The sequence below is a fragment of the Mesorhizobium sp. M0960 genome (assembly GCF_040319055.1).
Classification (GTDB): domain Bacteria; phylum Pseudomonadota; class Alphaproteobacteria; order Rhizobiales; family Rhizobiaceae; genus Mesorhizobium.
The window spans coordinates 1-56,040 of sequence record NZ_JAMYNN010000027.1; the positions used below are offsets into that span (position 1 = coordinate 1).

The window sequence follows — 56,040 nt, forward strand, 5'->3', positions numbered from 1 at the left end:
CGGCGTGGCCGGGGCAGTCGACATGGGCATAGTGGCGGGCAGCCGTCTCGTATTCGACGTGTGCCGTCGAAATGGTGATGCCGCGCGCCTTCTCTTCCGGCGCCGCATCGATCTGGTCGTAGCGCTTGTATTCGCCAAAATACTTGGTGATCGCCGCCGTCAGCGACGTCTTGCCGTGGTCGACGTGACCAATCGTGCCAATGTTCACATGAGGCTTAGTGCGCTCGAATTTACCTTTTGCCATAGTCTCTTTCCTTGGACGGCCTAAGGACGGCCTGGACCTTCAGTTCAGTCGAATGCGGGGCGATTAGCGACTAAGGCCGAAAAACACAAGTGCCTTGTGGCTGAGCGCGGCTCACTCGGTTCGAACCCATGATCCGATTTAGGGGATGTGGCCGATATGGGAATGGCAAGACGGAAATGTAAGATGGGCACGACCCAAGGCCGGAGGCGCCACAAACCCTTAATGACACTCCCTTAATGAGACTGGCTTAATGACACTGGAGCAGAATGGCGCCTGGGCACTTGCGGGTAAATGAGCATCATGCGGATTGCCACCATCGCGACAGGGCAGAACCTGCAACGTCTGATCTATCTGGCCATATGCGGCTTGATCTGCACTTACATCGGCGTGCTTGGCATTTCGATATTGATCGGCAGCTGGCTGTTCGACGAAAACGGGCGGCCGCTGGCGACCGACTTCATCGCATTCTGGGGGGCTGGCAAGCTTGTCCTGCAAGGCCGTGCCGCCGATGCCTATAATTGGGACCTGCACAAGAGCATCGCGACCGCTGAAAGCGGTGCTACCTTCGACGGCTATTTTTCATGGCAGTATCCTCCGACTTTCCTGATCGTGACCGCCGCACTGGCGTTGCTATCCTATCCGGCTGCATTGGTTGCATGGATGGCGACCGGGATAACGCTCTACGCCGCCGCCATACGGCTGATCGGGAACACACGCGTTGCGATTCTGGCAGCCATGGCCTGGCCCCCCGTGCTTTGGAATACCGTGGTCGGCCAAAACGGCTTCATTACCGCTGCGTTGCTTGGCGCAGCCATCGCCTCGATCGAAAAACGCCCCGCGCTGGCCGGCCTCTGCTTCGGCCTGCTCACCTATAAGCCGCAATTCGGTCTGATGATCCCGCTTGCGCTCATCGCCGGAGGCTTTTGGCGAGTGATCGGTTGGGCCGCTGTTTCCACCACCGTCATGATCATGCTTTCCATCGGCCTCTTCGGCGCCGAGATTTGGTCCGATTTCTTCGATGCCGCCGCCAAGGTCAACGGCACCATTCTCGTCGATGGTAGGGCTGACTTCTCCAAGCTTCAAAGCCTCTACGGTTTTGTCCGCGCGCTTGGGTGGAATTGGACGCTCGCATGGACCGCGCAGGGCCTGCTCATCGCAGTTCTGAGCGCCGGCATTGTCTGGATATGGCGTCAAAAAGTGGCGTTCGACGTCAAGGCAGCAGCGCTCGCAACCGTGACGATTCTCGCTTCGCCTTACGCGTTCATCTATGATTTCGTGGCTCTTGCCATCCCGCTGGCGTTTCTAGGAAAATCAGGATTTTCGGCGAAAGAAAGCGCTGTCGTGATCGCTGCCGGAATTCTGCTCGTCTCGGGCCCCTCGGACCACCTGGCCACCGCCTTTCTCTCGGCGCTGCTTGTGTCAGGCCTGGTGGTCGGCCGCGCATGGCAGGCTTTTCCGACACGCTTGGCTTCGCGGGCTGGAGCGCTCAACGTGAATTGAAGCCATAATCCGTTCGCTTGCCGCTGGAAATCCGTTCGCTTGCCGCTGGCCCATTGCCGCTGCTGCGCCGGTCTGATTTCGTCGGCCCATGCATTTCATCCCGATTGCCATCCGAGGCCCGCTGTTCATGGTCGTTTCGACCGGGTCCTACATCGTGAACGACACGATGATGAAGCTCGCAACCGCGGGACTGCCGCCCTATGAGGTGCTGTTCCTGCGCGGCGCTGCGGCAACATTGTGGGGCATTCCGCTGCTGTTCATGCTGGGCTATGGCAAGCAGATCCCGCTGATCCTCGACGCGAAGGTGTTGCGCAGGAACCTGCTCGAACTGGGTGCTATCCTTTGCTACGTGGTGGCGCTCGCCAACATGCAGATCGCCGATTCGACCGCGCTTGGGCAGATCACACCCTTGCTGATGCTGGTCGGCTCCTCGATCCTGTTTGGCGAACGGATCGGCGGGGTGCGGCTGGCGCTGATCGGCCTTGGCTTTATCGGCGCGGTGATGGTGGCACAACCGACGATGCAGGGGATTTCGGTCTACGCCCTGCTGGCGCTGGGCAATGCCGCTCTGTCCGCGGCACGCGATCTGGCGGGACGCAAGGTCGCCGCCGAGGTGCCGGGGATGGTTGTTGCCATTTCCGCGGTGGTCGTGGTGCTCGCCGGCGCCGGCGTCGCGCATCTGCTTTCCGAGCAGTGGGTCGTGCCTGAAACCCATCACCTGCTGCTGATGGCGGGGGCCGGACTGTTCCTGATCTTCGGCCACTTCTTCATCTTCATGGCCTATCGGGTCGGGCCGACCAGCGTGGTGGCGCCGTTCTACTATTGCTTCACCGTCTGGGCGGTGATTTCGGGCCTGGTGGTATTCCGGCAACTCCCGAATGCGCTGGCCATCTGCGGTATCCTGCTGGTGGTGGCCAGCGGGTTGACAATCGTCTCGCTCGACGAGCGCAAGCGCCGGTTGACTGTCGTCGCCTAGAGCGGAAGTGGAGAAGCGCATGGCAAGCCCGGAAAGCAACCAGAATGCAAGCAACCGCACGCTCACCGGAAAGTGCCTGTGCGGCGCCGTTCAGTATGCGGTGGCGGACGCGTTCATCTATGCCGCGAACTGCCACTGCTCGAACTGCCGGCGCACCACCGGTTCGGCGTTCAAGCCATTCGCCGGCATCGAACGCGACAGGCTGAGCCTGACCAGGGGCGAGGACAATCTCATGATCTTCGGCGACGAAACCGGCCATAACGCGCACTGCAAGACTTGCGGCTCGTTGCTCTATTCGGTGGTCCGCGGCGGTGCCTTCGTGCATGTCGCCATGGGAACCCTGGTCGACGAGCCGACCATCCGCCCGACGCAGCACATCTTTGTCGGCTCCAAGGCGAAGTGGTTCACGATCACCGACGACCTGCCGCAATATGAAGAACACGTGGTCGCTGGAGATGCCGACGAATAGCTGACCGTTAGAAAACGCTCAACCAAATTATCGTTTCGTTTTCGCGTCCGTCGCCAAAGAAACTATACTGTGCTCCGTCACCGAACCTATGTCGCGGGGATTTCTGTGGCATTACCGCCCGAGTGGTTGCCCAATGTTGCGATGAGGCGCGTCATTTGCCATTGGACGGCGGGCTCGCATTCGGCCGGCGATACCGACAAGGATGCATATCACATACTGGTCGAGGGGAATGGCCGTCTGGTCAGGGGCCGGCCTTCGATCGCGCTCAATTCCGGCCGGGTAAAACCGGGATATGCCGCGCACACGCTCAACTGCAACGGCGGCTCGATCGGGGTTTCGCTCTGTTGCATGGCCGGGGCGGAGGAAAGGCCGTTCGATGCCGGCCGCTATCCGATGACCAGGGCGCAGTGGGACGCGATGACCGCGGTTGTCGCCGAACTCTGCAAATATTACCGCATCAAGGTCACGCCCAAAACGGTGCTCTCGCACGCCGAGGTCGAAAGCAATCTCGGCATCGAGCAACGCGGAAAATGGGATTTCACCCGGCTGCCTTTCGATCCGACGATCAGCGGCGCAAGCGGCTGCGGCGAGCGGCTGCGCCGCGACGTGACGGCGGCAATGAGCTCGATGCCAAATCTGCCGGTGAGGATTGGGCGGGATGCCGTATGGCAGCGATTGCTGGAGGAACTATGGCCGATCATGGTGAGAGGGCTGGAAGCCGGCCTCAACACGCTGATCCGCGAAATCCTCAGAAGGATCAGTTAGGCGGTCGGCATTCACCCGAATGCCGACGCAACTGCCGGACGGCTTCTATAGAGCCCTCTTGCCGCTGAACTGATGATAGGCCCAGAGGACAACCACGGCACCGACCACGGCTACGATCAGGCTATAGATGTTGAGCCCGGTAACGCCCGACGCGCCAAACGCGCTGAAGATGAGCCCTCCGACGATGGCCCCGACAATCCCGAGCACGATGTCGAGCACAAGGCCTTGCCCGCTTTTATTGACGATCTTGCTGCCTATGAAGCCGGCGATGACGCCGAGAATAATCCAGCTTAATATTGACATTTTTCCTCTCCGTTCCCCGCGCTCGATTACTTCCACATTATTAAGCAAAGCTCAAGCCAACTTGAAAATCATGATTACGGAAAGCTCAAACCGGCTTGAAATTCGCCATGGATGCGTCATTGTCGGAGACGGACGGGCAATTTGACATGGAGATCCACAATGGGACTGTTTGACAATGCCGTTCCCGGCGGCAACGTCGCCAAGCCGCTGATGATCGCGCTCGGCGCACTTTTGGTGGGAAAAATGCTGAGCGGTGGAAGTTCCGCCCAGCCGGAGGCAACGCAAAGCCCTGCCCCCGTCCCGCCTGATACAACAGCATCCGCCGATGGCGGCCTGCTCGGCGGTCTGGGCGGCCTGCTCGACAAACTGAAGGACGCCGGCCACGGCAACGTCGCCAATTCGTGGGTCGGTACCGGTCAGAACCAGCCGATCAACCCCAGCGATCTGGGCAGCGCTCTCGGGCCACAAATCATTCAGGAGATCGCGCAAAGGACGGGGCTTAACCAGCAGGACCTGCTCAAGCAACTGTCCGCAGCCTTGCCAGGGCTTGTCGACCAGCTGACGCCGAACGGGCAAGTGCCGCAGCAGAACCAGCTCGCGTCCATATTCAGCAAATTCGCGAGTTAAGGCATGTCGCCCAACACCGCCTGCGGTTTGGTACAACGACATGCATAAAACAACGGATTAAGGTCGTTGCGCGTCCGTCTGGACGCGCAACCAACACTTTGAATTATCGGCAAAGCGCTTCACTTGGCAGTGCCTGCTTCGGGATCGTGCGCGAGGGACGCCGCGGCTGCGGGAAATCTGGAGCGGGTAGCGGGAATCGAACCCGCATATTCAGCTTGGAAGGCTGCTGCTCTACCACTGAGCTATACCCGCGCCTTTCAGTCAAGCATCGGATACGCTCCGACGCTCGCTCTGCGTTTCAGGGCTTCCGGGCCGGCAGTGGTGGAGAGGGTTGGATTTGAACCAACGTAGGCATAGCCAACGGATTTACAGTCCGTCCCCTTTAACCACTCGGGCACCTCTCCAGTCTGCCGCCGGAGCCATGCAACGAGGCATCGACGCGTCGCGGCCGCCAAAGCAGCCCTTCCGCGAAGCGCCTTATGGCGGCAGCGCCCAAAACTGTCAACCACAACAGCCCGGCAAAAAGCGCTGAATTTCGCACCTCGCCTGACAAGCACCTTGTGCAGCTGTATCCATCGCCGGACGACACGGCTATAGAGGCCGCCATGAGCAACGATAACAAATCGAAGACCCCGAAAGATACCCACTACGCCAAGCTGCGCCGCGCGCATCGCGACGAGAAGAGCGGCGGCGCGCCGGCGTTCAGGCCACGCCAGCCGGTGCCGCCCGGCGAGAACGCGGCGGACGGGCTGGTGCGGCTTTACGGGCTGCACACGGTGCGGGCCGCACTCGACAATCCGCGCCGCAAGATCAAGAAAATGCTGGTGACGCGCAACGCTGCCGAGCGGCTGGCAATCGCCGATCTCGGCGCTTTGCCCTTCAAGGCGGAGTTGGTCGAACCCAGGGACATCGACAAGGTCACCGGCTCGGATGCCGTGCACCAGGGCGTGCTGATCGAGGCCGAGCCGCTGAAACCGAAACGCCTCGATGCGCTCGGCGACACCAGGTTGGTGCTGGTGCTCGACCAGATCACCGATCCGCACAATGTCGGCGCGATCCTGCGCTCGGCGGTGGCCTTCGGTGCCGGCGCACTGATCACCACGGCGCGCCACAGCCCGCAGGAATCCGGCGTGCTGGCGAAGTCGGCCTCCGGCGCGCTCGAGCATATCGACCAGATCGAGGTAAAGAACCTCGCCGATGCGCTCGGCCAGCTGCACGATGCCGGATTCCAGACCATCGGTCTCGATTCGGATGGACCGGCGGAGCTTGAAAAGAGTTTTTCCGGCGACAGAATAGCGCTGGTGCTCGGCGCCGAAGGCAAGGGCCTGCGCCAGAAGACGCGCGAGACGGTGACGACGCTGGCCCGGCTCGACATGCCCGGCGCCATCCGCTCGCTCAACGTGTCGAATGCGGCGGCGGTGGCGCTTTATGCGGCGAGGAAGTTTCTAGGTTAGGGAATAGGGGAATAAGGGAGTAGGGGAAAGCATATTCACGGTATTCGCTAACTGCACGTCTCTACTCCCTTATTCTCTCCTATTCCCTACTTCCCTACTTCACATCCCGCCATCCGCTCCAGCGCTCGAACAAGCGCCGAGTGATCCTCCTTGGCCCCGCCATTAGCGGCGCAGGAATTGAACAATTGCTGCGTCGTTGAGGTGTTGGGCAGCGCCACGCCGAGGGCTTTCGCGCCTTCCAGCGCGAGATTGAGATCCTTCTGGTGGAGTTCGATGCGGAAGCCGGGTGCGAAGGTGCGCTTGATCATGCGCTCGCCGTGCACTTCCAGGATGCGCGAGGCGGCCAGCCCGCCCATCAGCGCTTGCCTGACCTTGGCCGGGTCGGCGCCGGCTTTTGAAGCAAAGACAAGCGCTTCGGCGACGGCCTCGATGGTCAGCGCGACGACGATCTGATTGGCGACCTTGGTGGTCTGGCCGACGCCGTTGGGCCCGACCAAAGTGATGTTCTTGCCCATCCTCTCGAAGATGGGCCTGGCGCGTTCGAAGGCTGTTTCCTCGCCGCCGACCATGATGGTCAGCGATGCCGCTTTGGCGCCGACCTCGCCGCCCGACACCGGGGCATCGAGATAGTCGCAGCCGAGATCGTTGACCTTTCTTGCAAAGGCCTTGGTCTCGATCGGCGAGATCGAGCTCATGTCGATGACCAGCTTGCCTCTTTTCAGGCCGGATGCGACGCCGTTTTGGCCGAACAGCACGTCGGCGACCTGCGGTGTGTCGGGAACCATGGTGATGACAATGTCGGCGGCACGGGCGACAGCGTCATGGCCGGTGATGGTCTTTAATCCCCTGGTGACCAGATCCGCCGGCGGTTTCGAGCGGTGGTCGCTGGCGACGAGGTGATAGCCAGCATTGAGCAGATGCCCCGCCATCGGCGCGCCCATAATGCCGAGTCCGATGAAGCCGATGGTTTCCATGTCTTTCTCCGTTTCTTGTTAAGGCGGCGTTCCTGCGCGCCCCCCTCTGGCCTGCCGGCCATCTCCCCACGAGTGGGGAGATCGGCAGTTCGCGCTCCGGCCGTTAAACTTTCCCGACCTCGAAAATTGGCGAAAGCGGCGGTGACATCCAATCTCCCTCCTTGTGGGGGAGATGGCCGGCAGGCCAGAGGGGGCGCGCAGGAACGCGACGTGCGATACGTAGCGTCTATGCCGCCGCACTCCCCTGCCCGGCCCCGTCCCGAAACCACCCGAGCCCGGCTTCCGTTCCGCCCTTCGGCTTGTACTCCGCCCCGACCCAGCCGGGGTACCCGATCCTGTCGATGTGCTTGTATAAAAAAGGAAAATTGATCTCGCCCGTCCCCGGCTCATGACGGCCAGGATTGTCCGCAAGCTGGATATGCGCGATGCGGTTGAGGTTTGCCTCGATGGTACGGGCGAGATCCCCCTCCATGATCTGCATGTGATAGATGTCGTATTGCAGGAACAGGTTCTTCGAGCCGACGCGGTCGATCAGCGCCAGCGCCTGGTCCGAGTAATTCAGGAAGAAGCCCGGGATATCGCGGGTGTTGATCGGCTCGATCAGCAGCCGGATGCCGGCCTGCTCCAGCTTTTCCGCCGCGAAAGCCAGATTTTCGGCGAAGACGTCTTCCAGCACGGAGCGATCGACGCCCTGCGGCGCGATGCCGGCGAGGCAATTGACCTGCTCGCAACCCAGCGCGTGCGCGTAGGTGACGACCTTGGCAATGCCTTGCCGGAACTCCGGGATGCGGTCCGGCAGGATCGCGATGCCGCGCTCGCCCTTGGCCCAGTCACCGGCAGGCAGGTTGAACAGGACCTGCGTCAACCCGTTCTGCTTCAACCTTGCCGCAACGACATCCGGCGCATGGTCATAGGGACCGATATACTCGACACCCCTAAAGCCCGCTCGGGCGGCGGCATCGAAGCGGTCGAGGAAGTCGTGCTCGCCAAAGAGCATCGAAAGATTGGCTGAAAACCGTGGCATGGCAGTAATTCCTCATAAAACAGCTAGTCGAGCATGACGATCGCCGTCGGCGCGTCTTCGTGATGCTCGGCAAGCTCCTCGAACTCGGTGATCTTGTCGATTTCGGTGCCCATCGAAACGTTGGTGACGCGCTCGAGGATGAATTCGAGCACAACCGGAACCTGGTGCTCGTTCATCAGGCGCTGCGCCTCCTCGAAGGCACCGGCGAATTCCTCCGGCTTGCGCACCCTGACAGCCTTGCAGCCCATCGCCTCGGCGACAGCGACGTGGTCGACGCCGTAGCCAGCTTCGGCATCGCCCTGTCGATTGACGTTCTCGAAGGCCAGGCTGACTTCGAAATCCATCGAAAACCCGCGCTGCGCCTGGCGGATCAGGCCGAGATAGGCATTGTTCACGACGACATGGATGTAGGGCAGTCTGTGCTGCGCGCCGGCTGCCAGTTCCTCGATCATGAACTGGAAATCATAATCGCCGGAAAGTGCGACAATGGTACGGTCCGGATCGGCGGCGCGCACGCCGAGCGCCGCCGGCAATGTCCAGCCGAGCGGCCCGGCCTGGCCGCAATTGATCCAGTTGCGCGGCTTGTAGACATGCAGGAACTGCGCCCCGGCGATCTGCGACAGGCCGATCGTGGTGACGTAGGTGGTGTCGCGGCCGAACGCCTTGTTCATCTCCTCGTAGATGCGCTGCGGCTTCAGCGGCACCTGGTCGAAATGCGTCTTGCGCTTCATCGTCTTCTTGCGCTGCCGGCATTCGCCGGCCCAGCCCGACCAGTCGCGCAATTTCCCGGCCGTCCTCCATTCGGTGGCGACGTCGAGCAGCATTTTAAGCGCCGCACCGGCGTCCGAGACGACGCCAAGGTCCGGCGCGAAGACGCGGCCGATCTGCGTCGGTTCGATATCGACGTGGATGAATTTCTTGCCCTTGGTGTAGACGTCGACCGAACCGGTGTGGCGGTTGGCCCAGCGGTTGCCGATGCCTAATACGAAATCGGCTTCGAGCATCGTCGCATTGCCGTAGCGGTGCGAGGTCTGCAGCCCGCACATGCCAGCCATCAGGCGGTGGTCGTCGGGGATCGCGCCCCAGCCCATCAGCGTCGGAATGACAGGCACGCCGGTGACTTCGGCGAATTCGATCAACAGGTCCGACGCATCGGCGTTGATGATGCCGCCACCGGCGACGATCAGCGGCTTGTCGGCCGCATTGAGCATTTTCAGGGCCTTCTCCGCCTGAGCGCGCGACATTGCCGGCTTGAACGGCACCAGCGGCTCATAAGCATCGATGTCGAACTCGATCTCAGCCAGTTGCACATCGACCGGCAGATCAACGAGAACCGGCCCCGGCCGCGACGAGCGCATCAGATGGAACGCCTTCTGCAACGCCATCGGCACCAGATAGGGTTCCATGACGGTAACAGCCCATTTGGCGACGGGCGCGGCGATGGCGGCGATGTCGACAGCCTGGAAATCCTCTTTGTTGAGGCGAGCCCGCGGCGCCTGCCCGGTGATGCAGAGGATCGGGATGGAATCGGCAGCGGCCGCATAGAGGCCGGTGATCATGTCGGTGCCGGCGGGACCCGAAGTGCCGATGCACAGACCGATATTGCCCGATCTGGCGCGGGTAAATCCTTCGGCCATATGCGAAGCCGCCTCGACGTGCCGCGCAAGGATGTGGCGGATACTGCCCCTCGCCTTCAGCGCCGAATAAAGCGGGTTGATCGCAGCACCCGGCACGCCGAAGGCACAGGAAATGCCTTCTTTTTCGAGGACGAGAACCGCTGCGTCGACTGCGCGCATCTTGGCCATGTCAGCCTCCACGGAATTGTTGATGGCCGATGATGCCAGTGCGCCGACTATTTTTCAATTTTTTCAGAATATTTTTTCATTTCTAGAGAGCGGCTCTTGTGAATTGAATTGATTGGCCTTTCTGTTTTCCATGAATTCGCTTCGCAAATCGATGAAAAACTTTTTCATTGCTTGCTTGGGCGAACAGGGGAAGAATGGATCCATGGAAACCACCGAAAAACGCCAGCGCGGCCGGCCGCGCGCCTTCAACGGACCGTCCGAGGCCGCTTCGGTGCAGTCGCTGGACCGGGCGCTTCGCATCCTGGCAATCGTGGCCGACGGCAGTGGCCTGTCGCTGAGCGAGATCGCCGCCAGCTCCAGTCTGCCGGCATCCACCGCCTACCGCATGCTGACGACGCTGGAGAACCATGGCATGGTCGAGTTCGACGGCACCGACCAGCTGTGGTCGATCGGCGTCGAGACCTATCGCATGGGCGCGGCGTTCCTGCGCCGCCGCAAGCTGGTCGATCGCGCCCGCATCGTCATGCAGGAATTGATGGAGAAGACCGGCGAGACCGCCAATCTCGGTGTCGCCGAGGACGATTGCGTCGTCTTCGTCAGCCAGGTCGAGACGCATCAGGCGATCCGCGCCTTCTTCCGGCCGGGCACGCGCAGTTCTTTCCACGCCTCGGGCATCGGCAAGGCGGTGCTGGCGCATCTCGAGCCGGAGCGCGTCGCCACTATCCTGCGCCGGGCCGGGCTGGAGCGCTTCACTGAAAACACGCTGTCCGACATCTCGGCTCTCGCCCGCGACCTGGTGACGATCAAGCTGCGCGGCTGGTCAGTAGACGACGAGGAGCGGCATCCGGGCATGCGCTGCGTTGCCGCCGCCATCTTCAACGAGTTCGGCGAGCCGATTGGCGGCGTTTCAGTCTCCGGGCCGACGGTGCGGGTCACGCCGGAACGGCTGGCCGAGATCGGCCCGTTGGTGCGCGATGCAGCTGCGGAGGTGACGAGGATGATCGGCGGCCTGCCGACACCTCCCGGCCTTGGCAGCGAACCGAGCGCATGGCAGCGCTGACCAGCGCCGAATGGTGCGACATCTGCCAGGATGGCCAGAGCTAGGCCCCGGGCACCGCGCTCTTGGTCGACAGGTCGTAGAAATCAAGCAGCATCGCCAGCCCAACTCCGCAGGCGGTGAAGATGAGGCCGGCAATGAAGATACGATTGGCGCGTTCATAAACGCGCCGTTGTAGAGACGTTATATCGAGCAGCAACCGCAGCGCTCGTATCTGCAGGGCAATGCCGATCAAAATCGGCACGACGGCGGCCAGGTGATAGATTTCCCATGGTATCGGGTTGGCGGCCCAATGCGTGATGAAGCCCAGCGAGAACGCCAGCAGGATGCCGACGGTGGTGATTGTGCCGTTGCGGAAAATCGTCTCGATCGGCTCTTCGTTCGGATCGTGCTCGCCCAAGCGCCCTCTCCCTGTTTCGGCTCGGCAGTAGATTGCTGTTCGGCTTGTAGATTAGGCTGCTGGGAAACCCCTGTACATCGGCAAGAGCCGAACGGCGGGATAAGGCAGTTTTCAGTGTTGGCGATTGGCGAAAGCCGTGCGGCAATCCAATCTCCCCCCTTGCGGGGGAGATGTCCGGCAGGACAGAGGGGGGTGCGAAGGATCGCAAATTTTCGATTTAGCCCATTCCGAACGTCTTGAGGGGGAGGCTCCGATTGCCTGGCAAGTAGTGCGGGGCAGCACCCCCCTTTGCCCTGCCGGGCATCTCCCCCGCAAGGGGGGAGATTGGCAGTTTCGTCGACGGCGCCCAATTCAAAAATGATGAGCTATGCCGACATTGGCAGTCGACCATTCGAATAGGAACTCAGACATACAGAAAAAGGGCGGTGGGATGCCCCTTCTTCCGGTTGCCTGAAACGGTCACCTCCTCTCAACGGGCGGTAGTGGCTCTCAAAGGTGGCAGCGATGGCGATAACCGTCGTACCCGACATAGGTGTCCGAGTACGGGTCGTAGCTCTGGTAGCGATTGAGGCAGCGCCGGACATGCCAGGAGCCGCCGTCTTCCTCGATATAGACGGTGCGCGGCTGGGCGAGCGCGCTGCCGAGCAGGAAGCCGCCGACACCTGCAGCAATGCCGATGCCGAGGTGCTTGTTGTAGTGCTTGTGATGGGCGGCCGAAGGCTGAACCGTACCAACCAGCATGGCGGCGGCGACGGTGGTGGCGACGAGGCCGGAAACGATGGTGCGTTTGAACATGACGATCTCCTTGTTGTGAGAGGCGACCCACCGCCTCTTGACCGTCAGTCGTCGCAACAAGGAAAAAGGTTCGAAGATCTTTTTGGATTTTTTCTCGAAGGGAGAAATCGCCCGGCCTGATGCGTCGGCCGCGACCACGAACAGTCGCCGGTCGACAGTTCACCGGAACAATCGGCAGACCTCAGCCCATGCCGGTGATATGGCGAAGCCAGAAGGCGAGCGCGATGAAGCCGATGATGGTGGTGACGCCGGTCCAGTCGATATTGGCGCGCTTCAGATCCCTGACGAGCTTCACCAGGAGAACCCAGGCCACGACGACGAGCGGGAGAATGATGACAAACCTGATCATGCGACAGCCTCGCTGATGCGATTGCACCTTCGGTCAATATAGGAAGCGAATTGGCCGTTTTCAGGACGCCCTGGCGGCAGAACCGGCGCGGTCGCGGCAGCCGAAAACGGAGTTTTGTCTTTACTGGCGCAGCAAATATGCTAACCCGAGCGCCGTGCCCTTGTAGCTCAGCTGGTAGAGCAGCGGTTTTGTAAACCGAAGGTCGGCGGTTCGATTCCGTCCGGGGGCACCAGTGCGGGCTTCTTGAGACCTCGGGGGCGCTTGATATCTGCTCGTCCCCGATATCCACAGGCCGGGGCCGTCAGATCGGTAGCACATCAGCTTCAACGCATATATTCCCTAGCGGAAACCATAGTTCCCTAGCGGAAAACCTAGGAGTCTTCGTTGGAGCAGAAACGCACGACCGCCCCCTTCATCAACGGTATGTTTGGCGGCCTTATCGTCTTCGCCTTCGCGCTTGGTTTCCGTTTCCTGATAAGTCCCGATCCCGATCCAGCATCAAGAGCAACGACAAGCCTTTCCGTACTGGCCTTTGCGATTTGTTTCGGCGCGGCTTTCCTCCGCGAGCATCGACGCCAGATTGCCGCCGCCAGAGAATATCTAAGCCGCCCAAGATCGTACTAGGGGCGTACGTGTCGGGACCGTCCTCGTCGGGTCACCAGAAACTTCCGTGAAATTGCTGGCAAAATCTGTCGCCAGACAACGAGCTAGCATCTCATATCTGGAAACGCTGAGCCCGGGCGTGTCTTCGCCGTTGCAGAGCCGTCATTTCGGCCCGCTCTCCCGGCCTCGGCCATCTCGTACCATTCGATTAAATTGCTCCTGTGTATATTAGCACTCGCTCAATTAAGCGCGCCGACAATGTCGGTGCGGCGGGCCAAAAACCAAAGGGTGTTGTCATGCGAAGCGATTTCGCCGCGGCGCGCGAGCTTTTGGAGTGCGCACAAAACCGCCTCTGCGGCGCGGATGAAACGAGCCGGCGCGTCAACGAGGCCCTCGACGCGCTGATTGAAGAAATAGCCATCGCAGAATTCCGCAAGGCGCCGCTGACGGTCGTGCCGTTTCCGCGAGCGCGGCCTCCAAAGCATGTTCGGTAGGGCGTCGCGCCTGTGTTAACAGAACGTCGGCGCCTGTAGGCGTTGAAGCACCATGCCTTCAACCGTATAGTTGGCGGCGCTGATGCTATGAACCCACGAGCTGATCCATGTCACGCTGTGGAGATGTCTACGAGAACAAGGTGACCGGCGAATATGCTGTCATCCTGCGTGGCACGGAAGACCGCGGAGATGGGCCAGGCATCGCCCATCTGACCGCTCGGCCGGGAGCCGCAGTGGTGGGCGAGCACTTCCACCCGAACCTGACGGAACGGTTTACCGTCCTCGGCGGCCGGCTCGATGCTTGCATCGCCGGGAAGACTTTGTCTCTGGGGCCTGGCCAATCCGCCGCGATCGAAGCAGGCGTCGCACATGATTGGTGGAACAGCAGCAAAACCGAAGAAGCGCATGTCCTGGTCGAAGTCGACCGGGCGCCGGGTGCGGACGATATCGACCCGAACCGTTTCGAGCTGCTGATTGGCATGCTCTTCGGCCTGGCCAATGCCGGCAAGGTGGACAAAAAAGGCAGGCCTTCGCCGCTTCAGGCGGCGGTCATCGCCGGGGAATTTGCCGACGTTATCGTCTTCACGCACCCGCCACCTGCGATTCAGCGAGTGGCGCTGGGGATCCTGGCGCCACTCGGCCATCTGCTCGGCTATCGCGCGATCGACCCCGGCTATTGCAAGCCGCACGGGCACGTCACGCCGGCGCCCGAAGCCCTCGCTCGGGCAGGTCTTTCGGCTGGGTGACTGCAGTCAAACCCCAATCGCCGCCACCAATATCCTATTCTGCCGCCGTATCGCAGTGCGCAGTTCGGCCATCCTCGCCCCGTCGCGCTTCACGAACTCGATGAACATCATGTTCATGTTGTTGAACACCAGTTCGCCCAAGGCGTGTCCATCGATGTCGCGGCGCACCAGGCCGAGCGCCTGCAGGCGGGCGATCAGCGCACGGATCTGCTCGGTCAGTGCCCGGTCGAGCGCGGTATAGGCCTGGCCGAACGGGCTGTCCGGCAGTTGCGTCGAGATCGCCATCGCCTGTCGCCACATCTCCTTGCTGAGATAATGCAGCGAATGCTCGATATAGATGCCGAGCAGTGTGTCCAGCGCGTCGCCGACATTGGCCGGCGGGTTGGCCACCACGCCGCGCCCGGCATTGAGCACTTCGTTGACCTCCATCGAAACGATGGCGCCGAGGATGTCGCCCTTGTTCTGGTAATAATTGTAGATCGTGCCGACCGAGACTTCAGCCTGCGCGGCAATCGTCTCGATCTTGGCGCCTTCATAACCGGCATCGCGGAAAAGCGCCGCCGCCGCCTCGATGATGCGGCGGTGCCGATCCGCCTTCTGCCTTGCCCGCAATCCGCTCATAGCGGCTGTTTGCCACAAAAACAGAATTGACTCAATTTTAGAATTGGTTCAATTTTTTGCCACAAGCCAAAAAAGGCAAGGGAGAACACTCGATGTCCATCAATCCAAAGACCCCCAATCCAACTACCAGGAATACGATTTCGGTTCTGAAGAGCCATCTCCACAGCGCATGTGCCGCGGCGGCACTGCTGCTGGCGACGGGCAGCCTCGCTCAGGCGCAGGACCTCAACGCGCTGATCTGGTGCGATCACGCCGATCCGGCGCTGTTGCAGCCTTTCGAGGAGGCCAACGGCGTCAGGGTCAATGTCAAGGAGTTCGAAGGCACCGGCGCTGGCCTGGCGATCGTCGAACAATCGCAGCCCGGCGATTGGGACGTGATGGTGATCGACAGCATCGACATACCGCGCGGCGTCGAAAAAGGCCTGTTCGAGCCACTGCCGGAAGACAAGCTGCCGCTGGCCGACCTGTTTCCGCAGGTGAAGATGGATAGCTCCACCGTGGTCGACGGCAAGCGCTACGGCATCACCGAAAAGTTCGGGTACAACACGATCGGCTACAACAAGACCAAAGTCGACCCGGCCGACATGCAGTCGATGGCGGCGCTGACCGGCGATAAATACAAAGGCAAGATCGCCATCTACGACTATTACCTGCCGGTCATCGGCATGGCCGCCCTGGCGATCGGCAAGAAGACGGCGGAACTGACCGAAGCCGACCTTCCCGCCATCAAGGAACAGCTGCTCAAAATGAAGGCCAATGCCAAGCTGGTCGGCGAAGTGACCGCCAGCCAGACAGCGCTGGCGACCGGCGAGGTCGACATACTGGTCGGAGGTGGCGAATGGGTGACGGCGGGGCTGGCCAAGGAAAACCCGGCGCTCGACTTCTCGATCCCGAAGGAAGGCGCCGTGCTGTGGTCGCAGTCGCTGGCAATGTTCAAGGATTCCAAGAACAAGAACCTGGCACTTAAATTCATCCAGTACATTATGAGCCCCGAAGGCCAGGCGCGGCTCGCCACCTCGTCCTGCTATTGGGGCATGCCGGCCAACACCAAGGCGGCGCTGAGCGACGAGCAGAAGAAGATCCTGCGCTTCGACGAGCAGGAGGAATTCCTCGCCCGCGCGCAATCCTATCCGGCGCCGAATGCCGATCTCGACAAGAAGATGCAGGACGTCTGGACCGAAATGCTGCAGGCGCAATGACCGGCTGCCGGTCGTGAACTCCGCCAGCAGCGGGCGTGCCCTACCCTGGGCGCTGGTCACGCCGGCGCTCGGCTGGACGCTGCTGTTCTTCGTGCTGCCCTTCGTCGCCATGGCGGTATCCAGCCTGACGGCGCATGAAGGCGGCGGCTTCACGCTATCCAACTACAGCCAGTTTTTTGCCAATCCATCCTACTGGCAGGCGATGGTGAATTCGCTGCAGGTCACGGCCATCGTCACCGTGATCTCGGTGCTGCTTGCCTATCCCTTCGCCTGGATCCTGGCCGAGCAGGTGCCGGAGCGCTGGCAGCGGCTGGCGCTGATGCTGGCGGTGCTGCCGTTCTGGACCTCCTATGTCGTGCGTTCCTATTCGTGGCTGCTGGTGCTGGCGCAGAACGGCGTCGTCAACCGCGCGTTGACCGGCTCCGGGCTGTTCAGCGAACCGCTGCAGCTTGCCAATACGCGGCTAGCGACCGTCACCGGCTTCGTGCATTTCTTCGTCATGCTGTTGACGCTGACGATCTTCGCCAATCTGAAGCAGCTCAGCCCCAGCTACCGCAAGGCCGCAGCCGACCTCGGCGCCGGGCCGATCCGGACATTCCTGCATGTCGTTCTGCCGCTGACGCTGCCTGGCATCATGGTCGGCGCCTTCCTCACCTTTGTGCTGTGCATCGGCGACTACATCACACCGCAGATCCTCGGCGGCAACAATGAGCTGTTGATGCCGCAGCTCGTCATGATGCAGATCGGCCGGCGCGGCGACTTTCCGCTCGCCTCGGCGCTGTCGATCATCCTGATGGCGGTCGTCACCATCGCCTATCTCGCCTGCGCCCGCTGGCTGAAGATCGAGCGGGCTTGACCATGCGCGCTCTCATCCGCCTCGTCTCCGGCCTTTACGCCATCGCCATCTACGGCTTCATCTTCCTGCCGGTGGTTGTGCTGATACTGTTTTCGCTGCAGGCGACGTCGTTTCCGATCCCGCCCTTCACCGGGCCGTCGCTGCGCTGGTACGAGGCCGTGCTCGCCGATACGCGGCTCACCTCGGCGCTGGTCAACTCGCTGCTGGTTGCCGTCCTCTCTTCGGCTGTCGCCGTCACGCTCGGCTTTCTCTCGGCCTGGGGTTTTGCACGCTTCGCCTTGCCGGGCTCGGGCCTGATGCGTGGACTGATCACGCTGCCACTGACCGTCAGCTATCTCATCATCGGCATGGGGCTGCTGGTGCTGTTCAACTGGGCCGGCGTGCCGAAGTCGCTTCTTGCCGCCGGCATCGGCCATGTCGTGATCAACCTGCCGCTGTGCTTTGCCATCGTCTACAGTCAGATGGGCGACCACCAGATCAATATCGAGCGCGCCGCGCGCGACCTCGGCGCGCCCGAATGGAAGGTGCTGCTGCTGATCACCGTGCCTGTGATGGCGCCGGCGATCTTCGCCGGTTTCTTCCTGTCGATGACCTTCTCCTGGGACGAATTCGTCATCTCGTTCCTGTTGACGCGCTTCGACACGACGCTGCCTGTCGAGATCTGGAACCTGCTGCGCTCCGGTCTCAATCCCAAGACCAACGCCGTCGGCTCGCTGGTCTTCGCCGTCTCCATCGTGTTGGTGGTATTGTTCGAACTGATGCTGTTGCGGAGGAAGCCGGCATGACGGCGCCACTGGTCGATATAAGCTCTGTCTCGCATCGCTTCGGCCAGCACACGGTGCTGAAGAACGTCTCGCTGACGATCGAGCCGGGCAGCTACACGATCCTGCTTGGGCCGTCCGGCTCCGGCAAGACGACGCTTTTGTCCATTCTCGGCGGCTTCGTCATGCCGAGCGAAGGCAAGGTGCTGATCCGCGGCGAGGACTGCACCGCAGTACCACCGGCGAAGCGGCCGACGACGACCGTGTTCCAGGACTATGCGCTGTTCCCACATATGAGCGTCGGCAGCAATGTCGGCTTCGGCCTGCGCATGCAGGGTGTCAATGGCGCAACCCGGGCAGCAAGGGCGCGCGAGGCGCTGGCGCTGGTTGGCCTCGCCACCGCCTTCGACAAGAAGCCGCACCAGCTTTCCGGCGGGCAGCGGCAGCGCGTGGCACTGGCGCGCGCCCTGGTGGTCGAGCCGGCGGTGCTCCTGCTCGACGAGCCGCTCGGTGCGCTCGACCTCAAATTGCGCCGGCAGATGCAGGACGAGTTGAAGGCGATCCAGAAGCGTGTCGGCACCGCCTTCATCCACGTCACCCACGACCAGGAAGAGGCGATGGCGCTGGCCGACCATTGCGTGGTGATGAATGACGGGCGCATCGAGGATGAAGGGCCACCAGAGCGCGTCTATGCACGGCCGGCGACGCGCTTTTCCGCGACCTTCATGGGCGAAAGCACGCTGATTTCCGGAACAGTGACCGAGGCGAAGAGCGGCAAAATCACCGTCACCACGAAGCTTGGGTCGCTCTCGCTGGCTGGCACATTGCCGGCCGGCTCGACGGTTGCGCTGGCCGTCCGGCCTGAGCATCTTGTCCTCGGCGCTGCCAGCGGCCCTGTAGCGCTTGGCATGGCCAAGGTCAGCGACGTCGTCTTCCAGGGTAGCTTCAAGCGCGTGCTGGGAACCTCCACGACCGACCCGGCGTTGCACTTCATCGCCAAGGTCCCCTCCGCATCGGCCGTCCAGCCGGGCGACGTTGTCGCCGTATCGTGCGATGCTGGCGACGTCATCCTGCTTGCGGACTGAACATGAGCACGCTTCCAATCATCGACGCCGGCCACTGGTACGAAAGCATCCGCATGGGCGATGGCGTGACGCTGATCCACGAGCCGTGGATCAAGCCGTTCTTCCGCTGCAACATCTGGCATGTGCGGGGCCGCGACCGCGACCTGCTGTTCGACACGGGCCTCGGCCATTTCAGCCTGCGCCGCCACGTACCGCTGGTCACGGAACGCAAGCTCACCTGCGTGGCCAGCCACACGCATTTCGACCATATCGGCTGCCATCACGAATTTCCCGACCGCTGCGTGCACCCGGCCGAGGCCGAGATCCTCGCCGACCCGCGCAACGAATGGACGGTTGCCGACCGCTATGCCACCGAGGAGATGTTCGACGGCATGCCGCAAGGCTGGGACACGAATCGCTACCGGATCCTACCCGCACCAGCCGGCCGGTTGCTCGAACAAGGCGACATCGTCGATCTTGGCGACCGTGCCTTCGAGGTGATCCACACGCCCGGCCATTCACCCGGCGGCATTGCGCTCTACGAAAACAGGACGGGCATCCTGTTCTCCGGCGACATCATCTATGACGGCCCGCTGATCGACGACGTTTATCACTCCAATATCGACGACTATGTCGAAACGCTGCTGCGCATGCGCGATCTCGATGTCTCGGTCGTGCATGGCGGGCATTTCCCGAGCTTCGGCAAAGTCCGCTATCGCCAGGTTGTCGACGAGTATCTCGCGCAAAAGCGCCAGGCCGGCTGCCATCTGCTCGCCCGATAAGGACTACGCTATAGCGTCAAAGCGCCCTTTGCGGGCAGGGTGTGCCCGCCGCGTCGCCGCAGCGTGAGGCCGTGGGCTCGGGTCTAAAACTCTTTTCCTCCGACTGGCGCACCAGTTCCGCGAAAGCCAGGGCAAAACTTGCCAGCATCAGGAAGACGATAATCAAGCGTGCCAGCGGCAATAGATCGGCCTCGACTGGTTAGCCCCACGCCGCCCATCCACTGCCGGCTAACATGATCGATCCGGCTTTACGAGAGTTTAAGGCAGGTCTTAACCATCACATCATTTTGTCCCCCGACATGATGCGCGAGCGCGCCTGTTTGGCCGCCATCTCAAGACACCTCCCTCCCTTTGCAGAAATGCCCGCCCATGCTAACCCGGCGCTGGCGCGACCCCGCAACCGGTCGCCACCAATCGGTCGTTGCCAATCGGTTGTCGTTGAGAGCCATGAGCAAAACCGCCAGCCGTTTCGCCTTCGTCTCATCCGGTACAGCCGACGCCAATGCAGCGCTGGAAAGCCTTTCGGCACGCTACGGCCAGGCATCCGTCGAGGATGCCGGAATCGTCGTGGCGCTCGGTGGCGACGGCTTTCTGCTACAGACCCTGCGCGAGACGATGAGCACGGGAAAGAGGGTCTACGGCATGAACCGTGGCACCATCGGTTTCCTGATGAACGAATACCGCGCCAGCGGCTTGACCGGGCGCATCGCGGCTGCGGTCGCCGAAACGATCCGTCCGCTGGAGATGCAGGCGGTGACGGCGGAGGGTGAGACGATTTCGGCGCTGGCGATCAACGAGGTCGCGCTTTGGCGCCAATCCTACCAGACGGCCAAGATCCGCATCACCGTGGATGGGCAAGAACGGCTGGAGGAATTGCACTGCGACGGCGTGATGATTGCGACGCCGGCCGGCTCGACCGCGTATAATCTGTCGGCGCACGGGCCGATCCTGCCGCTCGACGCTCCGCTGCTGGCACTGCCCCCGGCCCGCCGTTTGCGGCCGCCCCGCGGGGGCGGCGCGCTGCTGTCCAACAAGGCGATCGTGCGTTTCGACATTCTGGAGCCGGAAAAGCGGCCGGTGAATGCCGCCGCCGACCACACCGAGGTCAAGGCGGTGACGACGGTCACGGTGAGGGAATCGCCGACGGCGACGGCGACGCTGCTGTTCGATCCCAACCATTCGTGGAACGAGCGCATTCTCGCCGAACAGTTCCGCTACTGAGCCGGCGCAGCAGCCACTGCGCAAATTAAGCATCGCGATTAAGGTTACGACTTCACAATCGCGCCAATGCCGCCCGTTTGTGTTGACAAATCGTAGGCTTGCGCCTACCTGCAATACCAATCTTGCAGGCGCGCGGCGCTTGCCGCGACTGCCTATGTTGCGCCCCCGAACCAGCCAAAGACAGCCAAACTTGTCCTCAGACACCCAGATCGCTCAAGAAGCGTTGACCTTCGCAGACCTCGGCCTGTCGCCGAAGGTCCTTTCCGCAGTTACCGATGCCGGCTACACCGAGCCGACGCCGATCCAGGCTGGTGCTATCCCGCACGCCTTGCTCGGCAAGGACGTGCTGGGCATTGCCCAGACCGGCACCGGCAAGACGGCGTCCTTCGTCCTGCCGATGCTCACCCGGCTGGAAAAGGGCCGCGCCCGCGCCCGCATGCCGCGTACGCTGATCCTCGAGCCGACGCGCGAGCTAGCCGCGCAGGTCGAGGAAAACTTCGTCAAATACGGCAAGAACCACAAGCTCAACATCGCGCTGCTGATCGGCGGCGTGTCCTTCGACGAGCAGGACAAGAAGCTCGAGCGCGGCGCCGACGTGCTGATCGCGACTCCCGGCCGCCTGCTCGACCATCGCGAGCGCGGCAAGCTCCTGCTCAATGGCGTCGAGATCCTCGTCATCGACGAGGCCGACCGCATGCTCGACATGGGCTTCATCCCCGACATCGAGCGCATCTGCGAGATGATCCCGTTCACCAGGCAGACGCTGTTCTTCTCAGCGACGATGCCGCCGGAGATCACCAAGCTCACCGAGAAGTTCCTGCACGCGCCGGTGCGCGTCGAAGTGTCGAAGGCTGCATCGGCCGCCACCAACATCATCCAGCGGCTGGTGAAATCCGGGCCAAAGCCTTGGGACAAGCGCGAGACGCTGCGCAATCTGATGAAGGCCGAGGATGCCGAGCTGAAGAACGCCATCATCTTCTGCAACCGCAAGGTCGAGGTGTCGGAGCTGTTCCGCTCGCTGCTGAAACATGATTTCGACGCCGGCGCCCTGCACGGCGACATGGACCAGCGCGCGCGCATGCAGATGCTGGCCAATTTCCGTGACGGCAAGCTGCGCTATCTCGTTGCTTCGGACGTCGCGGCGCGCGGCCTCGACATTCCCGACGTCAGCCATGTCTTCAACTACGACGTGCCGATCCACGCCGAGGATTATGTCCACCGCATCGGCCGTACCGGCCGCGCCGGACGCTCCGGCAAATCCTTCACCATCGCGACCAAATCGGACACCAAATACATCGACGCCATCGAACGGCTGATCGGCACCAAGATCGAGTGGCATGACGGCGACCTGTCGACGGTCGTCGTCAGCGAAGGCGGCGAGGATGAGGCCCCCCGCCGTGGCCGTGGTGCGCCACGCCGCGCCGGGCGCAAGGACGACGCCAAGGACAGGGGCGAGCGCAAGCCGCGTGAACGCCACGCCAAACGTGGCGAGGAAACGGCGCCGGAAGCGGTAAGCGAGGAACAGCCGGTCGTGGCCGAAGCCGCGGTCGCCGACATCGGCGAGCGGCGTACCCGCAAAGAGGCGATCCGCTCGGAAAACAGCGAGCGCCAAGCTTCACCTGAACGGAAGGCTTCGCCCGATCGCAGCGAGCGGCGCGCGCCGGAACGCGGCGATACCAGGCCACAGCGCGAGCGCCCTGCCCGTCAGCGCCAGGAAGACAATGACGCGACCGTGGGCTTCGGCGACGACATGCCGGCCTTCATGCGGATCGTCGCCAAGGTCTGATACCACAGCGCTCGCGCGTCCCGCCGACGCGCGAAGCACGAAGCCGGCATAAGACGGCCTCGCCTCACGCTGAGATGGCGTTAGTCCGGCAGGCCCGCCTTGCGAAGGCCTTCGATGTACCTGCTGCGATCGTCCGGTCGATAAAACGGCGGCAGCACCTCGGCAAGATTCGAAAGCCGCAGCGAGGGATCGAGCTCGCAGACCCGGGCCATCATCTGCTGCGCTTCCGACAGGCGCCCCGCAAGGGCATGACTCGCCGCCACTACACGCATCGCGCTCACGTAGTTCGGTTGGTACCGCAGCGACTTTCCCGCCCAAGTGGCGGCGTCATCGTAGTGGCCGGCACAAAAATGAGCGAGCCCGGTGTTGAATTGCCAAGCGAACAGGCGTGGATCCAATGGGCTTAGGCGCATGGCAAGCGCGGCGTGCTCGACGGCCTTGCCTGGCTCGCCAAAGCAAGCCCTGACCCAGCTGCTTAGGCCCCACGCGGCCGCTAGATTCGGGTTGAGAACGAGCGCGCGATCGATGCAAGCCGCACTGTCGTCAAGGTCGCCACCTACGTAGCCGAGCACGTATCCACCGAAGGAAAGCGCAATCGCATCGTCCCTTCCGAGTTCGACCGCTCTCCTGGCCAGTCGAGTAGCCTCGGCATTCTCTTTCGCGCGGTCGACCATCCAGCCGTTGCTTTTTCGGGTAGCATAGCACCGCGCCGCCCGCGCATAGGCTGCGGCAAACTCCGGGTCACCGTCGATCGCCTTCATGAAGAGGCGCAAGGCATCGTCAATGGCCGACCTACTAGTGATCGTCCGGTCAAAGGCCGCCAGCCCGCGGAGATAGTAGTCATAGGCGTCGAGGCTTTCAGTCGGTTTGCGTTTGGCACGCTCGATCTCAGCCTCCTCCATTTTCGGTGTGATTGCGCCGACAATGCTCGAGGCGACCTGGTCCTGCAGATCGAAGACTTCGGCGAGCGCTCCGTCAAAACGGTCGGCCCAGAGATAGGCCCCTGTCGAGGTGTCGATGAGCTGCCCGGCGATGCGCAGGCGGTCGCCAGCCCGGCGAACACTTCCCTCGACCACATAGCGCACGCCCAGCTCACGCCCGACCTGCTCTATGTCTACGGACCGTCCCCTGTAGGTGAAGCTCGAATTCCGTGCGACTACGAACAGGTGACGAAAGTGAGCCAAGGCCGTGACAATGTCTTCCACCATACCGTCGGCAAAATATTCCTGCTCCATATCACCGCTTAGATTCTGAAACGGCAGCACCGCTACCGATGGGTGGTCGTCGCGCCTCGTCGGGGCCGCCAGAACCTGCGCCAGTGATGCGACGCCGGAGCTTGGCTCCGGCCGCGGACGTTCAGGTCGTTCACGGGACTGCAGAGAAGCCGCCAGCGAGCTTGTCTGCTCCTCAGGCTCTGCATCCAGATGTTTTTTCAAAGCTGCCCGACACAGCTCGAACTGGCGTAAGGCGGCGTTTTCGTGACCTCGATGAGCGTGGATGCGGATCAGCGCCCGATGGGCCGCCTCCGCCGTCGGATCCGGGGCGAGCAATCTCTCCGCGAGCCCTTCGCAGGCCGTCTCTTCCGCTGAGCCGGGTGCGGGCAGCGCCAGGCTCAGCCGATCGACCAACTGCAGCGCTTTGCGCTGATACTTGCTCAGATAAGGTCTAAACCACTCGTCCAGTTCGTCAGGAATGGCTTGCCCGGCAAGCAGCTCACCGCGGTACAGATCGGCGGCGAAGGCGAGATCAGTGGTCCGGCCCTCCTCCAGCTTCCGGTCGAAGATCGAGATGTCCGCCTCATCCGGACCGGCAATAAGCGCGACGGTTTCCTGATCCCCATCGATGTAGACGGTGGCATCCGAGCTGGCGGGGAACGTGCGCCTGATGTCGACCAGCGCCTGACGCAAACTATTGCGGGCCTGCCCATTGCTTCGCCCCGGCCAAAAGGCTTCGGAAAGCTGCTCGCGACGATGGCCGCGGCGGCCTGCGAGAACCAGAGCAGCAAAAAGAAGCGAAGTCTTGCGTGTGGCGAACCGGACGGGCCGGCGCTCCGGGGAAGTAACCTCCAGGCCACCAAGCAACCGGATGCGCACAAATCGTCTCCAGACTTTGACCGCGGCGACAGAATAGCATCTCGGTGGATCGATTTAACACCGATTTAACGGCGGATCGTCGGACTCCTCCCAATTGTTCACACACAGCCGAACAGTCCGAAAACGCCTGCGTGGCACGCTCCCATCCGCAAACTCGAAATGGGAGACCAAAACAATGGCTCACACGGAAACTCGCGCCGCCCGCGGCATGTCCAAACGCTTGCTTGGGTCTGGCTTGAAAAGCGCAGCAATGATGATCGCTGCCTTCACGAGATGGCGGCGGACCGCCGCAAGACGCAGGGCACTGGCAGATTTGACGATCGATCAGCTGAAGGACATCGGTCATTTGGAGGTCCATCAACCAGCACTCGACGCCGTCAAGGCAGTTCTGATCACGAACTTGATATCGATGAGGTAAGATCGGCGCTCAGTTTGGTTTGGGCCCTAAAGGTTCCTGAGCTCCAGGCGAGATGCCAACAGGTCCAGAAAAGCGCGTACTTTGGCCGAGGACGACCTGCCTTCCGGCCACACGGCATGTATCGGCACCGGCACCGGCTCGAATTCGGTCAGAACCAGCTCCAGGCGGCCATCGTCCACCAGGTGTTTTACCTGCCAAAGCGGGGAGTAGCCCAAACCCAATCCGTGAACCGCGGCTGCATAGATCGATATCATCAAATTCGACCGGAAGGTGCCCGCGACCTTCACCGGCCGGGGCTTGCCTTCAATCTGAAACATCCATTCGCCCGGGCGGCCGTCAACGGTTCGTACGATGCATTCATGCTCACGCAATTCGAGCGGATGGGCCGGTCGGCCGCGTTGTCGAAAGTAGGCAGGTGCGCCGAACACGACGCGCCGCAACGCCCCCAGCCGCTTCGCCCGTAGACTGGAATCCGGCAAATCGCCGATCCGGACCGCCAGATCGAGACCCACGGCATCCAGATCGACAAATTCATCGGAAAGCTGGAGGTCAACCTCAACCTGGGGATATGTCCGCATATAGTCGGCGATGACCGGCATCAGGAAATCCGGGCCGAACAGAACCGGGGCACTCACACGCAGGATGCCGGACGGCTCGGATCGTCGGTTGGCCGCCTGAAGCCTGGCTTCGTTTATTTCCTCGATGGCGGGCTTGATGCGTTGGAAAAAGGCCGCACCGGCTTCGCTCGGCGTCGAGCGGCGCGTCGTCCTGTGCAGAAGCTCGACCCCGATGGATTCCTCCAATGTCGCCAAAGACCGACTGACCGACTGCAGTGAGCGGTTCAGCCGGCGTGCGGCAGCCGTCAGGCTGCCATGCTCGACAATGGCAATGAAGGCTTCGAAATCATCTATCCGGCTCATCGCGTATTTCTCCCGAAAATCCGGATAAACTATCGCCACATCGATCAATTGTAACGCAGTTCGCTAGATTTTATCTTCCCTGCACAGGCCGAAAGGCAGACTCGAGGGAAGGAGATCGTCATGCGAACACCCAGTCCAACCGTCCTGGTCGTAGGCGCCGCAGGCCGCGTTGCCGGTTTGGTGGTGCCTGAACTCGCCCGCCGCAATGCCAGGGTTAGAGCGCTTGTTCGTGACGCCGCGGCTGCCGAAAAAGCCCGGAAAGCCGGCGCAACCGAGATCGCGATCGGGGATCTGCGCAACCATCAAAGCGTTGAACAGGCCGTCGAAGGTGTCGACGGTGTCTTCCACATCGGACCGGCCTTTGCTCCCGACGAAGCCGCCATGGGGGTTGCCATGGTTGAGGCAGCGGCGCGTGCAGGCGTTCGGAAATTCGTCTTCTCATCGGTGATCCAGCCCACCAACACGAGGCTGGAGAACCACGCAAGCAAGGTACCGGTCGAAGCCGCCCTCTATTCGACGAACATGGAATACACCATTCTGCACCCGGCCAATTTCATGCAAAATATCGCGGCGGCCTGGCCGTCCGTCGTCGAGCATGGCGTTTTCGCCGAGCCGTTTCCAAAGACGGCGAAGCTGGCCCGCGTCGACTATCGCGACGTGGCTGAAGTGGCAGCGATCGCACTGACCGAAACGCGTTTGTCCTATGCGACCCTCGAGCTGTGCGCCGACGGTATGCACAGCCGCGAAGAGGTCGTTGCCATGATGAGCGAGGCGCTTGGCCGGCCGGTTTCAGCAGGCGAGCCGACATTTCAGGACTGGGCGGCGAAAGCCCGCCTTCCCTATACCGACCGGCAGTTGCAGATGCTGGCCAAAGTACACAGCCACTACGCCAAATACGGCCTCGGCGGGAACAGCCTGGCGTTGCGCGCCGCGCTTGGCCGCGAGCCGCGTTCGCTGCGAAGCTTCATTCGGGAATTGGCGCTGCCGGTGGCACATGCCGCCTGATCGTCCTCACAATAACGCTTACGCACACTTTCTGATTAGGAGATTTCGATGCAAGCATCACCGGACCGAGCCTTCAAATTGAGAAAGCTGCCGCCCTCCTACGGCGCGGTGGTGATGCCGTTGGTTCTTTCGATTCTGATGTCCTCGATTGTCTCGGCGGTTTCGACGGCAATCGGCGCAGGCTGGACGGACGGGTTTATTGCGGCCTGGAGCTATGCATGGGGCGCTTCATGGCTTGTTGCGTTTCCCAGCCTGCTGATTGTGCTTCCGATCGTGCGCCGGATCGTTGCCGCGATTGTCGATCAGCCGGCCCGGTCCTGATATCACAAACGCAGCGCGCCGGCGGCCGGCGGTCCGGCATAACCATTAGAGCGGCCCGTACGGGGCCGCTCTCGGTTCATGCGCTTGCATCAGGTGAGCGGCGACAGCTGGATCTCGACGCGGCGGTTCTGAGCCCGGCCGGCAGCGGTCGCGTTGGAGGCGATCGGACGCGTCTTGCCGAAGCCGGTGACGGCGAAGCGGCGGGAATCGACGCCCTGTCCCGATAGATAGTTGGCGACCGCCAAAGCGCGGCGCTGCGACAGGTCGAAATTGTGCTCGTCGCCGCCGGTCGAGTCGGTGTGGCCGAACACGTCGACGGTGGTCTGCCGGAACTTTTTCAGCACAAGGGCAACCGAATTCAGCACCGGATAGAAACCAGCCTTCACCGCATCCTGGTCGACGTTGAAGGTGATGTCGGACGGCATGTTGAGGATGATCTGGTCGCCGGTGCGGGTGACGCTGACGCCGGTGCCCTCAAGCTGCCGGCGCAGTTCGGCCTCGTTCTGGTCCATGGTGGCGCCGATGGCGCCGCCGGCAAGCGCACCGATGCCCGCGCCGATCAGCGCGTTGCGGCGGTCGTTGCCGCCGGCAAGCATACCAAGCCCGGCACCCGCCAGCGCTCCCAGACCGGCGCCGGCAGCGGTGTTGGAAACCTTCTGCTCCCCGGTGTAGGGATCGGTGGTGCATGCGCTCACAAGCACAGCCGTCGCCACGACGGCGAGCACAATCTTTTTCATATGGTGGTCCCTCTCCATTCCACGGCCGCGCAACGGCGCACCGCATCAGCCCTTCCAGCGACTTGTAACATGAAATGCGGCGAAAAGCGGACCAGCAAAAGCCGCTGCCGCGGCTTTCCCCGGCTCAATTCCACACCCCTGCAGCGGCTCGCGCGACCACCGCAGTTCGACCGGCTACCAGAGATTCTTGCCGTCGATGACCACCACTTCGACCTTGTCGAGATCGAAATCGTCGAACAGCCGCGAATTCACACTGATCTTCGGATTGTCGAAATTCGGCTCGCCTGTCGACCAGTCCGGCGTCTCGGTGAAGGTGCCGCAGCCGCAGGTGGCGCAAAAACCGTGTTTTATGGTTTTCGATCCCCACTGGTAGAACGAAACATTCTCCGGCGGGCTGGTAAGCCTGAATTGCGATGGGGTGTAATAGGCCCACAACGAACCGCGTTTCGAACAGAAGGAACAGGTGCATCGCGTCACAGTCTGCGGCGCTTGCGAAACCTCGAACGTCGTCGCCTTGCAGTGGCAGCTTGCCTTGATGGTCATGAACCAGTCCCTCACAATGCCCGCCGCCCCCACGGCAAGGCACCATAAAGAAACGCTCCTGACAACTCCCCGTCAGCAGACCTGTGGGCCTGCGATGCGCAGTTTCAAAAGTGTTGTAACCCAATCGAGGGCGTGTCCATCCCAACAACCCTGCACACCCTCGGGTCAAGCCCAAGGGCAAGCTTTTGGGGCGACATGCATCAATAGGACGATGGCGGCACGAACAGACAGATGGTCTTTCCGTCATTGGCGCCGGCGACCGAGCACCAGTGATATGCGCCGTCGGGCGAATTCTTGATGCGCTTGTCGCTATAGGCCACGACTTCGCCTGTCCCCTTGATGACATAGCCTTCGGGGCGCTCGCCGATAGATATCGGCGCAACCTCGCGGCAGTCATAGCCCGAGCAGCAGGAGAACGGATAGCTCCAGCCTTGCGGCATCGCCGCCGTCGGCTTGGCATCATGCGCCAGAGCAGGCGCCGCGAATGGCATCGCGGCAGCTATCAAAACCACTGCCGCGACAAGGGAATTCAGAAATCGGCGCGCCGTGTGAACGGCATGGGCCGGTCTGGTTGTAAGAGCAGGCATGGGCGCAGTTCCTATCAACGGTTGTCAAGCATCTCGCTTGCCCGTTCCCAGAACGTGTCTTCCCAGTGGCCGGATCGTCAGGTCGCAGATACGCCGCGCCCGGCCATAAATGCTTTTTTCCTCCCCAGCGCTTGGATGCTGGGCTGATTCCTTGGTCGGCGCAAGGAATTGCTGTCGCAAACCGAACGCCGACCTCTGCGGCCGGAACCAGCCTGCCGGCCGGGTTGACGAGACTGGTACGATCACCCCCGGCAGCGAGGGCTGCCAATAACGGAATTCGGCTCGCAGTGGTTCCGGGCTCGGCACCGGCAGGCTCGAAGCATTCGCGTCAAAAGCGGAAATCGATTTTGGAAATTCCGATGAAAAACAAAGTTGTAGAACGACAGGTAAGTTCAAGTTGAGAACTCGTCACTCTCGCGCCGTGGCCGTAACTCTCGCGTGATGGACTGAAATTGCCGGGTTGGTGCCCGCCTTCAGTCGATGTCGGCCACGGTTTCTCCGGCGCCACCCTCGATGCGCTGCGACAGCGAGGCCTCCATGAAATCGTCGAGGTCGCCGTCGAGCACGCTCGACGGGCTGGTGCTCTCGACGCCGGTGCGCAGATCTTTCACCAGCTGATAGGGTTGCAGCACGTAGGACCGTATCTGGTGGCCCCAGCCAATATCGCTCTTCGACGCTTCGGTGGCGTTCGCCACCGCTTCGCGTTTCTTCAGCTCTTCCTCGTAAAGCCGCGAGCGCAGCATTTCCCAGGCCTTGGCCTTGTTCTTGTGCTGGGAGCGCTCCGCCTGGCAGGCAACCGCGATGCCGGTGGCGAGATGGGTGATGCGGACCGCCGAATCGGTGGTGTTGACATGCTGGCCGCCCGATCCCGAAGAACGATACGTGTCGATACGGACGTCAGATTCGGAAACGTCGATGTCGATCGTATCGTCGATGACGGGATAGACCCAGACGCTGGCGAAGGAGGTGTGGCGGCGCGCATTGCTGTCATAGGGCGAAATACGCACGAGACGATGCACGCCGGATTCCGTCTTCAGCCAGCCATAGGCGTTGTGGCCCTTGATCAGCAGCGTGGCTGACTTGATGCCGGCCTCTTCGCCGTCATGCACTTCCAGCACCTCGACCTTGAAGCGGCGGCGCTCGGCCCAGCGCGTATACATGCGCAGAAGCATCGAGGCCCAGTCCTGGCTTTCGGTGCCGCCGGCGCCGGCATGGACTTCCAGATAGCTATCGTTGGCGTCCGCCTCGCCCGACAGCAGCGTTTCGATCTGGCGCGCCTTGGCCTCGCCGCGCATCGAGCGGATCGCCGCCTCGGCCTCCGCGACGACGCCCTCGTCGCCCTCTTCCTCGCCAAGCTCGATCAGGCCGATATTGTCTTCCAGAGCCTGGGTGAGGCCTTTGACCGCGGCAATGCCTTCCTCGAGGCCCTGACGCTCGCGCATCAGCTTTTGCGCCTCCAACGGCTCGTTCCAGAGGCTCGAATCCTCGGCGCGGACATTCAGGTACTCAAGCCGCTTTATGGCCTGGTCCCAGTCAAAGATGCCTCCTCAGCAGGGTGATCGCCTGCCTGATCTCGTCGACAATATTTTGCGTTTCCGCGCGCATGGCTGGCTGTTCTGTCCTGTTGCTGAATGGCGGTTTGGTGGCGCGATACATAGGGACGGCAATGTCCCCTGTAAAGCACCGGCCCCTGTAAAGCGGGATGGGCCGGCTCGACCATGATCGTCAAGCCGGCCCGACCGGATGTAACGATTGTCAGTAGAGCCCGCCGCCGCCCGACTGGATAGCCTGGTTGGCCTGCGGCGACAGCGCCCCGCCGGTGGCGTTGGAGCCGTCCGCACCCATGCCGATCACCCAATAGCTGTCGGCGGGACCGGTACCCGGCTTGAAGGCTTCGATGATGGTTCCGGCGTCACCCTCGTTGGCCCGCATGCCGGTCTTGCGATTGATCGCAATCAGCTTCATGCCTTCGGGAACCTTGAAGTCGACATTGGGCGTGCCGTCCAGCGCTACGCGCATGAAATCCTTGAAGATCGGCGCGGCAAGGCCGCCGCCGGTCGCGCCCTTGCCAAGACCTTTCGGCTGATCGTAGCCCATATAAAGGCCGACAACGAGGTTCGGCGTATAGCCGATGAACCAGGCATCCTTTTCGTCGTTGGTCGTTCCGGTCTTGCCGGCGATGTGACGGCCGAGTTCGTTGATGGTGGCGCCGGTACCGCGTTGAACGACGCCCTCCATCATCGATGTGATCTGGTAGGCGGTCATCGGATCGAGCACCTGCTCGGAATTGTCGACCAACTCCGGCTCTGGCTGGTTCTGCCATTCTGCGGCGTTGCAGTTTGAGCAGCCGCGTTCGTCCTGCCTAAAGACGGTCTTGCCGTAGCGGTCCTGGATGCGGTCGATCAGCGACGGCTTGATCGACTTGCCGCCATTGGCCATGATCGAATAGGCCGATACCATGCGCATCACCGTCGTCTCGCCGGAACCCAGCGCCATCGGCAGATACGGCGCGAGATGGTCGTAGACGCCGAAACGCTCGGCATACTCCACGACCAGTTTCATGCCCATGTCGTTGGCAAGCCGCACCGTCATCAGATTGCGCGATTTCTCGATGCCGGAGCGCAAGGTCGCCGGACCGGCCACCGTTCCGTCGTAATTCTTGGGCGTCCAGGTCGTGTTGCCGCTCTGGATGGTGATCGGCCCGTCCATGATCACAGAGGCGGGCGTATAGCCATTGTCGAGGGCGGCCGAATAAACGATCGGCTTGAACGACGACCCCGGCTGGCGCATGGCCTGCGTCGCCCGGTTGAACTCCGACTGCGCATAGGAGAAACCGCCGACCATGGCCAGGACGCGTCCGGTATGCGGATCCATGGCGATCAGGCCGCCTTCCACTTCGGGAACCTGGCGCAAGCTGTAGCTGTTGTCCGAGCCGTCGTTCCTCTGCACGAAAATCACGTCGCCCGGCTTCAGCACGTCGGCCGGCGACTTCGCCTTGACGGTTTTGCCGTCGACCACGTGGCGCATGGCGAAGCTCATGTCTTCCTTGCTGACCGTGCCTTCGAGGCGGTCCTTGACGATTTCGCCGGAGATCTGGCGCGTCGGCTCCAGGCCGATGGACAGGCCGGTGGCCGAGCTATCGAGCACGACGGCAAGCGACCATTCCGGCACGTCCTCCAGTCGCTTGACGTTGCCCAGCGGCACGCCCCAGTCGCCGGAAACATCGATGCTCGTGACCGGCCCGCGGTAGCCGCGCAGCGTATCGAACTTCATGAGACCGTTCTGCATGGCCTTGCGGGCAATCAACTGCATCTTCGGATCGAGCGTGGTACGGACGGAAAGGCCGCCCTCGTAGAGCGCATTCTCGCCGTAGCGCGCGATGATCTGGCGACGCACTTCCTCGGTGAAATATTCCCCGGCGAAGAGATAGTTGCCGGTGCGGCGCGGCGTGACGCCGAGCGGCTCGGCCTTGGCCTTCTCGCCTTCTTCATGGGTGACGTAACCGTTCTCGACCATCTGGTCGATGACCCAGTTGCGGCGCTCCAAGGCGCGATCGGCATGCTTGAAGGGATGGTAGTTGTTCGGCCCCTTCGGCAGAGAGGCAAGATAGGCAGCCTCGGCCACAGTGAGTTCGTTCACCGATTTGTCGAAATAGGTGAGCGCAGCACCGGCGACGCCATAGGCACCGAAACCGAAGAAAATCTCGTTGAGATAGAGCTCGAGAATGCGATCCTTGGAATAGGCCTGCTCGATGCGGAAGGCGAGGATCATCTCCTTGATCTTGCGCTCGTAGGTCTGGTCTGAAGACAACAGGAAGTTCTTCGCCACCTGCTGGGTGATGGTCGAGGCGCCGACCTGGCGCTTGCCCGAGCCAAGATTCTGCAGGTTGACGACAATGGCGCGGCCAAGGCCGGTCACGTCGATGCCGGGATGATTGTAAAAGTTCTTGTCCTCGGCCGACAGGAAGGCCGCCTTGACTCGATCCGGGATCGCCTGAATCGGCAGATAAAGCCGCCGCTCACGCGCATATTCGGCCATCAGCGCGCCATCCGACGCGTGGATGCGGGTCGTCACCGGCGGCTCGTATTTGGCCAGCACCTCGTAATCGGGCAGGTCCTTCGACAAATGGCCGATATAGATCGCCACGCCCGCCGCGACCAAAAGGGCCAGCGTCGTGCCGATGCCGAAGAAATAGCCAATGAGACGAATCATACCCGCTCCAGTCCTTGGTTCGGGAATTTCCTAAACGAAGCCGCCCTTCACGCAAGCTTTCGGGACGATCCCAACCCGTAATCGCAAAAGCCATGTCGCGACCATGTGGGCAAAATACGGCAGCGTGGAATTTCGGTTTCGAATGCCGGAAATAAAAGCACAGGGTGTTGTCGCCGTGCAACGCTGCCTCAGGTTGTGGGCGCCGGCGGGCATTTCAGCCTCCGGCCCCCGTTCCGCTCTTGGCCGAAGCAAACAGTGCAACGGCGTTGGTTATGCTTTGGGTCGCCTTGTTGCGCCAATCGGCGCTGAGCAACTGCGCTTCGTCCTTGGCGTTCGACAGATAGCCGAGTTCGACCAGCACGGACGGAACGTCCGGCGCCTTCAGCACCTTGAAGCCGGCAGAACGCTGCGGGTTGTTGATCAGGCCGACGCTGGTGGAAAGCTGGCCGACAAGAGTGTGCGCGAAGCTCATCGAAAAATTATGCGTCTCGCGGCGGATCAGGTCGATCAGGATATCGGTCACTTCCTTGCTGTCGTCCTTGATCTCCATGCCGGCGAACTGGTCGGAAAGATTTTCACGGTCGGCAAGCGCCTGTGCCTCGGGATCTGAAGCCTTGTCGGACACGGTGTAGACGGTTGCGCCGCGAATGCCCCTGAGGCTGATCGTGTCGGCATGGATCGAGATGAGCAGGTCGGCCTCATGCTGGCGAGCAATGCGCACGCGATCGTCGAGCCGCAGGAACTCGTCCGTTTCGCGCGTCAGGAACACGTCATATTTGCCGCTGGCGGCGAGCTTGTCGCGCAGTTCCATGGCAAAGCCGAGCGTCACGTTCTTCTCGACAGTGCCGTTCAGGCCCTCCGCACCACCGTCGATGCCGCCGTGGCCGGGATCGACGACGACGGTGAAACGATGGCCCGGATTGGAGACCGGCCCGGTACCGACCCTGCCGGCCTTGTCGGCAGAGACTGTCGAGCCGGTGGTCAGCGCCTGATTGGCGAGCGCTGCATCGAATTCCCGCTGCGACGCCGCCGACATGTCGATGGCGATGCGGTAGCCGTTGCCGTCATCGTTCTTCAGCACGTCGAGATTGTCGACGGCGAACGGTCCCTTGCCGGTGAGAATCAGCCGCGATTTTCCCTCGCCGAGTCCGCCGTAACGCACGGCGCGGACAAGGCCGCGCGGCTTCACATCCTTGGCATTTAGGGCGAATCTCGTGGCCGGCAGATCGATGACCAGACGATTGGGGCCGCGCAGCAGGAACCATTTGATGTCGGGATCGCGGTCGAAATTGATGACGATGCGCATCTTGGTGGCATCGCCGGCCATCTTGTAGCTTGTGGCGCCGATCGGTACGTCGGCAGCACGCGAAAGTGGCGGAAAGACTAGGCAAGCCAGGATCAGCGGCAGCAGGCAGGCGGTGCGGAACAACCAGCCTCCATGATGACGGCCCTTGTCTGCGAAGCCTGCCAGTCCCATCTTTCTACCAGTCGCTCCTGTTTGGCGTCATGCCCGATCGTTCGTCAAAGTGCCCTATTGCTTGTCAAAGTTCCGGCAGGCCGCGAACTCGATTAACGATTGGTATCCAGAGAAGGTTAACCAAGCCTTTTCATGGAAGGCTTGGAACCTGGGCTTCCGTTGCGGAACGGCTTTTTGCCGGCGTCGGGAATCGGGGTTGCCTTCCAACCCGCCAAATCATAAAAGCGATGGTGGATCACTGCAATCCTGGAACCGTCCTCCTCCGCAGCTTCCTGCTACAGGTCAGACGCAAGACGGCTCCTTTCGCTTCAGGCGAAGAAGGCATCGGTGATCGCGACGATTTTCGCAGGCGTGCTCCCGTGGCGGGGGAATCGCCTGCGTGAGCAAAACGGCCGGGATTGTCCCGCGCCGGCTCTGTATGAGCAAACAAGCTGGTCCGGTTTTTCCCGGGCTTTGGTTCAAAAGGTTCTGCTGGTTACGATGGCTTCAAGCGCAATCATGGAAAGGTCCGCAACAAACCGCGCCACTACGGCTGCGGGCGGCACCGCCATGGCGCTCAGGCAGCGGCCGGCGGACGTTCAATTGTCCGGCACCCATGTTCCAGGTCCACGGCAGCGGGCATTGCCCCGCAAGCTGCGGCCGACGGCTGCCGGGGGGAAACGAAATAATGCCCAACAAAATGCTGATAGACGCCTCCCACCCGGAGGAAACACGCGTTGTCGTCGTTCGCGGTAACCGTATTGAAGAATTCGACTTTGAATCCCAGGACAAGAAGCAGCTCAAAGGAAACATCTATCTCGCCCGCGTAACGCGCGTCGAACCTTCCCTCCAGGCAGCCTTCGTCGAATATGGCGGCAACCGTCACGGTTTCCTCGCCTTCAGTGAAATACACCCCGACTATTACCAGATTCCGGTCGCCGACCGTCAGGCGCTGCTGCGTGCGGAAGCACAGGAAGCCCAGGACGAAGAGGACGAGGAAGCCGCCGAGGGCGACGACCGCCAGAGCCGCGACCGCGGCAAGCGCGGACGCCGGCGTGGCGGCAAGAGCCGCGACCGCGGCGAGCACAGGCGCGAGGCAGGCGCGTCCGACGGTGAGAATGGCGAGAGCGGCGAAGATGCCGTCGCAGAGAACCTGGATGCCGCTGCCGACGGCGGCGACACCATGTCCGATACTGTCGGACAGAGCGAGGATGCCGCCGGACAGAGTGATGAAGTCGCCGATAGCGGCGAGACCGAGCCGTCCGAAGGCGGATCCAGTTCCATCGCTGCCAGCGTCGACGCCGACGTAATCTCGGAAGCCGTCCCGCAAGTAGAGACAAGGGAGGTCGAGACAGGCGGGGCCGAGACGAGCGGCGAAGCGACGTCCGAAGACAATGATCGCGGCATGCTGGAGGAGGTGCAATCCTCGCATTCGGACGATCACGAGGTCGAATCGGTCGGCGCCGAAGACGCGCTGGAAGAAGTGCGCAACCGCCGCAAGCCGGTGCGCCGCCAGTACAAGATCCAGGAAGTGATCAAGCGCCGGCAGATCCTGCTGGTGCAGGTCGTCAAGGAAGAGCGCGGCAACAAGGGTGCAGCGCTGACCACCTACCTGTCGCTGGCCGGCCGCTATTCGGTGCTGATGCCGAACACGGCGCGCGGCGGCGGCATTTCGCGCAAGATCACCAATGCGCAGGACCGCAAGCGGCTGAAGGAAGTGGTCGCCGATCTCGAAGTGCCGCAAGGCATGGGCGTCATCCTGCGTACGGCCGGCGAAAGCCGCACCAAGGCAGAGATCAAGCGCGACTACGAATATTTGATGCGGCTTTGGGAAAATGTCCGCAATCTGACGCTTCAATCCACGGCCCCTGCCCTGGTTTATGAGGAAGGCAGCCTGATCAAGCGGTCGGTGCGCGACCTCTACAACAAGGATATCGACGAGATCCTGGTTTCCGGCGAAGAAGGCTACCGCGAGGCCAAGGATTTCATGCGCATGCTGATGCCGAGCCACGCCAAGGTGGTACAGCCGTTCCGCGACACGACGCCGATCTTTGTGCGCAACGGCATCGAAGCACAGCTCGACCGCATGCTGCAGCCGCAGGTGACGCTGAAGAGCGGCGGCTACATCATCATCAACCAGACGGAAGCGCTGGTCGCCATCGACGTCAATTCGGGCCGTTCCACCAAGGAGCACTCGATCGAGGACACCGCGCTTCACACCAATCTGGAAGCCGCCGAGGAAGTCGCCCGGCAATTGAGGCTACGCGATCTCGCCGGCCTGATCGTCATCGACTTCATCGACATGGAGGAGAACCGCAACAACCGCTCCGTCGAGAAGCGGCTGAAGGATCACCTCAAGAACGACCGCGCCCGCATCCAGGTCGGCCGCATCTCGCATTTCGGGCTGATGGAGATGTCGCGCCAGCGCATCCGTGCCAGCGTTCTGGAATCGACGATGAAGCCTTGCCCGCATTGCGGCGGCACCGGCCATGTGCGCTCCGATTCGTCGGTTGCGCTGATGGTGGTGCGTGCGATCGAGGAATTCCTGCTCAAGGATTCGCGCAGCCACATCACGGTGCGGACGCCGGCAGCGACCGCGCTCTATGTGCTCAATCACAAGCGCGGCACGCTGGTGGAATTCGAGCACCGCTTCGGCGTGACCATCACCATCGAAGCCGATGACACGGTCGGTGCACAACACTATGCCATCTTCCGCGGCGCGCTGGCCGAAAAGCCGGAAGGCTTTGTCGAGGCCCGCACGTTCCCGGCCTATGTCGAGCCGGAAGAACCCGAGGACGAGATCGTCATCGAGGAGGAAGCGGAGGCACCGGTGCAGGCTGAGCAGCCACGCCCTGCCCAGCAGCCGCAGCAGCCAAGGTCCGGCGAGGACGGCGAAGGCCGCGATCGCAAGCGCCGCAAGCGCCGCAGACGGCGCGGCGGCAAGGATCGCGAACACGGGGATCGCGAACACGGGGATCGTGAACACGGGGATCGTGAACAGGCCGCTGCCGGGGAAGGTGCTTCCGTTTCGGCGCCGACGGACGACGCCCTCGTAGCCGCCGGCGATCAAGGCGCCGAAGCGGAACGTGAAGCGCCGGCCGGGGTTGCCGAAACTGCGGAAGCGGCGGACGACGGTCACGGCAAGAAGCGCCGGCGCGGCAAGCGCGGCGGCAAGCGCAATCGCCGTGAAGACGGTGAGGACGGCGTCGAAGCCAGCGCCGGCGAGCCGGCCGGCATGACAGAAGGTGCCGTATCGGAAGCAGAGCCGGTGACTGGCGAGCCGGAAGGTGCGCCGCCTGCCGAAGAGCTTGCGGTGCGTGCTCCGGCGAACGACGACACGCCGAGCGCCGAAAAGCCGAAGAAGCCGCGCCGTGCCGCCAAGCCGAAGAAGGCCGCGGCGGAAGCAGTTGCCGAGATTGCGGGCGCCGAGACATCGGCCGCCGAAGCCGCGGCGGTGGCTTCCGGCGAGACCGCTGCGCCGGTTCGGCAGGAGACCGAAGTGGCGGCTGGCAAGGAAACGCCGAAAGCCCGGCCGTCGCGGCGCAAACCCGCACCGGTGGATGCTCCGGTCGTGCCGGTCGTCTCCTCGATCGTCCCCGACGAGGCAAAGACCGAGGAAGCAAAGGCCGAGGACAAGCCGAAGCGTGCCGGCTGGTGGCAGCGGAAGGGCTTTTTCTAAGCTTTTCCGTGTATTAGCCAGACTTTCTGATTAAAAGAATCCCGCGCTGCCGACTGGCTGCGCGGGATTTCTTCGTGCCAATTCCAGGCGACAGGCACTATGGCGCGAAGATCGACCAGTTCATCATCTTCGCCAGTTTCTCCAGCGCGATCGAGCCCAGCCTGGAATTGCCATTGGCATTGAGGCCAGGCGACCACACCGCAAGCGAGGCGACGCCCGGCACGATCCCCAATATGCCGCCGCCAACGCCGCTCTTGCCGGGAATGCCGACACGGAAAGCGAAGTCGCCGGAGCCGTCATAATGGCCGCAGGTCAGCATCATCGCGCCGATCCGGCGGGCGCGCTCGGCCGAGACGACGGAATGCCCGGTCGCCGGATTGTTGCCGCCATTGGCGAGAAAGCGCCCGGCCAGGGCGAGTTGCCGGCAGCTCATGGCGATCGCGCAATGGTGGAAATAAACGCCCAGCGCCAGTTCCGGCGCGTGATTGAGATTACCGAACGATTTCATGTAATTGGCAAGCGCAAAATTGCGAAAGCCGGTGGCACGTTCGGACGCCGCGACCTCGCGATCGATGATGATCGTGTCGTCATCGGCCAGGAACTGGATGAAGCGCAGGATCTCGCCGATCGCCTCGCGCGGCTGATGGCCGGCAAGCAGGATGTCTGAAACGACGATGGCGCCGGCATTGATGAACGGATTGCGCGGAATGCCGTTCTCATGCTCGAGCTGGACGATCGAGTTGAACGGATTGCCCGACGGTTCGCGTCCGACCCGTTGCCATAGCGCGTCGCCGACATTGCCGAGCGCCAGCGTCAGCGTGAATACCTTTGAGATGCTCTGGATCGAAAATGCCTCGTCGGCGTCGCCCGCGGTCAGCACGCGGCCGTCATTGGTCACCGCGGCAATGCCGAATTTTTTCGGGTCGATCTTGCTCAGCTGCGGAATATAGCTGGCAACGTCGCCGCGATCGGCACGCTCCGCCATTTCGGCGGCAACCTCGCGCAGTGCCTGTTCAAGCTGGGGCGCCTGTCCAAGTTGGGGCGCCTGTCCGCGTTGCGGCGCCTGTTCAAGCTCCGGCATCGTCGTCCCCGCTACTTCAGCCAGCGTTCGATACGCGCCATCGCCTCGACCATGTCGTCGTGGCTGCCGGCGTAGGAAAAGCGCATCGTGCGATGGCCCTGCAGCGGATCGAAATCGCGGCCGGGCGTCGCCGCCACATGCGCCTCGGCAAGCATCCTGCGCGCAAACGCCATGCTGTCATTGGTGTGCCGGGTGACGTCGCAGAAGGCGTAGAAGGCGCCGTCCATGGGCGCAGCAAGCGCAAAGCCGAGGTCCGGCAGGCGTTGCATCAAGAGCTCGCGGTTCCAGGCGTAACGCGCCTTCACCGCCTCCAGCTCTTCTGTCGCCTTGAACGCTTCGATCGCGGCAATCTGGGACAGTTCGGGCGGCGAGATGTAGAGGCTCTGGGCGATGCGCTCGATCGGCCGCACCAAATCCTGCGGCAGCACCATCCAGCCGATGCGCCAGCCGGTCATGCAATAATATTTCGAGAAGGAATTGATCACCGTCACGTCCGCGCCGAAAGACAGCGCCGTCGTGTCGGGGGCCGCATAGGCCAGCCGGTGGTAGATCTCGTCTGAGATCACGGCGATGCCAAGCTCGCGCGCCGTCTCGACCAGCGCCTCGAGATCGCCGGCGGGAATGACCGCGCCGGTCGGATTGGCCGGGCTGGCGAACAGCACGCCCTTCAGCGGTTTTTCGCGGTGCGCGGCTTTCAGGTGCTCGGCATGAAGATAGGCGGCGCCGTCGAGCTCGATTTCGGCGATGTCGATGCCGAGCGCAGCCATGATGTTGCGATAGGCCGGATAGCCCGGCGCGGCGATGGCGACGCGGTCGCCCGGATCGAACATCGCCAGGAAGGCAAGGTTGAAGGCAGCCGACGATCCGGTAGTAACGGCTACCCGCTCGGGCGGCACGTCAAGCCCGTAATGCTCGCCATAATGGGCCGCGATTGCCTTGCGCAGGCCGGCGAGGCCCAGCGCGTCGGTATAGCCGATGCGGCCTGCTTTCAAGGCGCTCGCCGCCGCTTCGCGAACCCCGGCCGGTGCCGGGTCGGACGGCTGGCCGACTGCCATGGAAACGACCGGCACGCCCTTGGCCTTCAGCCGATTCGCCTCGGCCAGGATGTCCATGGCGTGGAACGGCTCGACGGCGCCGCGGCGCGAAAGCGAAACAACCATTTTTCAATCCACCACACTTGTCCGCACGTGCCGGCCATGCAGGCCGCGCCGCACAAATGCCCGATTGATGTGGGGATCACAAGTTCGGTAAGTTTAAGGTGCCGACTTTTCATCCTTCGCCCGCTCGTCTACCAGTGGACCTGCCATGTTAAGCCGACCCAGATCGACGATCGCCAGGACAGCGCGCGCCTTCGCGACGCTTTCGCTTGCCGCGGTGCTAGCCATGGCTGGCTCGGTCAACGCGTTTGCGCAGAATGTGCCGGTGGTGCGCGATGCCGAGATCGAGGCGCTGGTGCGGGATTACGCACGGCCGATCTTCAAAGCGGCCGGCTTATCGGGCGACGCCATCAACATCGTGCTGGTCAACGACCAGAGCTTCAACGCCTTTGTTGCTGGCCGCCGCATGTTCATCAACACCGGCGCGCTGATGACAGCCGAAACGCCCAACGAGATCATCGGGGTCATCGCCCACGAGGCCGGCCATATCGCCGGCGGACACCAGCAAAAGTTGCGCGAACAGCTCGAGCGCGCCAAGACGATGGCAATCCTGGCGACGCTGCTTGGCGCCGGCGCCATGGTGGCCGGCGCCACCAGCAATAGCCGCGGCCTCGCTGGGGCCGGCATGGGCGTGATGGCCGGCGGCGGCGAGATGGCGCAACGCAGTATCCTCGCCTATCAGCGCACCGAAGAGATGACCGCCGACCGCTCGGCAATCGCTTATCTCAATGCTACCGGCCAGTCCGGCATGGGCATGCTGAAGACGTTCAGCCGTTTCCAGAACGCATTGTCGCTCTCGGGCGCCCAAGTCGATCCCTACAAGATCAGCCATCCGATGCCGCAGGAGCGTATCGCCAATCTCGAAGTGCTGGTGAAGCAGAGCCCTTACCTCGACAAGGTCGACCCACCGACACTGCAGCAGCGCCACGACATGATGCGCATCAAGATCGCCGCCTATATGCAAGGACAGGCCGCCGCGTCGCGATTGATGCGCAAGAACCCCGGCAGCCTCGCCTCGCGCTATGGCGACGCGCAGATGACCTATCTCTTCGGCAATCTGGCCTCGGCGCTCACCAAGACCAGCGCACTGATCAAGGAACAGCCGAAAAATCCCTATTTCCAGGAATTGCGCGGCGACATCCTGATGAAGGCGAACAGGCCGAAGGATGCGGCGGACGCCTATGCCAGGTCGGTCAGCCTCGATCCGGCACGGTCCGGGCTGCTGCCGGTCTCTTACGGCCAGGCGCTGATGGCTATCGGCACGCCGGATTCGCTGAAGAAGGCGGTGGCGCAGATCAACACGGGCCTCGGGCGGGATCGCGAAAACGCCGCCGGATACCGCTATCTGGCACAGGCCTATGGGGAACTCGGCAACATCCCGGCCGCCGAGCTTGCGACCGCCGAAGGGCATTTCTATTCCGGCGACTACAAGAATGCGAAGATCTTCGCCATGCGGGCGCAGCAGAGCATGAAGCGGGGCGAGCCGGGCTGGCTTCGCGCGCAGGACATTATAAACTACGCACCATCAGGTAAGAAGAAGTGAACCTTTCGGACGCACGCTGCGACACAGCCGAACCGAGCGGACCCGAACACAGGCAAGAGGATCGAGGATCATGACCAAGGCAATTCTGCTGGGCACTACCGGAGTGGCAGCCGCCCTCGCCATGCTGGCGTTCGGCTTCGTCGCCGGAAATCCGCAGACGGCGACGGCCGGCACGGCGCAGCTTGTCCAGACGGCGTCCTCGGAAACCAAGCTCGACCGCACCGAAGTCGAAGGCATCGTCCGCGACTATCTGCTGAAGAACCCGGAAGTGCTTCTGGAAGCCCAGCAGGCGCTCGAGGCCAAGCAGAAGGAAGAACAGCGCGTCGCCAGTCTCGGCGTCATCAAAGACGCCAAGGACCAGATTTTCAACTCCGCCTTCGACGGCGTTGTCGGCAATCCGAACGGCAAGGTCACCATCGTCGAGTTCTACGATTACAATTGCGGTTACTGCAAACGCGCCATCGATGACATGCGCGCGCTGACCAAGGCCGATCCGGACCTGCGTTTCGTGCTCAAGGAATTCCCGATCCTCGGCCCTGATTCGCAGAAGGCGAGCGTCGTCTCGATGGCCTTCCACTTGATGAAGCCGGAGAAATACGGCGAATTCCACAACGCGCTGCTCGGCGGCCAGGGGCGCGCCACCGAGGCGGCGGCAATCAAGGTGGCGCTGTCGCTCGGCGCCGACGAGGCGGCGCTGCGCGAAAAGATGAAGGACCCGAGCATCACCGAGGCCTTCTCCAAGACCTATGATCTTGCCACCAAGCTCGCCATCACCGGAACGCCGTCCTATGTCGTCGGCAACGAGGTTGTGTTCGGCGCGCTCGGCCAGGAAGTGCTGGCCGAAAAGATCGAGGCGGCGAAGGCCGCACTCTGATTAGCGTTCGGGTTTCGATCAGGCTGCGGGTTTCCGGCGCGGGCCGTTTTCCGGCTGTTGTGGACGGCGAAAGAACGCACTTGCGCTCTTTTCGCCAGCGTCTATGCCCATTATAGAGGGTCCGGCGCGCCGGCTTAGCCGCGCCGGGAAAGGTCGGCATTTTTTGAAAACGGTTTTCGTCCTGAACGGCCCTAATCTCAACGCGCTCGGCAAGCGCGAGCCGGGCATCTATGGCGGCAAGACGCTTGCGGCGATCGCCGACGACTGCAAGCAGGCGGGTGCCGCACTTGGGCTGGAGATCGATTTCCGCCAGTCGAACCATGAGGGCGACCTCGTCGACTGGATCCACGAGGCCGCCGAGAAGGCCGCCGCAATCGTCATCAATCCAGGCGCCTACGGCCACACCTCGATCGCCATTCACGATGCCATCCGCGCCGTCGCGCCGCTGCCGGTCGCTGAGGTGCATCTCTCCAACATCCACGCGCGGGAACCATTCCGCCACGTCTCCATGGTCGCGCCGGTCGCTGTCGGCATGATCTGCGGGTTCGGGCCGCTCGGCTACACGCTGGCGCTGCAGGCGCTGGCTGCACGCCTATGACCGGCCAACAAACAGAAGGCTCGAAAATGTCGATAAAGAAGAACGGTGTTGACCAGCAGCTGATCCGCGACCTGGCGGGCATACTGAACGACACCAACCTCACTGAGATCGAGGTCGAGCTGGGCGATCTGAAGGTGCGCGTCTCGCGGCAGGCGCCGGCCGTCCATGCGATCGCCGCAGCGCCGCCAGCCTATGCCCCGGCAGCAGCGCAGCCTGCGGCAGCGGCCGCGCCGGCGACGCCCGACGTGTCGAAGAACGCCGTCGCCTCGCCAATGGTCGGCACCGCCTATCTGGCACCGTCGCCCGACGCCAAGCCGTTCATCGAAATCGGCCAGAAGGTCAAGGAAGGCCAGACGCTGCTGATCATCGAGGCGATGAAGACGATGAACCAGATCCCCTCGCCGCGCGCCGGCATGGTGACGGCGATCCTGTTCGAAGATGCGCAGCCGGTCGAATACGGCATGCCGCTCGTCGTGATCGAGTAGAGCCGGGAACAGGCGAAAGATGTTCCAGAAAATCCTCATCGCCAATCGCGGCGAAATTGCCCTCAGGGTGCTGCGCGCCTGCAAGGAGCTTGGCATCCAGACGGTGGTGGTGCATTCGACCGCCGACGCCGACGCCATGCATGTGCGTCTCGCCGACGAGAGCGTCTGCATCGGCCCGCCGCCGTCGCGCGACTCCTATCTCAACATCCACCAGATCGTCGCCGCCTGCGAGATCACCGGCGCCGACGCGGTGCATCCCGGCTACGGTTTTTTGTCGGAGAATGCCAAGTTCGCCGACATCCTCGCCGCGCACAACATCACCTTCATCGGCCCGACCGGCGACCATATCCGCATCATGGGCGACAAGATCGAGGCCAAGCGCACCGCAAAGCGCCTCGGCATTCCCGTGGTACCCGGCTCCGACGGCGCGGTCACCGAGGAAAAGGAGGCCAAGCGCATTGCCGCCGAGATCGGCTACCCCGTGATCATCAAGGCGTCGGCCGGCGGCGGCGGGCGCGGCATGAAAGTGGCGCATAGCGAGGCCGACCTCGAGGTGGCGCTGCAGACGGCACGCTCGGAGGCGGGCGCCGCCTTCGGCGACGACGCCGTCTATATCGAGAAGTATCTGCAGAAGCCGCGCCATATCGAAGTGCAGGTGTTCGGCGACGGCGCCGGGCGCGGCGTGCATTTCGGCGAGCGCGACTGCTCGCTGCAGCGCCGCCACCAGAAGGTCTGGGAAGAAGCGCCCTCGCCGGCGCTCAATGCCGAGGAGCGCGCACATATTGGCGGAGTCTGCGCCAAGGCGATCGCCGATCTCGGCTATTCCGGCGCCGGCACCATCGAATTCCTTTATGAGAACGGCGAGTTCTATTTCATCGAGATGAACACGCGCCTGCAGGTCGAACATCCGGTGACCGAGGCGATTACCGGCATCGACCTCGTGCACGAGCAGATCCGCGTCGCCTCGGGCGGCGGGCTTTCGGTGCGCCAGGAAGATATCCGCTTCCACGGCCATGCTATCGAATGCCGCATCAATGCCGAGGATCCGCGCACCTTCACCCCCTCGCCGGGCACCATCACCCACTTCCACACGCCAGGCGGCCTCGGCATCCGCGTCGATTCCGGCGTCTATTCCGGCTACAAGATCCCGCCCTACTACGACAGCCTGATCGGCAAGCTGATCGTGCACGGCCGCAACCGCGTCGAGTGCATGATGCGGCTGCGACGCGCGCTCGATGAATTCGTGGTCGACGGCATCAAGACCACGCTGCCGCTGTTTCGCGACCTCGTCGGCAACGCCGACATCGCCAATGGCGACTACGACATCCACTGGCTGGAAAAATATCTGGCCAAAGGCGAGTGACACAGGGGCGACGCGATGACCCGCCCCTACGCACCCGGCTATCGCATCCCGACCGACCTGTTGCTCAAAGCCTATGCCTCCGGCGTCTTCCCGATGGCCGAAAATGCCAATGACCCCGAGGTGTTCTGGGTGCGGCCGGAGACGCGCGGCATCATTCCGCTCGACGGTTTCCACATCCCGAAGAGCCTGAGGAAGACGATCCGCAAGGATCTGTTCGAATTCCGCATCGATTTCGATTTCGAGGCGACGATCGACGCCTGCGCCGAAAGACGCGAGGAACGGCGGTCGACCTGGATCAACGCACCAATCCGCGAAGCCTATGTCGAGCTGCATCGGATGGGCCATTGCCATTCGGTCGAGGCCTGGCACGACGACCGGCTGGTCGGCGGGCTCTACGGGGTGTCGCTCGGCCGGGTGTTCTTCGGCGAGAGCATGTTTGCCAGGGAGACCGACGCCTCGAAGGCCTGTCTGGTTCATCTGGTCGAGCGCCTGAAGGCGCGCGGCTTTGCGCTGCTCGATACGCAGTTCACGACCGAGCATCTCAAACGTTTCGGCGCAATCGACGTGCCACGTGGCAAGTACGAGAAGATGCTGGCCGAAGCGCTAAAGGGCGAGGCTGTGTTTTTTCCGTGATCTAGAACGGTTCAGCGTTTCACGGAAACGCCGAACCGGTCCATTTTGTGTTTTGACGCAATTCCGCACGGAAAACCGTTCACACTTTTCCTGGAATTGCTCTACCGGCCGGTCAGCCCTTGGTCGCCGTCACCAGCGGTGTCTGTGCATGGAACATCATCTTCCAGCCATTGACGCGGTGGACATAGCCGGTACTGACCAGTGCTGCATAGGCTTCGCCATTTTGCCGGGTCGCACGCGCCTCGTAGGTCAGCATGACGATGTCGCTGCCGGGCTCGATGATGCCCTTGAGGTCGATGTCGAGCTCGCGCCAGCGCTTCGGCTCCGTCGCGGTTTTGGCCAGATCGGCGTTGCTCATCACCCGCGCCATCTGCGGGAAAGCCACCAGGCATTCGGTGTCGGCGTTGGCCTTGAAATAGTCGGCGTCGCCGGTCCAGAATCCCTTTTCGATGTCGAGAAGCTCGCTTTTGTTGGCCATCATCATGGCAACCTCCTCCCTAGAGAAGCCCCAACGCTCGGACAACAAGGCGGTTCCGCAAGACGCCGTATCCGCCGCGCTGACAGGTTCTAGTTGGTTTTGGGGGCAGCGGGTGCCGGCACGTCGGACTTCTGCTTGCAGCCCTTCAGCCAGATATCATAGACGGCGTGCTCGACGGCGTTGATCCCGGGGCTTTCGGCAAACATCCAGCCGGTGAAGATACGGCGGATTTTCCGGTCGAGCGTGATCTCGTCGACCTCGACGAACGAATCCGTCTTCGGCTCTTCGTTTTCCGGCCGCGAATAGCAGATGCGCGGCGTCACCTGCAAAGCGCCGAATTGCACCGTCTCGTCGATATAGACGTCGAAGGTGATGATCCGGCCGGTGATCTTGTCGATGCCGGCGAATTCAGCGACGGGATTGGTGATGCGCTCGGATACTGCGGGTGCTGCGGGTGCTGCGGGTGCCACCGACGCGTCCGGCGCAGGCGGCGCCAACTCCTGCGCAGCAGCAAGCGCCACCATAGAAGCGAGAACGACCGCGGTTGATCCGCCCGTCAAAATTCGGCTGAACATGCTCATGCAAGGTCCGGTGGTTTGCGCCCGGGTGATTCTCTTAACGCCAAGGCTAGTTGCTGCTGTCGGATCAGCAAACAGCTAAACAGCAATTGTGGCGACAAAGGACCGCGCCCGTGGGGACGGTGCCTGTGGGAACCGCGCGCGTGTCGCGGCGATCGATCACGAACCGGGCGTCCAGGCGTCGTAGTCGCCCGTCACCTGCGGACGATGCTGGTTGGTCAGCACCGAGCCCTTCGGGCGATAGGCTGCGGGGCTGCCGGTGAGGTTCGGCACATGCGGCTTTTGCCAGTCGCGGGGCTTGTAGTCTTCCGTTGGCGGCGCAACGTCGACACGGTGATGGATCCAGCCATGCCAGCCGGGCGGAATCGCCGAGGCTTCCGAATAGTCGCGGTAGATGACCCAGCGGCGGGTGCGGCCTTCCGAATCGACGCCGCCCTCGTAGTAGACGTTGCCGACCTCGTCCTGCCCGACCATCTTGCCGTGCCGCCAGGTGTGGAAGCGCGTTCCCAGCGTCTGGCTGTTCCACCAGGTGAAAAACTGCAGAAGGAAAGTTTTCATCCAAATCCTCGTGGCAAGTCCTTGTAGCAAGTCCTCGCGGCGCCTGTTCCTGCTTATGGCGTCACGGCATTGCGAAGGCAAGGGTCTTGCCGCAACCGACGAGCAAATGGCTGGCGGGCAAACTATACGTTCATGCGATCCTCGCGTCCGCGCGAAGCAGATGAAATGGGTTGTTGGCAACCTTACGCAGCGTTATTCTAGGAATTGATGCTTCGTCGCCTCAAGGGCGGCAAATGAGAGGGGCTCATGTCATCGCTGGCGGGCACGGCCGGTCGCGCATTGCCGCAGGTCGTTGAGGCGATCTACGATTCGATTGCCGACGTCGGCCGCTGGCAAGCGACACTCGAGGCCATCTGCAGCCTGGCGGAAGGCCAGCTTGCCATGCTCGCCGTCATCGACACGATCAGCAGTTCCGCGCGGTTTTCGGTGTCTTGCGGCGATCCCGCAGTTCTTGAGCCGTTGAAGCATGACTACGGCTCGCAAGTGCCGTTCTATGCGGCGGTTCCCAAGATGGAGATCGACGTGCCGTTCACTGTCGATTCGATCTACGCCCTGCAAGGTCCAGATACGCGACAGAGATGGCTCGAAAGCCGCATCGTGCGCGAATGGGTGCAACCCAACCGGCTGGACGATTTCTTCTGGGTGGCGTTGATGAAGCGGCCGACCCGGATCGGCACGCTGATGGTGGTTACCGACAAGGACAGGCGCCAGATTTCCAGCGAGGACCTCGAGCTTGTCTGCCTGCTGGCGCCGCATGTGCGGCGCGCGGTGACCATCGGCGACCTGTTCGAGGCGGAGCGGCGCAAGGCCGAAATCTTCCGTTCCATCATCGAAAGCCTTGACCATCCCGTGCTGATCGTCGCCGAAGACATGACCATCATCTTCGCCAACCCGACAGCCGAAGCGCTGCTCGCCGAAAACATCTCGGTCGCTTGCGTGCGCGGACAGCTTTCCTTCACCTATTCCAACGCCAATGCCGCGATCGGCCGTGCCGTCCAGCTCGGCACGCGCGACGAATTCGCGCTCGGACCTTGCGGCATCAACATTCCGCTGGCCAAGACGGCCGTTCCGGCGGTGGCCCATGTGATGCCGCTGGCGCGGCGTGAAATCTCGGCGCGTATCTCGCAGCGCGCCGCCGCGGCGATCTTCATCGCCGCGGCCGGTTCGGCACCAATCCCGGCGCTGGACGCCATTGCGGCGCTGTTCGGACTGACCGCGGCAGAAAGGCGCGTCGCCGGTCATGTTGCCGCCGGCCTGACGCGAAAGGAAATCGCCGCGGCCGGCGGCGTCTCGGACGGCACCGTCAAGTCGCAGCTGGCGACGATCTTCGACAAGACCGGTACCGGCGATCAGCGCGAGCTCGAACTCTTGATGCGCGAATTGTCGCCGCCGTTGCGCTCCAGTTGATTTGCGCAGATCCCCCGGACCGGCCGTGGTCCAAAAGGCTCGGCCGGTAAGTTTTCCAAGCCTTTAAGAACATCATCCGCAAAATCTGCAAAACGAAACCGGCATCGTTGCAATTCGGCCAAAATCATGGTGCGGTCGTTCGCGGTCCAGAAACGCGGCACTATGCTCGGCTGGAAAGAAAATGGTTTCTGGCGCGGATCTCGATCTTTGATACCGACATCTACCGAGCGGCTGCTCCCCTACCTTTTCCTGCTTGGGCTGATCGTCATCGCGGTCGCTTTCCGGCCACTGCTGCCCGTCGACGAAACGCGATATCTCAGCGTCACCTGGGAAATGTATCTGAGCGGACAGATCTTCGTCCCGACGATGAATTTCGCGCCCTATCTGCAGAAGCCGCCGCTGCTGTTTTGGCTTATCGACCTTGTCTGGACCGTTTTCGGCGCCAGCCGGCCGGCGGCGATGCTGGTCATCTTCGCCGCCTCCTCACTCGTCATCTGGCTGACGACGGCTTTGGCAAGGACCCTGTTTCCCGGCCGCGACGACATCGCACGGCGCGTCCCCTGGCTGGTCGCCGGAAGCAGCGTGTTCGTCATCTATTCGACGCTGATCCTGTTCGACCTGTTGCTGACGGTCTTTGTGCTCGCCGCGCTGTTGTCGTTGATTGCCTTTGCCCGGAGCGGCGACCGCTGGCACGCCGTTCTGGCCGGGCTGTTCATCGGCATGGGCGTGCTGACGAAAGGCCCGGTGGTGCTCATCCATATCGGCGCGCCCATCCTGTTCTACCCGTTCTGGCGCGACCGGCGGGCGGGACTGGCGACACCGAACTTCCTCGCTGGAGTGGGCCTGGCAGTGCTCGCCGCGCTAATTCCGGTGGCGATCTGGCTGGTGCCGGCGACCATTCTGACAAAGGGCAGTTTCGTCTATGATCTGGTCTGGAACCAATCGGCGGGGCGCGTCACCGGCAATTTGCGCAATTCGCACGGCCGGCCGTTCTACTTCTATCTGCTGCTGCTGCCGGTCATGTTCATGCCGTGGATTTTTATACCCGAGGTATGGCGATTGAAGCTGCGCACGCGGATACGCAGCCTGATCGAGACGAAGTCGCCCGATCTGCGCGCCTTGCGCTTACTGTCGTTCTCGTTCGTTGCCGTGTTGCTGGCGTTCAGCGCGATATCCGGCAAGCAGCCCCACTATGTCGTGCCGATGTTGCCGTTCGTGACCATCCTGTTCGGGTATTTCATGGCGGAGATCCCGCTCGCCAGGCTGAAAAGCTCGGCCGTCGTCATGCTTGTCATTTTCGGCATCGGCCATGCGGTGGCATCGGCAACCGCGTTCAAACGCTATGACCTGACGCCGCTCGCCAACTTCGTCGACGAGCGAAAGGATGCGGACTGGGCCGTGGCTTTCGACTATCAAGGCGAAGTCGGCTTCCTGGCCCGGTTGCAAAAGCCATTCGAAACCACCGACAAACCGGAAGAATGGCTTGGCTCGCATCCCAGCGGCTATGTCATCGACAAGGTTTCCAAGGATCCCGGCACCGCAGGGCAAATCGCGTTCCGGCTTCGCGTCGAACGCGGTTATCTCGTCGTGCTGAAGGGACAGCATTGACGGTCGTCACCGGTACGCGAATTCATCTCCCGCGCGGGAGATGAAGGCGTTGCTGCTCCGTGGTTCCATCGCTCGATAGAACCGGGAGGTATTCATGCGCAAGCTCATCTCGACAACGCTTTTTGTCTTATCGCTCGCTGTGGCCGGCCTTGCTGCCGATCCGGCATGGAGCTTCAAATGTCAGTCGGGTACGATCGGGCAAGGCAGTTGCTCCTGCTCCGGGACCGCCGACTGCACCGACATGCGGCATTCCAAAATGTGCAAGGGCGACCTGAACTGCGGTTCGGGCAAATGCTCCTGCACGGCCGCATTGGTAGTCGACCCAGGTCCGAAAACCCCCAAGCCCAAGGTCGTCGCGCCGAAGGCGACGACCAAAGGCGTCGTGAAGCAGTAGCCATCCAATCCGAAAGGACGGCGGCTCGACGTCGCTAGGCCCGCCCGATGTTTTCGCGGTTCATCCCCCGTGCGGGCGATGAACCGCCATCGGACAAATGCTGCTGTCTAGCCGGAGGGTGGTTTCCAACGACAGAGCGAGGATACCATGTTGAAAACCTGCACGATGCTGTTCTTCGGTCTGATGGCGGCCACCGCGGCCGCCCAGCCGCCGCCTTCGGGGCCGCCGGTTCCCAGTGCGGCACTTGCCCCATGCAACCCCACACAATCGAACAGGCCCTGCAAAGCCGAACTCGGCGTGTTCCTGATCACCAACACCGTCCGCAACCTGGCGCAAGCCAAGGTCGACGCCACCAACGCACAGCTAGCCGCCCAGGGACGATCATCGCGCGCATCGATCGAATCGCTGAAGCAATGGCGGCCGTCGCGCTTTGCGACGCAGATGCTGAACCAGCCGAACAGCTGGTTTGTCAAAGTTCCCTATATCCTCACCATCAAGGTCTCGATCCCGGTGACGTCCGACCGTCACATCGGCATTCCCATAGACGTCAACGTCTTCTGCAGCCGCTGGCAGACAGATTCCAGCCAGGTCATCATCCGCTCGCAACCCGGCCCGGCGAGTTTCGAAGGCGGCAACATCCTCGAAGATGTTTTCAACATCGGCAGCTACATCGATGCCCAGGTACGCAGCTCGTTTTCGGCACCCCTGCCGGTGACGACGCCGGTTCCGAATTCGAAATGCTCGGCAATCGACGGATCCGATGCCGGCACGCAAGCGACCGGCGACGATCTCATCTTCTGGACGGTGCCGCGACGCAACCTGATTGTGACGGACGCCATAGCCAAGCCGACGGTTGAAGTGACCTTCGACAGCCTCACACGCCTGGCAGCCCGCGACTTCCACAACAATGTGGTCTATGCGGAATCCGAGGCCATTAACCTCAACGTCTACGCCAATGAGGACGGCCTTCAGAAGGCGCTGACGATGCGCGAAGGCGACGTGGCTGCGCTGAACCTTCCCGCACTCAGGCTCGACGCGCGAAAATACGACTCGCTGGTCGTCATCGGCAATGTCGACCAGCCGCCGAACGATCCCAGAGACAGCGCCTTCGCGGTAGCGGCCAAGACTGCGGGATTCGGTGCCGGTTCCAAGATCATGCAGATCCCGAAGTGGTATTCGAGGCCTCCGGACCAGTTCAATCACAAGCCTACATGGATCAGAGTTCCGGGCTACGAGCTGCGCTATACGGTGCGCTATCTCAACAGCGGCGGGCTGGCCGTCGGCGGTGGAGCCAGTACGGTCCGGCCACCAAAAGTCGCTGTTCCGATAAAGAAGCTCATCAAGCCGAAAACGCCCTGACGCGGCCACTCGCGGATGACGGCGGCGGTTCGGACCGCCGCCGCCATCCCCCGCGCGGCAGATGCGGCAGCGCCTGCTTCATGGCCTGATCCTGCGGGAACAAACGCGCCGCTTCGCCACGAGCGAGCGGCGCCATCGATGGAGACAAACGATGCTGCACCTTCCCCACACCATGCCTGCCGCCCGGATCATTGCGGCAATCTCACTGCTTGCTTTCCCGAACTTCGTGCCGCCGGTCACGAGCCCGGCGAACGCGCTGCCGGTCAGCCAATCCTGCCGGATCACCACCTATTACAAGACGGCGGCGAAGGCGACGGAGGTTGGCGTGCGCTCGACGTGCCAGGGCGTCAAAAAATGGGGTGTCACCTCGAAATATTACGATGTCGAAAAAATCGAAGCCGCTACGCCCCCGCACACGTCGGGCGGCGGCGGCAGCCTACCGTGCGAGTTTCTCGCTGCCGGCTGCTCCAACCTGCCTGTGAAACGCAACTGAGCGTCAGGCGAACGAGCTAGCCGATCGCCTTCTCCAAAACCAGCGCCGGCAACCCTGTGGCGCCGCCGCAATCGGCCGTGTTGCCGGCGGGCAAGAACCCTCTCGAGCGGTAGAAGGCGATGGCCGGGGCATTTGCTTCCTCGACCTCGACGCGTAGCGTTCGGGCCTCCGGAAAGCTGGCCTCGATCTCGTCCAGCAGCGCCTGGCCGATGCCTTGCCTGTGCCAGGCCGGATGCACGTAAAGCTGGTTCAGCATGACGATCCTGGCATCCGTGGTGGCGGCGGCGAAAGCCATGCCGCCGATGCTTTTGCCGTCGTCGGCGACCAGGAACTCCGAGTTCGGCCGCGTCAGCCGTGCTTTGAGCGCGGCGATCGAATGCCATTCATCGGTGATTTCGGTAACCCGCGCCGCGCCGTGGATGGCGTCATAGGTGGCATGCCATGTCTCGATCAGCAATGCGCGCACCGCCGCCAGATCGCGCTCGCCGGCGGTGCGGACGAACATCCTACTCGATCCCGAGCTTGGCCTTGACCAGCTCGTTGACCGCCTGCGGATTGGCCTTGCCGCCGGTTGCCTTCATCACCTGGCCGACGAACCAGCCGGCCATGGTCGGCTTGGCACGCGCCTGCTCGACCTTGTCCGGGTTGGCCGCAATCACCTCGTCGACCGCCTTTTCGATGGCGCCGGTATCGGTGACCTGCTTCATGCCACGGCTTTCGACCAGCTGACGCGGATCGCCGCCCTCGTTCCACACGATCTCGAACAGATCCTTGGCGATCTTGCCGGAGATGGTGCCTTCCTTGATCAGGTCGATGACGGCACCAAGCTGGTCGGGCGAAACAGGAGCGTTTTCAATATCCTTGCCGGCCTTGTTCAAGGCCCCCAGGAGGTCGTTGATGACCCAGTTGGCGGCGAGCTTGCCGTCGCGCCCAGCCGCCACCTTCTCGAAATAATCGGCGACCGCCTTTTCCGATACCAGGATCGAGGCATCGTAGGTCGACAGGCCAAGCGACGAGATCAGCCGCGCCTTCTTGGCGTCGGGAAGTTCCGGCAGGTCCTTTGCCAACTCATCGACATAGGCCTGGTCGAATTCCAGCGGCAGAAGATCGGGATCGGGGAAATAGCGGTAGTCATGCGCTTCTTCCTTGGAGCGCATCGAGCGCGTCTCACCCTTGTTGGGGTCGAACAGCCGTGTTTCCTGCTCGATCCTGCCACCGTCCTCGAGGATGGCGATCTGGCGGCGCGCTTCATAGTCGATGGCCTGGCCGATGAAACGGATCGAGTTGACGTTCTTGATCTCGCAGCGCGTGCCGAATTCGCCGCCGGGCCGGCGCACCGAGACGTTGACGTCGGCCCGCAACGAGCCTTCGTCCATATTGCCGTCGCACGTGCCGAGATAGCGCACGATGGTGCGCAGCTTGGTGACATAGGCCTTGGCTTCATCGGCGGAGCGCATATCGGGCTTCGAGACGATCTCCATCAGCGCCACGCCGGAGCGATTGAGATCGACATAGGACATCGTCGCATGCTGGTCGTGCATCGACTTGCCGGCATCCTGCTCCAGGTGCAGGCGCTCGATGCCGACCTCGATGTCCTCGAATTCGCCCTGCCGGTCCGGGCCGACCGAGACGATCACCTTGCCCTCGCCGACGATCGGCTGCTTGAACTGCGAGATCTGGTAGCCCTGCGGCAGATCGGGATAGAAATAGTTTTTCCTGTCGAAGACCGATTTGTGGTTGATCTCAGCCTTCAGGCCCAACCCGGTACGGATCGCCTGCTTGACGCATTCCTCGTTGATGACCGGCAGCATGCCGGGCATCGCCGCGTCGACCAGGCTGACATTGGCATTGGGCGCGGCGCCGAAAATGGTCGAGGCGCCGGAAAACAGCTTTGCCTGCGAGGTCACCTGCGCATGGACCTCGAGGCCGATGATGATCTCCCAGTCGCCGGTGGCGCCGGGAACCAGGCGCTTGGCGTCGGGCGTGCGGGTATCGATGAGGGTCATAGTGGCCTGCATAGTGGAATTGCGGATATGCGAGAACGCATATTTTGATGTGCAACTTCGCTAGTGCAAACCGCCAAGAGAGACAAGCGCAAAGCCGCGGGCGCCGACGCGGCACAGGCCCGCACCTGCCGCGATGGACTGCTATAGCAGCTTGAAAAAATTCAATGGCCGGCAACCCGGCCGCCCTCACCTATGCCGTGGCGATATAGGCCCTGATTTCCTCGGCCTCGCGCTCGACGTCCTCGATGCGCCGCTTGACCACGTCGCCGATCGACACGATGCCGTCGAGCAGCCCGTTCTTTTCCACCGGCAGATGGCGGAAGCGGCCCTTGGTCATGATCTCCATGACCTCGTTGACGGTGTGGTTCTCATTGCAGATCTTCACCTTGGGCGTCATCGCCGAGCGGATGGCAAGGTCGAGCGCCGCCGCCCCCTCCTTGGCGAGAACCCGCACCACATCGCGCTCGGAAAGAATGCCGACGATCTTGTGATCGCCGTTGGTGATGACCAGCGCGCCGATCCTGTGTTCGGAAAGCATGCGGATGGCTTCGCTGAGCTTTTCGTTCGGCCCGAGCGTCA

The 56,040-nt window shown here is 62.3% G+C and carries 56 protein-coding genes and 3 tRNA genes (1 of these 59 only partly in view); 32 read left to right on the forward strand and 27 right to left on the reverse strand.

Going from position 1 to position 56,040, the window contains the following annotated elements; translation table 11 throughout:
- Positions 1-244: GTP-binding protein (locus NKH63_RS28925; protein WP_352484577.1), on the reverse strand; the 244-nt coding region annotated here is incomplete at its 3' end.
- A 291-nt stretch (positions 245-535) separates the two neighbouring features.
- Here NKH63_RS28925 and NKH63_RS28930 point away from each other — a divergent pair.
- The 4 genes from NKH63_RS28930 (at position 536) to NKH63_RS28945 (ending at position 3,954) form a co-directional block, all read left to right on the forward strand.
- Entirely contained in the window at positions 536-1,744 is a 1,209-nt protein-coding gene (locus NKH63_RS28930) for a glycosyltransferase family 87 protein (protein ID WP_352484576.1), read from the forward strand.
- 88 nt (positions 1,745-1,832) lie between these two features.
- Complete coding sequence (locus NKH63_RS28935) at positions 1,833-2,720, forward strand: DMT family transporter (RefSeq protein ID WP_352484575.1); 888 nt, start codon at positions 1,833-1,835, stop codon at positions 2,718-2,720.
- Between the two features lie 19 nt (positions 2,721-2,739).
- Positions 2,740-3,189 (forward strand): GFA family protein, encoded by a 450-nt coding sequence (locus NKH63_RS28940; RefSeq protein WP_023717515.1) that lies wholly within the window; start codon positions 2,740-2,742, stop codon positions 3,187-3,189.
- Between the two features lie 105 nt (positions 3,190-3,294).
- Positions 3,295-3,954 carry a peptidoglycan recognition protein family protein gene (locus NKH63_RS28945; RefSeq protein WP_352919926.1) on the forward strand — a complete coding sequence of 220 codons (660 nt, stop codon included), beginning with the start codon at positions 3,295-3,297 and terminating at the stop codon, positions 3,952-3,954.
- A 45-nt stretch (positions 3,955-3,999) separates the two neighbouring features.
- On the opposite strand, the gene NKH63_RS28950 is transcribed toward NKH63_RS28945, so the two are convergent.
- Positions 4,000-4,257 (reverse strand): GlsB/YeaQ/YmgE family stress response membrane protein, encoded by a 258-nt coding sequence (locus tag NKH63_RS28950; protein ID WP_023717513.1) that lies wholly within the window; start codon positions 4,255-4,257, stop codon positions 4,000-4,002.
- Between the two features lie 159 nt (positions 4,258-4,416).
- Between NKH63_RS28950 and NKH63_RS28955 the strand changes: the two genes are divergently transcribed.
- Positions 4,417-4,884 carry a YidB family protein gene (locus NKH63_RS28955; protein WP_023717512.1) on the forward strand — a complete coding sequence of 156 codons (468 nt, stop codon included), beginning with the start codon at positions 4,417-4,419 and terminating at the stop codon, positions 4,882-4,884.
- Positions 4,885-5,062: 178 nt separating this feature from the next.
- On the opposite strand, the gene NKH63_RS28960 is transcribed toward NKH63_RS28955, so the two are convergent.
- Together NKH63_RS28960 and NKH63_RS28965 are read right to left on the reverse strand one after the other, a co-directional pair.
- Positions 5,063-5,136: transfer RNA gene (locus NKH63_RS28960), tRNA-Gly, on the reverse strand.
- 67 nt (positions 5,137-5,203) lie between these two features.
- Positions 5,204-5,288: transfer RNA gene (locus NKH63_RS28965), tRNA-Tyr, on the reverse strand.
- Positions 5,289-5,489: 201 nt separating this feature from the next.
- On the opposite strand from NKH63_RS28965, the gene NKH63_RS28970 reads away from it, so the two are divergent.
- Positions 5,490-6,338 (forward strand): TrmH family RNA methyltransferase, encoded by an 849-nt coding sequence (locus NKH63_RS28970; protein ID WP_023717511.1) that lies wholly within the window; start codon positions 5,490-5,492, stop codon positions 6,336-6,338.
- Between the two features lie 86 nt (positions 6,339-6,424).
- Here NKH63_RS28970 and NKH63_RS28975 read toward each other — a convergent pair whose 3' ends face one another.
- The 3 genes from NKH63_RS28975 to gcl all read right to left on the reverse strand — a co-directional run bounded on the left by NKH63_RS28975 (position 6,425) and on the right by gcl (position 10,141).
- A complete protein-coding gene (locus NKH63_RS28975) occupies positions 6,425-7,312 on the reverse strand; it encodes a 2-hydroxy-3-oxopropionate reductase (protein ID WP_352484573.1) in 888 nt (295 codons plus the stop codon).
- A gap of 226 nt (positions 7,313-7,538) precedes the next feature.
- Positions 7,539-8,336 (reverse strand): hydroxypyruvate isomerase, encoded by a 798-nt coding sequence (gene hyi / locus NKH63_RS28980; RefSeq protein ID WP_352484572.1) that lies wholly within the window; start codon positions 8,334-8,336, stop codon positions 7,539-7,541.
- 23 nt (positions 8,337-8,359) lie between these two features.
- Positions 8,360-10,141: a glyoxylate carboligase gene (gcl, locus tag NKH63_RS28985; protein ID WP_352484571.1), complete on the reverse strand. Its 1,782-nt coding sequence runs from the start codon at positions 10,139-10,141 to the stop codon at positions 8,360-8,362.
- A 202-nt stretch (positions 10,142-10,343) separates the two neighbouring features.
- On the opposite strand from gcl, the gene bhcR reads away from it, so the two are divergent.
- Complete coding sequence (gene bhcR / locus NKH63_RS28990) at positions 10,344-11,201, forward strand: HTH-type transcriptional regulator BhcR (RefSeq protein WP_352484570.1); 858 nt, start codon at positions 10,344-10,346, stop codon at positions 11,199-11,201.
- Between the two features lie 40 nt (positions 11,202-11,241).
- Here bhcR and NKH63_RS28995 read toward each other — a convergent pair whose 3' ends face one another.
- The 3 genes from NKH63_RS28995 to NKH63_RS29005 form a co-directional block, all read right to left on the reverse strand.
- Entirely contained in the window at positions 11,242-11,598 is a 357-nt protein-coding gene (locus NKH63_RS28995; RefSeq protein WP_352484569.1) for a hypothetical protein, read from the reverse strand.
- Between the two features lie 489 nt (positions 11,599-12,087).
- The gene (locus NKH63_RS29000) at positions 12,088-12,531 is read right to left on the reverse strand and encodes a BA14K family protein (protein WP_245278519.1); all 444 of its coding nucleotides are present in this window, start codon (positions 12,529-12,531) and stop codon (positions 12,088-12,090) included.
- A 43-nt stretch (positions 12,532-12,574) separates the two neighbouring features.
- Positions 12,575-12,742 carry a hypothetical protein gene (locus NKH63_RS29005; RefSeq protein WP_023717505.1) on the reverse strand — a complete coding sequence of 56 codons (168 nt, stop codon included), beginning with the start codon at positions 12,740-12,742 and terminating at the stop codon, positions 12,575-12,577.
- A gap of 156 nt (positions 12,743-12,898) precedes the next feature.
- On the opposite strand from NKH63_RS29005, the gene NKH63_RS29010 reads away from it, so the two are divergent.
- The 4 genes from NKH63_RS29010 to NKH63_RS29025 all read left to right on the forward strand — a co-directional run bounded on the left by NKH63_RS29010 (position 12,899) and on the right by NKH63_RS29025 (position 14,585).
- A tRNA-Thr gene (locus tag NKH63_RS29010) sits at positions 12,899-12,974 on the forward strand.
- Between the two features lie 152 nt (positions 12,975-13,126).
- Positions 13,127-13,366: a hypothetical protein gene (locus tag NKH63_RS29015; RefSeq protein ID WP_031193539.1), complete on the forward strand. Its 240-nt coding sequence runs from the start codon at positions 13,127-13,129 to the stop codon at positions 13,364-13,366.
- Between the two features lie 275 nt (positions 13,367-13,641).
- On the forward strand, positions 13,642-13,839 hold the full coding sequence (locus NKH63_RS29020) for a hypothetical protein (protein WP_084641813.1): 198 nt from the start codon (positions 13,642-13,644) through the stop codon (positions 13,837-13,839).
- Positions 13,840-13,946: 107 nt separating this feature from the next.
- Positions 13,947-14,585, forward strand: a complete 639-nt coding sequence (locus NKH63_RS29025) for a cupin domain-containing protein (protein ID WP_352484568.1) — start codon at positions 13,947-13,949, stop codon at positions 14,583-14,585.
- 6 nt (positions 14,586-14,591) lie between these two features.
- Here NKH63_RS29025 and NKH63_RS29030 read toward each other — a convergent pair whose 3' ends face one another.
- The gene (locus tag NKH63_RS29030; protein ID WP_023717502.1) at positions 14,592-15,206 is read right to left on the reverse strand and encodes a TetR/AcrR family transcriptional regulator; all 615 of its coding nucleotides are present in this window, start codon (positions 15,204-15,206) and stop codon (positions 14,592-14,594) included.
- 92 nt (positions 15,207-15,298) lie between these two features.
- Between NKH63_RS29030 and NKH63_RS29035 the strand changes: the two genes are divergently transcribed.
- The 7 genes from NKH63_RS29035 (at position 15,299) to NKH63_RS29065 (ending at position 22,875) form a co-directional block, all read left to right on the forward strand.
- Positions 15,299-16,405, forward strand: coding sequence for a polyamine ABC transporter substrate-binding protein (locus NKH63_RS29035; RefSeq protein ID WP_031193537.1), 1,107 nt, complete (start codon positions 15,299-15,301; stop codon positions 16,403-16,405).
- A gap of 13 nt (positions 16,406-16,418) precedes the next feature.
- Positions 16,419-17,261, forward strand: a complete 843-nt coding sequence (locus NKH63_RS29040; RefSeq protein ID WP_023717500.1) for an ABC transporter permease — start codon at positions 16,419-16,421, stop codon at positions 17,259-17,261.
- Between the two features lie 2 nt (positions 17,262-17,263).
- Positions 17,264-18,046: an ABC transporter permease gene (locus NKH63_RS29045; protein WP_023717499.1), complete on the forward strand. Its 783-nt coding sequence runs from the start codon at positions 17,264-17,266 to the stop codon at positions 18,044-18,046.
- Positions 18,043-19,107, forward strand: a complete 1,065-nt coding sequence (locus NKH63_RS29050) for an ABC transporter ATP-binding protein (RefSeq protein ID WP_023717498.1) — start codon at positions 18,043-18,045, stop codon at positions 19,105-19,107. Before NKH63_RS29045 ends, NKH63_RS29050 begins: the two co-directional genes overlap by 4 nt.
- Positions 19,108-19,109: 2 nt before the next feature.
- The gene (locus NKH63_RS29055) at positions 19,110-19,868 is read left to right on the forward strand and encodes an MBL fold metallo-hydrolase (protein WP_352484567.1); all 759 of its coding nucleotides are present in this window, start codon (positions 19,110-19,112) and stop codon (positions 19,866-19,868) included.
- Between the two features lie 447 nt (positions 19,869-20,315).
- Positions 20,316-21,089: an NAD kinase gene (locus NKH63_RS29060; protein WP_352919931.1), complete on the forward strand. Its 774-nt coding sequence runs from the start codon at positions 20,316-20,318 to the stop codon at positions 21,087-21,089.
- A 190-nt stretch (positions 21,090-21,279) separates the two neighbouring features.
- Complete coding sequence (locus tag NKH63_RS29065) at positions 21,280-22,875, forward strand: DEAD/DEAH box helicase (protein ID WP_352484565.1); 1,596 nt, start codon at positions 21,280-21,282, stop codon at positions 22,873-22,875.
- 80 nt (positions 22,876-22,955) lie between these two features.
- Here the strand turns inward: NKH63_RS29065 and NKH63_RS29070 are convergent, their stop codons facing one another.
- Together NKH63_RS29070 and NKH63_RS29080 are read right to left on the reverse strand one after the other, a co-directional pair.
- Positions 22,956-24,968 (reverse strand): BTAD domain-containing putative transcriptional regulator, encoded by a 2,013-nt coding sequence (locus NKH63_RS29070; protein WP_352484564.1) that lies wholly within the window; start codon positions 24,966-24,968, stop codon positions 22,956-22,958.
- Positions 24,969-25,412: 444 nt separating this feature from the next.
- The gene (locus tag NKH63_RS29080; RefSeq protein ID WP_352484578.1) at positions 25,413-26,345 is read right to left on the reverse strand and encodes a LysR family transcriptional regulator; all 933 of its coding nucleotides are present in this window, start codon (positions 26,343-26,345) and stop codon (positions 25,413-25,415) included.
- A gap of 81 nt (positions 26,346-26,426) precedes the next feature.
- On the opposite strand from NKH63_RS29080, the gene NKH63_RS29085 reads away from it, so the two are divergent.
- Positions 26,427-27,311: an NmrA family NAD(P)-binding protein gene (locus tag NKH63_RS29085; protein WP_352484562.1), complete on the forward strand. Its 885-nt coding sequence runs from the start codon at positions 26,427-26,429 to the stop codon at positions 27,309-27,311.
- A gap of 48 nt (positions 27,312-27,359) precedes the next feature.
- Complete coding sequence (locus tag NKH63_RS29090) at positions 27,360-27,632, forward strand: DUF2798 domain-containing protein (protein WP_023717491.1); 273 nt, start codon at positions 27,360-27,362, stop codon at positions 27,630-27,632.
- Positions 27,633-27,721: 89 nt separating this feature from the next.
- On the opposite strand, the gene NKH63_RS29095 is transcribed toward NKH63_RS29090, so the two are convergent.
- The 6 genes from NKH63_RS29095 to NKH63_RS29120 all read right to left on the reverse strand — a co-directional run bounded on the left by NKH63_RS29095 (position 27,722) and on the right by NKH63_RS29120 (position 35,188).
- On the reverse strand, positions 27,722-28,369 hold the full coding sequence (locus NKH63_RS29095) for a YiaD family glycine zipper/OmpA-like lipoprotein (RefSeq protein WP_023717490.1): 648 nt from the start codon (positions 28,367-28,369) through the stop codon (positions 27,722-27,724).
- A gap of 174 nt (positions 28,370-28,543) precedes the next feature.
- On the reverse strand, positions 28,544-28,912 hold the full coding sequence (locus NKH63_RS29100) for a GFA family protein (RefSeq protein WP_023679923.1): 369 nt from the start codon (positions 28,910-28,912) through the stop codon (positions 28,544-28,546).
- 200 nt (positions 28,913-29,112) lie between these two features.
- Positions 29,113-29,499, reverse strand: a complete 387-nt coding sequence (locus tag NKH63_RS29105; RefSeq protein ID WP_023717488.1) for a hypothetical protein — start codon at positions 29,497-29,499, stop codon at positions 29,113-29,115.
- A gap of 473 nt (positions 29,500-29,972) precedes the next feature.
- Positions 29,973-31,104, reverse strand: a protein-coding gene (gene prfB, locus NKH63_RS29110) for a peptide chain release factor 2 (RefSeq protein WP_156948021.1) whose coding sequence is annotated in 2 segments (ribosomal slippage) — positions 29,973-31,037 and positions 31,039-31,104 — 1,131 coding nt in all. Because the reading frame shifts where the segments join, the coding sequence is not laid out codon by codon here.
- Positions 31,105-31,254: 150 nt separating this feature from the next.
- Positions 31,255-33,711 (reverse strand): penicillin-binding protein 1A, encoded by a 2,457-nt coding sequence (locus NKH63_RS29115; protein WP_352919935.1) that lies wholly within the window; start codon positions 33,709-33,711, stop codon positions 31,255-31,257.
- Positions 33,712-33,925: 214 nt separating this feature from the next.
- On the reverse strand, positions 33,926-35,188 hold the full coding sequence (locus NKH63_RS29120) for an N-acetylmuramoyl-L-alanine amidase (protein ID WP_352484560.1): 1,263 nt from the start codon (positions 35,186-35,188) through the stop codon (positions 33,926-33,928).
- 667 nt (positions 35,189-35,855) lie between these two features.
- Between NKH63_RS29120 and NKH63_RS29125 the strand changes: the two genes are divergently transcribed.
- Positions 35,856-38,846 carry an Rne/Rng family ribonuclease gene (locus tag NKH63_RS29125; protein WP_352484559.1) on the forward strand — a complete coding sequence of 997 codons (2,991 nt, stop codon included), beginning with the start codon at positions 35,856-35,858 and terminating at the stop codon, positions 38,844-38,846.
- Between the two features lie 97 nt (positions 38,847-38,943).
- Here NKH63_RS29125 and NKH63_RS29130 read toward each other — a convergent pair whose 3' ends face one another.
- Positions 38,944-39,927 (reverse strand): glutaminase, encoded by a 984-nt coding sequence (locus NKH63_RS29130; protein ID WP_352484558.1) that lies wholly within the window; start codon positions 39,925-39,927, stop codon positions 38,944-38,946.
- Between the two features lie 11 nt (positions 39,928-39,938).
- Positions 39,939-41,087, reverse strand: coding sequence for a pyridoxal phosphate-dependent aminotransferase (locus NKH63_RS29135; protein WP_352484557.1), 1,149 nt, complete (start codon positions 41,085-41,087; stop codon positions 39,939-39,941).
- A 145-nt stretch (positions 41,088-41,232) separates the two neighbouring features.
- On the opposite strand from NKH63_RS29135, the gene NKH63_RS29140 reads away from it, so the two are divergent.
- The 6 genes from NKH63_RS29140 (at position 41,233) to aat (ending at position 46,580) form a co-directional block, all read left to right on the forward strand.
- Entirely contained in the window at positions 41,233-42,627 is a 1,395-nt protein-coding gene (locus tag NKH63_RS29140) for a M48 family metalloprotease (RefSeq protein ID WP_352484556.1), read from the forward strand.
- Positions 42,628-42,697: 70 nt separating this feature from the next.
- Positions 42,698-43,501, forward strand: a complete 804-nt coding sequence (locus tag NKH63_RS29145; RefSeq protein ID WP_352484555.1) for a DsbA family protein — start codon at positions 42,698-42,700, stop codon at positions 43,499-43,501.
- 163 nt (positions 43,502-43,664) lie between these two features.
- Entirely contained in the window at positions 43,665-44,099 is a 435-nt protein-coding gene (aroQ, locus tag NKH63_RS29150) for a type II 3-dehydroquinate dehydratase (protein WP_352484554.1), read from the forward strand.
- A 26-nt stretch (positions 44,100-44,125) separates the two neighbouring features.
- Positions 44,126-44,584 (forward strand): acetyl-CoA carboxylase biotin carboxyl carrier protein, encoded by a 459-nt coding sequence (gene accB / locus NKH63_RS29155; protein ID WP_023717477.1) that lies wholly within the window; start codon positions 44,126-44,128, stop codon positions 44,582-44,584.
- A gap of 19 nt (positions 44,585-44,603) precedes the next feature.
- Positions 44,604-45,947 (forward strand): acetyl-CoA carboxylase biotin carboxylase subunit, encoded by a 1,344-nt coding sequence (gene accC, locus NKH63_RS29160; protein ID WP_352484553.1) that lies wholly within the window; start codon positions 44,604-44,606, stop codon positions 45,945-45,947.
- A gap of 15 nt (positions 45,948-45,962) precedes the next feature.
- Positions 45,963-46,580, forward strand: a complete 618-nt coding sequence (gene aat, locus NKH63_RS29165; protein ID WP_023717475.1) for a leucyl/phenylalanyl-tRNA--protein transferase — start codon at positions 45,963-45,965, stop codon at positions 46,578-46,580.
- A gap of 112 nt (positions 46,581-46,692) precedes the next feature.
- Here aat and NKH63_RS29170 read toward each other — a convergent pair whose 3' ends face one another.
- From NKH63_RS29170 to NKH63_RS29180, 3 genes are all read right to left on the reverse strand, one after another.
- On the reverse strand, positions 46,693-47,061 hold the full coding sequence (locus NKH63_RS29170; protein ID WP_023717474.1) for a hypothetical protein: 369 nt from the start codon (positions 47,059-47,061) through the stop codon (positions 46,693-46,695).
- 86 nt (positions 47,062-47,147) lie between these two features.
- Positions 47,148-47,639, reverse strand: a complete 492-nt coding sequence (locus NKH63_RS29175; RefSeq protein WP_352484552.1) for a DUF2155 domain-containing protein — start codon at positions 47,637-47,639, stop codon at positions 47,148-47,150.
- Between the two features lie 156 nt (positions 47,640-47,795).
- Entirely contained in the window at positions 47,796-48,194 is a 399-nt protein-coding gene (locus NKH63_RS29180; protein ID WP_352484551.1) for an NADH:ubiquinone oxidoreductase subunit NDUFA12, read from the reverse strand.
- Positions 48,195-48,440: 246 nt separating this feature from the next.
- On the opposite strand from NKH63_RS29180, the gene NKH63_RS29185 reads away from it, so the two are divergent.
- The 5 genes from NKH63_RS29185 to NKH63_RS29205 all read left to right on the forward strand — a co-directional run bounded on the left by NKH63_RS29185 (position 48,441) and on the right by NKH63_RS29205 (position 53,455).
- Positions 48,441-49,601: a helix-turn-helix transcriptional regulator gene (locus NKH63_RS29185; protein ID WP_352818020.1), complete on the forward strand. Its 1,161-nt coding sequence runs from the start codon at positions 48,441-48,443 to the stop codon at positions 49,599-49,601.
- A gap of 207 nt (positions 49,602-49,808) precedes the next feature.
- Positions 49,809-51,209, forward strand: a complete 1,401-nt coding sequence (locus tag NKH63_RS29190) for an ArnT family glycosyltransferase (protein WP_352484549.1) — start codon at positions 49,809-49,811, stop codon at positions 51,207-51,209.
- A gap of 94 nt (positions 51,210-51,303) precedes the next feature.
- A complete protein-coding gene (locus NKH63_RS29195) occupies positions 51,304-51,603 on the forward strand; it encodes a hypothetical protein (RefSeq protein WP_352484548.1) in 300 nt (99 codons plus the stop codon).
- Between the two features lie 147 nt (positions 51,604-51,750).
- Positions 51,751-52,962, forward strand: a complete 1,212-nt coding sequence (locus tag NKH63_RS29200) for a hypothetical protein (protein ID WP_352484547.1) — start codon at positions 51,751-51,753, stop codon at positions 52,960-52,962.
- Between the two features lie 151 nt (positions 52,963-53,113).
- The gene (locus NKH63_RS29205; protein ID WP_352484546.1) at positions 53,114-53,455 is read left to right on the forward strand and encodes a hypothetical protein; all 342 of its coding nucleotides are present in this window, start codon (positions 53,114-53,116) and stop codon (positions 53,453-53,455) included.
- A 16-nt stretch (positions 53,456-53,471) separates the two neighbouring features.
- Here the strand turns inward: NKH63_RS29205 and NKH63_RS29210 are convergent, their stop codons facing one another.
- From NKH63_RS29210 to NKH63_RS29220, 3 genes are all read right to left on the reverse strand, one after another.
- The gene (locus NKH63_RS29210; protein ID WP_352484545.1) at positions 53,472-53,960 is read right to left on the reverse strand and encodes a GNAT family N-acetyltransferase; all 489 of its coding nucleotides are present in this window, start codon (positions 53,958-53,960) and stop codon (positions 53,472-53,474) included.
- A gap of 1 nt (position 53,961) precedes the next feature.
- Positions 53,962-55,461: an Asp-tRNA(Asn)/Glu-tRNA(Gln) amidotransferase subunit GatB gene (gatB, locus tag NKH63_RS29215; RefSeq protein ID WP_352484544.1), complete on the reverse strand. Its 1,500-nt coding sequence runs from the start codon at positions 55,459-55,461 to the stop codon at positions 53,962-53,964.
- 190 nt (positions 55,462-55,651) lie between these two features.
- Positions 55,652-56,040: the 3' portion of a CBS domain-containing protein gene (locus NKH63_RS29220; protein WP_023717464.1), read on the reverse strand. It continues 43 nt past the right edge of the window; only the last 389 of its 432 coding nucleotides appear in the window; its start codon lies off the right edge, out of view — the gene reads right to left on this strand; its stop codon occupies positions 55,652-55,654.

Coding starts and splice junctions, on each gene's coding strand:
- NKH63_RS28930 (WP_352484576.1), top strand. CDS start 536: ATGAGCATCATGCGGATTGCCACCATCGCGACAGGGCAGAACCTGCAA.
- NKH63_RS28935 (WP_352484575.1), top strand. CDS start 1,833: ATGCATTTCATCCCGATTGCCATCCGAGGCCCGCTGTTCATGGTCGTT.
- NKH63_RS28940 (WP_023717515.1), top strand. CDS start 2,740: ATGGCAAGCCCGGAAAGCAACCAGAATGCAAGCAACCGCACGCTCACC.
- NKH63_RS28950 (WP_023717513.1), bottom strand. CDS start 4,257: ATGTCAATATTAAGCTGGATTATTCTCGGCGTCATCGCCGGCTTCATA.
- NKH63_RS28955 (WP_023717512.1), top strand. CDS start 4,417: ATGGGACTGTTTGACAATGCCGTTCCCGGCGGCAACGTCGCCAAGCCG.
- NKH63_RS28970 (WP_023717511.1), top strand. CDS start 5,490: ATGAGCAACGATAACAAATCGAAGACCCCGAAAGATACCCACTACGCC.
- NKH63_RS28975 (WP_352484573.1), bottom strand. CDS start 7,312: ATGGAAACCATCGGCTTCATCGGACTCGGCATTATGGGCGCGCCGATG.
- hyi (WP_352484572.1), bottom strand. CDS start 8,336: ATGCCACGGTTTTCAGCCAATCTTTCGATGCTCTTTGGCGAGCACGAC.
- gcl (WP_352484571.1), bottom strand. CDS start 10,141: ATGGCCAAGATGCGCGCAGTCGACGCAGCGGTTCTCGTCCTCGAAAAA.
- bhcR (WP_352484570.1), top strand. CDS start 10,344: ATGGAAACCACCGAAAAACGCCAGCGCGGCCGGCCGCGCGCCTTCAAC.
- NKH63_RS29005 (WP_023717505.1), bottom strand. CDS start 12,742: ATGATCAGGTTTGTCATCATTCTCCCGCTCGTCGTCGTGGCCTGGGTT.
- NKH63_RS29020 (WP_084641813.1), top strand. CDS start 13,642: ATGCGAAGCGATTTCGCCGCGGCGCGCGAGCTTTTGGAGTGCGCACAA.
- NKH63_RS29025 (WP_352484568.1), top strand. CDS start 13,947: ATGTCACGCTGTGGAGATGTCTACGAGAACAAGGTGACCGGCGAATAT.
- NKH63_RS29030 (WP_023717502.1), bottom strand. CDS start 15,206: ATGAGCGGATTGCGGGCAAGGCAGAAGGCGGATCGGCACCGCCGCATC.
- NKH63_RS29035 (WP_031193537.1), top strand. CDS start 15,299: ATGTCCATCAATCCAAAGACCCCCAATCCAACTACCAGGAATACGATT.
- NKH63_RS29045 (WP_023717499.1), top strand. CDS start 17,264: ATGCGCGCTCTCATCCGCCTCGTCTCCGGCCTTTACGCCATCGCCATC.
- NKH63_RS29050 (WP_023717498.1), top strand. CDS start 18,043: ATGACGGCGCCACTGGTCGATATAAGCTCTGTCTCGCATCGCTTCGGC.
- NKH63_RS29055 (WP_352484567.1), top strand. CDS start 19,110: ATGAGCACGCTTCCAATCATCGACGCCGGCCACTGGTACGAAAGCATC.
- NKH63_RS29060 (WP_352919931.1), top strand. CDS start 20,316: ATGAGCAAAACCGCCAGCCGTTTCGCCTTCGTCTCATCCGGTACAGCC.
- NKH63_RS29085 (WP_352484562.1), top strand. CDS start 26,427: ATGCGAACACCCAGTCCAACCGTCCTGGTCGTAGGCGCCGCAGGCCGC.
- NKH63_RS29090 (WP_023717491.1), top strand. CDS start 27,360: ATGCAAGCATCACCGGACCGAGCCTTCAAATTGAGAAAGCTGCCGCCC.
- NKH63_RS29095 (WP_023717490.1), bottom strand. CDS start 28,369: ATGAAAAAGATTGTGCTCGCCGTCGTGGCGACGGCTGTGCTTGTGAGC.
- NKH63_RS29100 (WP_023679923.1), bottom strand. CDS start 28,912: ATGACCATCAAGGCAAGCTGCCACTGCAAGGCGACGACGTTCGAGGTT.
- NKH63_RS29105 (WP_023717488.1), bottom strand. CDS start 29,499: ATGCCTGCTCTTACAACCAGACCGGCCCATGCCGTTCACACGGCGCGC.
- NKH63_RS29115 (WP_352919935.1), bottom strand. CDS start 33,711: ATGATTCGTCTCATTGGCTATTTCTTCGGCATCGGCACGACGCTGGCC.
- NKH63_RS29120 (WP_352484560.1), bottom strand. CDS start 35,188: ATGGGACTGGCAGGCTTCGCAGACAAGGGCCGTCATCATGGAGGCTGG.
- NKH63_RS29125 (WP_352484559.1), top strand. CDS start 35,856: ATGCCCAACAAAATGCTGATAGACGCCTCCCACCCGGAGGAAACACGC.
- NKH63_RS29130 (WP_352484558.1), bottom strand. CDS start 39,927: ATGCCGGAGCTTGAACAGGCGCCGCAACGCGGACAGGCGCCCCAACTT.
- NKH63_RS29135 (WP_352484557.1), bottom strand. CDS start 41,087: ATGGTTGTTTCGCTTTCGCGCCGCGGCGCCGTCGAGCCGTTCCACGCC.
- NKH63_RS29140 (WP_352484556.1), top strand. CDS start 41,233: ATGTTAAGCCGACCCAGATCGACGATCGCCAGGACAGCGCGCGCCTTC.
- NKH63_RS29145 (WP_352484555.1), top strand. CDS start 42,698: ATGACCAAGGCAATTCTGCTGGGCACTACCGGAGTGGCAGCCGCCCTC.
- accB (WP_023717477.1), top strand. CDS start 44,126: ATGTCGATAAAGAAGAACGGTGTTGACCAGCAGCTGATCCGCGACCTG.
- accC (WP_352484553.1), top strand. CDS start 44,604: ATGTTCCAGAAAATCCTCATCGCCAATCGCGGCGAAATTGCCCTCAGG.
- aat (WP_023717475.1), top strand. CDS start 45,963: ATGACCCGCCCCTACGCACCCGGCTATCGCATCCCGACCGACCTGTTG.
- NKH63_RS29170 (WP_023717474.1), bottom strand. CDS start 47,061: ATGATGGCCAACAAAAGCGAGCTTCTCGACATCGAAAAGGGATTCTGG.
- NKH63_RS29175 (WP_352484552.1), bottom strand. CDS start 47,639: ATGAGCATGTTCAGCCGAATTTTGACGGGCGGATCAACCGCGGTCGTT.
- NKH63_RS29180 (WP_352484551.1), bottom strand. CDS start 48,194: ATGAAAACTTTCCTTCTGCAGTTTTTCACCTGGTGGAACAGCCAGACG.
- NKH63_RS29185 (WP_352818020.1), top strand. CDS start 48,441: ATGTCATCGCTGGCGGGCACGGCCGGTCGCGCATTGCCGCAGGTCGTT.
- NKH63_RS29195 (WP_352484548.1), top strand. CDS start 51,304: ATGCGCAAGCTCATCTCGACAACGCTTTTTGTCTTATCGCTCGCTGTG.
- NKH63_RS29200 (WP_352484547.1), top strand. CDS start 51,751: ATGTTGAAAACCTGCACGATGCTGTTCTTCGGTCTGATGGCGGCCACC.
- NKH63_RS29205 (WP_352484546.1), top strand. CDS start 53,114: ATGCTGCACCTTCCCCACACCATGCCTGCCGCCCGGATCATTGCGGCA.
- NKH63_RS29210 (WP_352484545.1), bottom strand. CDS start 53,960: ATGTTCGTCCGCACCGCCGGCGAGCGCGATCTGGCGGCGGTGCGCGCA.
- gatB (WP_352484544.1), bottom strand. CDS start 55,461: ATGACCCTCATCGATACCCGCACGCCCGACGCCAAGCGCCTGGTTCCC.